51 protein-coding genes and 2 pseudogenes (2 of these 53 cut by a window edge) are annotated in these 57,671 nt (G+C 36.4%); 22 read left to right on the top strand and 31 right to left on the bottom strand.

What is annotated here, in order from left to right; genetic code table 11:
* The 7 genes from BET01_RS11080 to BET01_RS11110 form a co-directional block, all read right to left on the bottom strand.
* Positions 1-132, bottom strand: partial view of an ABC transporter ATP-binding protein gene (locus BET01_RS11080; protein ID WP_120196871.1) — the 5' portion only. It extends 789 nt beyond the left edge of the window; the window shows 132 of its 921 coding nt (coding positions 1-132); it begins with the start codon at positions 130-132; its stop codon lies off the left edge, out of view.
* Positions 133-805: 673 nt separating this feature from the next.
* The gene (locus tag BET01_RS11085; protein WP_120196872.1) at positions 806-1,486 is read right to left on the bottom strand and encodes a rhamnogalacturonan acetylesterase; all 681 of its coding nucleotides are present in this window, start codon (positions 1,484-1,486) and stop codon (positions 806-808) included.
* On the bottom strand, positions 1,440-3,212 hold the full coding sequence (locus tag BET01_RS11090; RefSeq protein ID WP_158585042.1) for a family 43 glycosylhydrolase: 1,773 nt from the start codon (positions 3,210-3,212) through the stop codon (positions 1,440-1,442). The genes BET01_RS11085 and BET01_RS11090 overlap by 47 nt, the downstream gene beginning before the upstream one ends.
* Positions 3,163-4,695: a glycoside hydrolase family 43 protein gene (locus BET01_RS11095; RefSeq protein WP_120196874.1), complete on the bottom strand. Its 1,533-nt coding sequence runs from the start codon at positions 4,693-4,695 to the stop codon at positions 3,163-3,165. The genes BET01_RS11090 and BET01_RS11095 overlap by 50 nt, the downstream gene beginning before the upstream one ends.
* A 73-nt stretch (positions 4,696-4,768) precedes the next feature.
* Positions 4,769-5,605 (bottom strand): carbohydrate ABC transporter permease, encoded by an 837-nt coding sequence (locus tag BET01_RS11100; RefSeq protein ID WP_120196875.1) that lies wholly within the window; start codon positions 5,603-5,605, stop codon positions 4,769-4,771.
* Between the two features lie 11 nt (positions 5,606-5,616).
* Positions 5,617-6,576, bottom strand: coding sequence for an ABC transporter permease (locus tag BET01_RS11105; RefSeq protein WP_120196876.1), 960 nt, complete (start codon positions 6,574-6,576; stop codon positions 5,617-5,619).
* Between the two features lie 18 nt (positions 6,577-6,594).
* Positions 6,595-8,175 (bottom strand): extracellular solute-binding protein, encoded by a 1,581-nt coding sequence (locus BET01_RS11110; RefSeq protein ID WP_120196877.1) that lies wholly within the window; start codon positions 8,173-8,175, stop codon positions 6,595-6,597.
* Between the two features lie 323 nt (positions 8,176-8,498).
* Between BET01_RS11110 and BET01_RS11115 the strand changes: the two genes are divergently transcribed.
* Together BET01_RS11115 and BET01_RS11120 are read left to right on the top strand one after the other, a co-directional pair.
* Positions 8,499-10,775 (top strand): AraC family transcriptional regulator, encoded by a 2,277-nt coding sequence (locus tag BET01_RS11115; RefSeq protein WP_120196878.1) that lies wholly within the window; start codon positions 8,499-8,501, stop codon positions 10,773-10,775.
* A complete protein-coding gene (locus BET01_RS11120) occupies positions 10,735-12,099 on the top strand; it encodes a serine hydrolase domain-containing protein (RefSeq protein ID WP_120196879.1) in 1,365 nt (454 codons plus the stop codon). The genes BET01_RS11115 and BET01_RS11120 overlap by 41 nt, the downstream gene beginning before the upstream one ends.
* A 133-nt stretch (positions 12,100-12,232) precedes the next feature.
* On the opposite strand, the gene BET01_RS11125 is transcribed toward BET01_RS11120, so the two are convergent.
* Positions 12,233-12,637 carry a hypothetical protein gene (locus BET01_RS11125; RefSeq protein WP_120196880.1) on the bottom strand — a complete coding sequence of 135 codons (405 nt, stop codon included), beginning with the start codon at positions 12,635-12,637 and terminating at the stop codon, positions 12,233-12,235.
* 334 nt (positions 12,638-12,971) lie between these two features.
* On the opposite strand from BET01_RS11125, the gene BET01_RS11130 reads away from it, so the two are divergent.
* The 10 genes from BET01_RS11130 (at position 12,972) to BET01_RS11175 (ending at position 23,295) form a co-directional block, all read left to right on the top strand.
* The gene (locus tag BET01_RS11130) at positions 12,972-13,673 is read left to right on the top strand and encodes an alpha/beta hydrolase (RefSeq protein WP_243117191.1); all 702 of its coding nucleotides are present in this window, start codon (positions 12,972-12,974) and stop codon (positions 13,671-13,673) included.
* A 143-nt stretch (positions 13,674-13,816) separates the two neighbouring features.
* A complete protein-coding gene (locus BET01_RS11135; RefSeq protein ID WP_120196882.1) occupies positions 13,817-14,512 on the top strand; it encodes a response regulator transcription factor in 696 nt (231 codons plus the stop codon).
* A 21-nt stretch (positions 14,513-14,533) separates the two neighbouring features.
* Entirely contained in the window at positions 14,534-15,439 is a 906-nt protein-coding gene (locus BET01_RS11140; protein WP_166428726.1) for a sensor histidine kinase, read from the top strand.
* Between the two features lie 98 nt (positions 15,440-15,537).
* Entirely contained in the window at positions 15,538-16,461 is a 924-nt protein-coding gene (locus BET01_RS11145) for an ABC transporter ATP-binding protein (protein WP_120196884.1), read from the top strand.
* Positions 16,454-17,227 carry an ABC transporter permease gene (locus tag BET01_RS11150; protein ID WP_120196885.1) on the top strand — a complete coding sequence of 258 codons (774 nt, stop codon included), beginning with the start codon at positions 16,454-16,456 and terminating at the stop codon, positions 17,225-17,227. The genes BET01_RS11145 and BET01_RS11150 overlap by 8 nt, the downstream gene beginning before the upstream one ends.
* Positions 17,228-17,245: 18 nt before the next feature.
* The gene (locus BET01_RS11155; protein WP_120196887.1) at positions 17,246-18,055 is read left to right on the top strand and encodes an ABC transporter permease; all 810 of its coding nucleotides are present in this window, start codon (positions 17,246-17,248) and stop codon (positions 18,053-18,055) included.
* A gap of 209 nt (positions 18,056-18,264) precedes the next feature.
* Complete coding sequence (locus BET01_RS11160; protein ID WP_120196888.1) at positions 18,265-18,966, top strand: response regulator transcription factor; 702 nt, start codon at positions 18,265-18,267, stop codon at positions 18,964-18,966.
* Positions 18,963-20,192 (top strand): sensor histidine kinase, encoded by a 1,230-nt coding sequence (locus BET01_RS11165; RefSeq protein ID WP_120196889.1) that lies wholly within the window; start codon positions 18,963-18,965, stop codon positions 20,190-20,192. The genes BET01_RS11160 and BET01_RS11165 overlap by 4 nt, the downstream gene beginning before the upstream one ends.
* A gap of 63 nt (positions 20,193-20,255) precedes the next feature.
* A complete protein-coding gene (locus tag BET01_RS11170; RefSeq protein WP_120196945.1) occupies positions 20,256-20,951 on the top strand; it encodes an ABC transporter ATP-binding protein in 696 nt (231 codons plus the stop codon).
* A complete protein-coding gene (locus tag BET01_RS11175) occupies positions 20,935-23,295 on the top strand; it encodes an ABC transporter permease (protein ID WP_120196890.1) in 2,361 nt (786 codons plus the stop codon). Before BET01_RS11170 ends, BET01_RS11175 begins: the two co-directional genes overlap by 17 nt.
* A gap of 80 nt (positions 23,296-23,375) precedes the next feature.
* On the opposite strand, the gene BET01_RS11180 is transcribed toward BET01_RS11175, so the two are convergent.
* The 6 genes from BET01_RS11180 to BET01_RS11200 all read right to left on the bottom strand — a co-directional run bounded on the left by BET01_RS11180 (position 23,376) and on the right by BET01_RS11200 (position 29,852).
* On the bottom strand, positions 23,376-24,512 hold the full coding sequence (locus BET01_RS11180) for a hypothetical protein (RefSeq protein ID WP_120196891.1): 1,137 nt from the start codon (positions 24,510-24,512) through the stop codon (positions 23,376-23,378).
* A gap of 84 nt (positions 24,513-24,596) precedes the next feature.
* Positions 24,597-25,358 (bottom strand): C39 family peptidase, encoded by a 762-nt coding sequence (locus BET01_RS11185; protein ID WP_120196893.1) that lies wholly within the window; start codon positions 25,356-25,358, stop codon positions 24,597-24,599.
* Positions 25,359-26,533: 1,175 nt separating this feature from the next.
* Positions 26,534-27,139 carry a nucleoside triphosphate pyrophosphohydrolase gene (locus BET01_RS22325; protein ID WP_330512745.1) on the bottom strand — a complete coding sequence of 202 codons (606 nt, stop codon included), beginning with the start codon at positions 27,137-27,139 and terminating at the stop codon, positions 26,534-26,536.
* Between the two features lie 316 nt (positions 27,140-27,455).
* Positions 27,456-28,277 carry a glycosyl hydrolase family 18 protein gene (locus BET01_RS11195; RefSeq protein ID WP_243117192.1) on the bottom strand — a complete coding sequence of 274 codons (822 nt, stop codon included), beginning with the start codon at positions 28,275-28,277 and terminating at the stop codon, positions 27,456-27,458.
* A gap of 5 nt (positions 28,278-28,282) precedes the next feature.
* On the bottom strand, positions 28,283-28,426 hold the full coding sequence (locus BET01_RS22040; protein WP_243117193.1) for a LysM peptidoglycan-binding domain-containing protein: 144 nt from the start codon (positions 28,424-28,426) through the stop codon (positions 28,283-28,285).
* Positions 28,427-28,559: 133 nt separating this feature from the next.
* Entirely contained in the window at positions 28,560-29,852 is a 1,293-nt protein-coding gene (locus BET01_RS11200) for a LysM peptidoglycan-binding domain-containing protein (protein ID WP_120196894.1), read from the bottom strand.
* Positions 29,853-30,272: 420 nt separating this feature from the next.
* Between BET01_RS11200 and BET01_RS11205 the strand changes: the two genes are divergently transcribed.
* Positions 30,273-31,256 (top strand): YARHG domain-containing protein, encoded by a 984-nt coding sequence (locus BET01_RS11205; protein WP_120196896.1) that lies wholly within the window; start codon positions 30,273-30,275, stop codon positions 31,254-31,256.
* Between the two features lie 274 nt (positions 31,257-31,530).
* Positions 31,531-31,815, top strand: a complete 285-nt coding sequence (locus tag BET01_RS11215; protein WP_120196898.1) for a DUF2442 domain-containing protein — start codon at positions 31,531-31,533, stop codon at positions 31,813-31,815.
* Positions 31,816-32,143: 328 nt separating this feature from the next.
* On the opposite strand, the gene BET01_RS11220 is transcribed toward BET01_RS11215, so the two are convergent.
* From BET01_RS11220 to BET01_RS11265, 11 genes are all read right to left on the bottom strand, one after another.
* On the bottom strand, positions 32,144-32,392 hold the full coding sequence (locus BET01_RS11220; protein ID WP_120196899.1) for a transposase domain-containing protein: 249 nt from the start codon (positions 32,390-32,392) through the stop codon (positions 32,144-32,146).
* Entirely contained in the window at positions 32,392-32,784 is a 393-nt protein-coding gene (locus tag BET01_RS11225) for an IS66 family transposase (protein ID WP_120196901.1), read from the bottom strand. Before BET01_RS11225 ends, BET01_RS11220 begins: the two co-directional genes overlap by 1 nt.
* Positions 32,785-32,945: 161 nt before the next feature.
* Positions 32,946-33,128 (bottom strand): hypothetical protein, encoded by a 183-nt coding sequence (locus BET01_RS21450; protein ID WP_147422809.1) that lies wholly within the window; start codon positions 33,126-33,128, stop codon positions 32,946-32,948.
* A 200-nt stretch (positions 33,129-33,328) separates the two neighbouring features.
* Entirely contained in the window at positions 33,329-34,519 is a 1,191-nt protein-coding gene (bcmE, locus tag BET01_RS11230) for a thiamine pyridinylase (protein WP_120196903.1), read from the bottom strand.
* Positions 34,520-34,715: 196 nt separating this feature from the next.
* On the bottom strand, positions 34,716-35,447 hold the full coding sequence (locus BET01_RS11235; RefSeq protein ID WP_120196904.1) for a hypothetical protein: 732 nt from the start codon (positions 35,445-35,447) through the stop codon (positions 34,716-34,718).
* Between the two features lie 254 nt (positions 35,448-35,701).
* Entirely contained in the window at positions 35,702-36,655 is a 954-nt protein-coding gene (locus BET01_RS11240; protein ID WP_120196906.1) for a nucleoside-diphosphate kinase, read from the bottom strand.
* Entirely contained in the window at positions 36,652-37,350 is a 699-nt protein-coding gene (gene uppS / locus BET01_RS11245) for a polyprenyl diphosphate synthase (RefSeq protein WP_158585043.1), read from the bottom strand. The genes BET01_RS11240 and uppS (BET01_RS11245) overlap by 4 nt, the downstream gene beginning before the upstream one ends.
* Positions 37,340-38,038, bottom strand: coding sequence for a polyprenyl diphosphate synthase (uppS, locus tag BET01_RS11250; protein ID WP_120196909.1), 699 nt, complete (start codon positions 38,036-38,038; stop codon positions 37,340-37,342). Before uppS (BET01_RS11250) ends, uppS (BET01_RS11245) begins: the two co-directional genes overlap by 11 nt.
* A gap of 204 nt (positions 38,039-38,242) precedes the next feature.
* Complete coding sequence (locus BET01_RS11255; RefSeq protein WP_120196911.1) at positions 38,243-39,442, bottom strand: hypothetical protein; 1,200 nt, start codon at positions 39,440-39,442, stop codon at positions 38,243-38,245.
* Positions 39,443-39,505: 63 nt separating this feature from the next.
* Positions 39,506-40,951, bottom strand: coding sequence for a DUF92 domain-containing protein (locus BET01_RS11260; RefSeq protein ID WP_120196912.1), 1,446 nt, complete (start codon positions 40,949-40,951; stop codon positions 39,506-39,508).
* Between the two features lie 210 nt (positions 40,952-41,161).
* Entirely contained in the window at positions 41,162-43,006 is a 1,845-nt protein-coding gene (locus BET01_RS11265) for a B12-binding domain-containing radical SAM protein (protein WP_120196914.1), read from the bottom strand.
* Positions 43,007-43,347: 341 nt separating this feature from the next.
* Between BET01_RS11265 and BET01_RS11270 the strand changes: the two genes are divergently transcribed.
* From BET01_RS11270 to BET01_RS11290, 7 genes and pseudogenes are all read left to right on the top strand, one after another.
* Positions 43,348-44,577 carry an MFS transporter gene (locus tag BET01_RS11270; RefSeq protein WP_120196915.1) on the top strand — a complete coding sequence of 410 codons (1,230 nt, stop codon included), beginning with the start codon at positions 43,348-43,350 and terminating at the stop codon, positions 44,575-44,577.
* 1,058 nt (positions 44,578-45,635) lie between these two features.
* Positions 45,636-45,923, top strand: coding sequence for a hypothetical protein (locus BET01_RS21860; protein ID WP_207667602.1), 288 nt, complete (start codon positions 45,636-45,638; stop codon positions 45,921-45,923).
* Positions 45,920-46,363 (top strand): NTP transferase domain-containing protein, encoded by a 444-nt coding sequence (locus BET01_RS21865; RefSeq protein WP_207667603.1) that lies wholly within the window; start codon positions 45,920-45,922, stop codon positions 46,361-46,363. The genes BET01_RS21860 and BET01_RS21865 overlap by 4 nt, the downstream gene beginning before the upstream one ends.
* 359 nt (positions 46,364-46,722) lie before the next feature.
* Positions 46,723-47,301 carry a phosphotransferase family protein gene (locus tag BET01_RS21870; RefSeq protein WP_207667604.1) on the top strand — a complete coding sequence of 193 codons (579 nt, stop codon included), beginning with the start codon at positions 46,723-46,725 and terminating at the stop codon, positions 47,299-47,301.
* 115 nt (positions 47,302-47,416) lie between these two features.
* Entirely contained in the window at positions 47,417-48,304 is an 888-nt protein-coding gene (locus BET01_RS11280; RefSeq protein ID WP_158585044.1) for a choline/ethanolamine kinase family protein, read from the top strand.
* Positions 48,305-48,735: 431 nt separating this feature from the next.
* The gene (locus tag BET01_RS11285; protein ID WP_120196917.1) at positions 48,736-49,662 is read left to right on the top strand and encodes an NAD(P)/FAD-dependent oxidoreductase; all 927 of its coding nucleotides are present in this window, start codon (positions 48,736-48,738) and stop codon (positions 49,660-49,662) included.
* Positions 49,663-50,168: 506 nt separating this feature from the next.
* Positions 50,169-50,306: pseudogene (locus tag BET01_RS11290) on the top strand (MerR family DNA-binding transcriptional regulator); the annotation flags it as partial.
* Positions 50,307-50,471: 165 nt separating this feature from the next.
* Here BET01_RS11290 and BET01_RS11295 read toward each other — a convergent pair.
* The 4 genes and pseudogenes from BET01_RS11295 to BET01_RS11310 all read right to left on the bottom strand — a co-directional run bounded on the left by BET01_RS11295 (position 50,472) and on the right by BET01_RS11310 (position 55,761).
* Positions 50,472-51,712 (bottom strand): annotated as a pseudogene (locus BET01_RS11295) (IS256 family transposase).
* Between the two features lie 373 nt (positions 51,713-52,085).
* Positions 52,086-53,018, bottom strand: coding sequence for a homoserine O-acetyltransferase MetA (gene metA, locus BET01_RS11300; RefSeq protein ID WP_120196920.1), 933 nt, complete (start codon positions 53,016-53,018; stop codon positions 52,086-52,088).
* A 3-nt stretch (positions 53,019-53,021) separates the two neighbouring features.
* Positions 53,022-54,983, bottom strand: a complete 1,962-nt coding sequence (ligA, locus tag BET01_RS11305) for an NAD-dependent DNA ligase LigA (RefSeq protein WP_120196922.1) — start codon at positions 54,981-54,983, stop codon at positions 53,022-53,024.
* Positions 54,964-55,761 (bottom strand): pseudouridine synthase, encoded by a 798-nt coding sequence (locus BET01_RS11310; protein WP_120196924.1) that lies wholly within the window; start codon positions 55,759-55,761, stop codon positions 54,964-54,966. Before BET01_RS11310 ends, ligA begins: the two co-directional genes overlap by 20 nt.
* Before the next feature lie 210 nt (positions 55,762-55,971).
* Here BET01_RS11310 and BET01_RS11315 point away from each other — a divergent pair, with 210 nt between their 5' ends.
* The gene (locus BET01_RS11315) at positions 55,972-56,370 is read left to right on the top strand and encodes a bacteriohemerythrin (RefSeq protein ID WP_120196926.1); all 399 of its coding nucleotides are present in this window, start codon (positions 55,972-55,974) and stop codon (positions 56,368-56,370) included.
* Positions 56,371-56,453: 83 nt separating this feature from the next.
* Here the strand turns inward: BET01_RS11315 and BET01_RS11320 are convergent, their stop codons facing one another.
* Positions 56,454-57,620: a YibE/F family protein gene (locus BET01_RS11320; RefSeq protein WP_120196928.1), complete on the bottom strand. Its 1,167-nt coding sequence runs from the start codon at positions 57,618-57,620 to the stop codon at positions 56,454-56,456.
* Between the two features lie 11 nt (positions 57,621-57,631).
* Positions 57,632-57,671, bottom strand: the end of a protein-coding gene (locus tag BET01_RS11325; protein ID WP_120196929.1) for a purple acid phosphatase family protein. Its footprint extends 1,469 nt past the window's final position; 40 of the gene's 1,509 nt are visible here — the last part of the coding sequence; the start codon falls outside the window, past its right edge — the gene reads right to left on this strand; its stop codon occupies positions 57,632-57,634.

Genomic DNA, 57,671 nt, shown 5'->3' on the forward strand with positions numbered 1-57,671 from the left:
ACTTTTGCCCGCACCGTTAGGGCCTAGAAATGCAAATACGCTGCCTTCTTCTACATCAAACGATATATTGTTGACTGCGACAAAGTCGCCATATTTTTTTGTAAAGTTTTTAACTTGAATGATTGGATTCATAGTTTTATCTCCCTTATCGCCGATTACTATTACGTAAATTTACCGATTATATGATGGAACTAATTATAAATAGACAAATACAGGTTTATCATCAACGAAAAGCCTCTGCTTTATACTCTTATTTGGTGCTGGCATAGCCAATTCCCTAGTATCCGGTTTGTGTGCAAGCGACGTATAGATTTTCCTAATATAAGTTATCATGCTTTTAAATCAATATTTCCAGATCATAAATTTTAAAGTGCTGGAAGAATACTGCTATATTAACATAATAAAATATCATTTACAACAGAGAATGTGTACCAATCCTTCATTTTTACATGCTCCATAAAAGAGTCTGATATTATTCTTTTTTTAAGGTTCTTTCTATCTTTAAGCACTTCCTGGGAATTCAAAGAAGGTTATTTTTCTAACACTGAAATACAAACAATTAAAAATCTAAAATTTCATATAAAGAAAATAACAAAAGCGGTTCTCTGCCAATGATTCCAATATAACTGGCAAACAACCGCTTTAAAATAATTATATATATAACAATTATAACAACCCAAGTTTTCTTTATAAAGTCCTTAATAACAAGTCCACTTTTAATCAAAACTATAATACTCAAACAGATACAGCATTTTTTGTTCTCTATACTTTTATCTTAGATTATGAATGAATTGCCACATTTTTCTTAGGATACATCAAGACCTACATTTTCTATTAACGGAATTCCGTCTTCTAAAAGATCACTATATGGGGAGCCAAGCTTTTTAAGTTCTTGACAAAGAAATCCTGCCATAAGTACTGCCCCCTCGGGTTTTAAATGTGTATTATCTCCAGGCCACATAAAATAAGCCTTGGACGCCAGATCACCTACGAAAGCAAGATATTTTTCTGTTATATGGGTCAAGTTTATGACTGGAACCTCGGCCCTTTTTCCAGTTTTTATCATCGCCTCAGGAAAAGCCCCATGACTCCCTGGAAGAAAAACACCCTTATCATTAAAAAGTCTTCTGGCAATAGGCGTAATCAAAACAGGATAAGCGCCTTTACTTCTTGCTACTTCTATAAAACGAAGCAGATTTTCTGGAAATGTGGTCTCTGGGTCGGTATGACGCTCCGGGTCATCCTTTTCGTCGTTATGTCCAAACTGGATGAATAGAAAATCACCTTGCTTCATTTCCTTTTCTATAGAAGAAAGTCTTCCTTCATCCAAAAAGGATTTTGTGCTACGACCATTCTGGGCAAAACTTTTCATCTCCACAGTATCCTTAAGATACCAGAGCATGGCTTGAGAAATACCAGTCTGGGGGTAAGTTGCTATTTTATTGAATTTCACGGTGCTGTCTCCAGCGTAAAAGATTGCCGCCATTTACGTACACTCCATACATCGCTCCTGTAAAGCGTTTGCCTTTTGATAGACCTTCGGAACAAATTGATGTCACATCCGGCCAATGCCACAGGTAGCTGTTATTTAATAAAAATGTTCTTTGAAGCCCATGGGTTTCCACCCGGAAAGTTACGGTTTTTTGGAAAGAAAAGGGCTGTCGTTCTGTTCTAATATAAGCACGATCCACATATTCCGATACAAAAACAGTATCCTTTGTCACTCCAAATTTTATGTAGGTGTTCTCATCATAGTAAAGAGTCACGCCTGCATTGGAAGAAAATTCTTTTTCTTCTTCCATAAACTCCATGGTAAATTCCATGGTAAATTGAAAGTCCGGTTGACTTTTAACCAGAAGACTCCTACAACTCTTTTCCCATAAGTCTTTTCCGTCTCCACGAATCCAAACGCTACCGTCTTTTTCTTCCCTAACACTGCTTTCATCTCTGGCTCTCGGAGTTAACCAACTTTCTGCTGTCTGCTCCGCTTTTTTATATTCCTGCTGCTGATATGGTAAAGGAGCTATATAGGAAGGGCCTTTGCCTTGGTTCATCAAAGGCCAGCCGTCCAGAGTCCACTTGATCTCGTCCAAACAGGTTTCCCGTCCTAACATTCCCCACTGTCCCTTTAAGAATCGAGAACAAAGATATACCATAAACCAACGTCCGTCCTGAGTCTGAACTGGCTTTCCATGACCGCAGCACTGAATCGCAGACATTCCATCCTTTTGATGCATGATAGGGTTAAAAGGACAGGGTTCATAGGGGCCGTATAAGCTTCTGGACCTGGAAACCGTGATCATATGTCCTTTTCCGGTTCCTCCCTCTGCCAGAAAGCAGTAATAATATCCATCTTTTTTAATCAGGTGAGGCCCTTCTGGTGCATGTCCGGAATGACCGTACCAGATAAGAGAGGGCTCCGATAATAATTTTCTCCCATCCTCTGAGATTTCCATGATTCTGGCTCCACGGTTTAAGAGCATATATCGTTTGCCGTCATCATCGGTAAACAAAGAAGGATCGATGCCAAGCACCTCATGAATCACTGGCGTATCATAAGGTCCCTGAGGGCAAGTAGAGCTGGTAATCATCTGCGTCTGGATACATGGTGCATCGTCATTTAACCTTAAGGTGGCACAGATATAAAACCGTCCATTATGATAGCTGATATCTGGTGCCCAAAAACCACGTCCACACTCCAGACCTCCCAGATGTTCCTCCGCCCATGTAGAATCGGTCACCCCATAACCAATCACCTCCCAGTGAACCAAATCTTTTGAATGAGAGATGGGAATGGCAGGGAAATACAGGAAGCTGGAATGGACCATATAATAGTCCTCTCCGACCCGTACCACACTGGGATCTGGATGCATTCCTTTTAATATGGGATTTCGGTAGCTTTCCTCCACTGAAAAGCCACAGGCAGTTTTAAAATATTCCTCGATTTTAGTTCCCTTTGAAAGATCATAGGGCGACACCATGTTTTGATTGGCCCAGGTCGGATCCAGTCCACATCTCTCCACCAGATATGTAACAAGGCTTAGATTCTTCCCCTTTACTGCATAATGGAGAATGCTATTTCCCTCCACATCACAATCTTCTATATTAAAGGTGTGATCAATTAGGTGGATTACTAGAGATTCATTTCCTTCCTTTGCAGCCTCAAAGGCCTGCTTTGCCGTTGCCTCTGTCTTCGATGTGTATAAATTCATATTCCCCATACCCTTCTGATGAACCATTTTCCTTGTTCGCACTCCAAAGACACAGTTTTGCCCCAGTCCAGGTGGCCCTACGAAGTGGGAATTCTTTCCCCATAAACGTATAGCGGATTCCATCTGAAGACCAAGCAAACCGGTAGGTCTTATTATGGTACAATTCAAGCCTTAAGTAAACAGTATCCATATCATAGGAACAGGTCTTGCTTAACTCCTCAATAGCCTTTCCCTCAAGATTTTTCTCTGTCACCGCCCCGGTATAAAGGCAAAGTACATGACCTTTTTTCGTCAACTGAATGCCAAGATAAGCATAAGCATGACCAATCACTCCGATTGATGCCATATCTCCTGCCTCTTTTCCCAATAACCGAACCTTCGTCGTCATAGAACATGCCGGGTGCTGCGGAATCTGGGTGAAGGCATTTGGTGCATACCACAAAAGATTCTCTCTTTTGTCATTTGCCAGACAAAAAAGACGCAAACCGCTATGCCCAGCCAAAGAATAATAAAAATCCTTGGGATTTGCCTGCCACTGCCATTGAAGTCCAAGGCTATCTCCAGTAAAATCATCAGACTTCTTAATCTGATATCTAGGCTCTCCCTTTGCAGGAAGTCTCCACTCCTTCACTGGCTCTCCAATACCATCTCCATTTTGCTCCACTCCGATAAAAGGCCAGCCATTATTAAAACACATGGGCTGTAAATGAAGGATTCTTCCAAGCTCATGCACATCTTGAAAATGCAGGAACCAATGCCTTCCATCAGGAGCAATCACCCAACCTCCCTGATGAGGTCCGTTGACGTCTGTGTTCCCTTGATGCATGATGATCCGGTACTCATAAGGCCCATAGATGGATTTCGCCCGAAGCACCGACTGCCACCCGGTTGCCACACCACCAGAAGGCATTAAGATGTAATAATATCCCTGATACTGATAAAGCTTTGGTCCTTCCGTGGTAGGTCCTAGCTGTTCCCCGTCAAAGATAGCAATAGGCTCTGAAAGAACCTTGGTACACTCTGGATCAATCTCCACAAGATCTAAGCGATGCTTGATTCCGCACCGGCTGTTGGCATAAGCAAAGACCATATACGCTTTTCCATCCTCATCCCAGAAAGGACATGGATCGATCCACCCCTTAGCCTCATGTAAACAGCAAAGAGTAAATTCTCCATAAGGATCTTTACTGGAAGCCACATAAATCCCTTCATCCGGAAGAGGAATAAACACATAAAAGATACCTTCATGATAACGAATGGATGGTGCCCAGGTGCCTGAGCCATGGGAAGGGCGGTCGTACTTCTCAAACGGAAGAGATCTTACACAGTAATTGATCATCTCCCAGTGAACCAAATCCCTGGAATGAAGCAGGGGGACCCCTGGTAAGTAAGTGAAGGAAGAAGCTACCATATAGTAATCTTCTCCTACCCGGATGACATCCGGATCTGAATAATCTGCATACAAAATGGGGTTTTGATACATCTTATGGCTCCTTTTATTTTATCATAGATTGAGAAAAAGGAGCAGACCATCTGCTCCCTCTCCCGCCAATTTTTTATTCTTTCACAGCTCCTATATTCACACCCTGGATAAAATACTTCTGACAGAATGGATAAATGATCATAAATGGAAGGATTGCCACGATAACCGCTGCATTCTTTACGGTGTTTTCGGTCGCACCTCCAATGGCATGGGGCAAGTCACTTCCCATTATAACTGATCTGAGCTTCATCTGAAAGTTATATAAATTATCATTTGTAATATAAAGCTTATAATGGGTGTAATCATTCCAATAAGATACTGCATACATAAGTCCAATGGCAGTCAGTGCTGCTTTGGATAACGGCAAAACGATTTTCAAAAATATCCCCATAGGAGAACAGCCGTCAATCTCTGCCGATTCAAAAAGACTGTCTGGGATTCCCTCAAAAAAGTTTCTCATCAGCACCATATTATAAACATTGATTGCAGGCATCAGTATTACTACCAATAAGGTATTGGTCAGATGCAACGTCTTCATGACCAAATAAGTCGGGATCATTCCACCGCTAAAAATCATAGTAAACAACATCAAATTGGCAAATAAAGTTCTTCCAGGCATCTTCCACTGAATTAAGACATAAGCGCCTAAGGTAGCAATGGTAAGTCCGGTTATAGTTCCCACTACCGTTGTCAAACAAGATACTAAAAATGGCTTGTAAAGAGTCGGATTCGTAAATACGGAAACATAACCTGCCATACCAAACCGTTCTGGAAACAGCTTCATACCGTAAGCAGTTTTTAAATCCAGGGAGTCGATGAGTACCTTGTAGATGGGGACAATCATGATAATACTAATTAAAATGAATATAACCACCAGCGCATAGTCAAATGCGGTTGCTTTCTTTTTCATGTTCTCTCCCCCTAAACGATCCCTCTTCCCCTGACTTTTTGGCTTGCCTTATTGCAGATTAATACAAGTGCACAACCCACTAGTGAAGCCGTAAGCCCCACTGCTGTGGTATAGCCATAATCAGGAAGAGCGCCCGAGTTAAATGTTTGTGTATAGATGTAAGTATGAAGAACGTCTGATTTTTGAGTGACTGCGTCATTTTGCATAACGAAAACAGACTCAAATAAGTTCATAACTTTTGCAAGATTCAAAATAAGTACTGTAATGATGGTATTAGAAAGCGCTGGCATGGTGATGAACCGAAGCTTATTCAGTCGGCCCGCTCCATCCATGGATGCAGCTTCATAAAGCTCTGGATTGATTCCAGAAAGGGTTGCTATGAAAATGATAGTCCCCCACCCCGTATCCTTCCAGACATTGATGATATAAAACATGGGACGCCACCAGTTCTTATCCCCAAGGAAATAAATCCCTTCCTTTACTATCCCAAATTTCACCATAAGTGCATTGATTAAGCCAGCGTCACTAGGGGATAAAATCAGGGTAAATACAGAGGCAGTTACTACCCATGACATAAAATGGGGCAGATAAACGATAGTCTGAGTTACCTTTTTAAAGGTTGCTGAGCGCAGCTCATTGAGCATAAGAGAAAGCACAACAGCCATAAACGTATTTAATAGAAGCTTAATGACGCTTAATGTGATGGTATTGCCAAAGGCGTTCCAAAATCCTGACATCTTCATCATTTTTTCAAAATGTTGGAGACCTACAAAAACCGGTTCCTTAATGCCCTTATACGTGTAAAATGCATATCGCACCCCAAACATAGGAAGATAATGAAACACGATTGCAAAAATAAGAACCGGCAAAAACATCAGATAAAATCCCTTATAGTACCGAAGCGAAACCAGCAGCGGCCGTTTTTGGTTACCTGCAGCAACCGCTGCAGGCCCTTTCTTCTTTGTATTCATATATGAACCTTTCTAACTCTATTTTGCAGATTCCTGTTCATTGAGTGAGTCTACGATTTTTTTGGACCACTCTGCTCCGCCTTCTTTTTCAAAACGTGCATACGCTTCCTCAATGGATATTCCCTGTACCACAACATCGGCTACAATGGAATTTTTAAGAGTGGTTAAATCGCCGTTATACGTTGCCATTACATCGGTCGACGGAATAATGGAAGCCTGACGGCAGTTTTTATTAAATAACTCCTGAGAGACTTTTGCTTCTTCTTTTACCGTATCCTTACCAGGATCTTCATCCCACTTAACGATGGAAAGCATAGGATCAAGGTGCTGTTTGGTATACTGTGTACCAGGCTGCTCCAGACTTTCTTTCGTATGGAACTGACCTTCTGCATATGTATTATCCAAAATGGTTTCAGCCTTTTTAGACCAGTGAACATCTTCCACGCCATAGCTCCACAATAACTGAGTGTCTCCGCCATCTAACATGGTTTCAATGAAGTATTTAAACACACCTTCTGGATTTTCACAGGAAGAAGTGATTGCCCATACTGGTGCTGTGCCTTCTTCATAAGCCCCAATTTCTTTGATTGGCTTTAATGGAACCAACTCTCCGTCTTTTCCATTGGCTTCTAGATTATTCTTTAAGTTACTTGCCCAAGTACCTGCCCAATAAGTAAATACACCAAATTTATCCTCATAAAACTTATTTCGGCAATCCTTGGTTCCATTTGTTAATGTCTCTTTATCAATATAACCTGCTGCATAAGCATCTCTTAAACGAGTTAAGGCACCCTTGAAATTATCTTTGGTAAATCCATCATACCAGAGACCATCCTCACCCTTTTCAAAGTTTGGCTTTGCATCCTGGTAAAATTCAGGAAGGTAATTGGAAGAAGGATCTCCCTGGCCCACGAATCCTGCCGCCGAAACACCATAAGTGTCCCCATTGATTCCATTGCCATCAGGATCGCCTTCGGTAAATGCTTTTAACATGTTTAAGTATTCGTCATACGTTTCTGGTGCTTTTAACTCACACCGATCAAGCCAGGCTTTTTTTACATAAGTAAGACAACCTCCTCTTCTGGCTACAGGAAATCCAAATAGTTTTCCATTTATCTTTGTATTATCAATGACTTCTTCTCCAGTCACACGTCCGGAAGCTTTCAGCTCAGAATTATTCCAGGCGTCTGTCATATCCCAGAGCGCACCTTCTTCCGCATATCCGGTATAATAACTTCCATTAAGAATAATCAAATCCGGCCAGTTTTCAGGACCAGAGGCAAACGTTTGCCCCAGAACATCAAAGTAAGCATCATGATCTGGCTGAATGATCTCAAGATCAATCCCAGTCAGCGCCTCCCATTTTTTTTCAAACGCTTCTCTGTTATTTGGCTTAGTGGTAACTGTACCATTTACCATAATTGTGATTTTCTCTGGCTTCTTAATATCATTTTTTCCAGCTGTTTCCCCTGTTGCGGTACTGGACTCCGCATTTGCTGCACTACCGCTCGTTTTAGAACCGGACGAACATCCACTTAATACCATGGAAGCTGCCATTGTCATTGCCATGCCGGCTGCAAGCATTTTTTTTACTCTCATTTGAAACCTCCCACATATATTTTTCTATGTGCGTCTTTGACGCTACGCCATCATATCATTGGACCGTAATTATATCAACGGACACATTTTCACTTCATTGTTCAATTTTATCTTATTGTCTTTTAATATCCTTTTTTTATTATGCAATATACACATGATACTGCTCCCCACTTTGCCACTTCTCTTAAAAACACATAAAAATCCCAGTTTTCCTGCGTACATTATTTACGTTCAGTGTACAGTTTTTAAACATTACGCCGTTTTATTGATTTTATATTCGTTTCATACTATAATTCCTTCATATGAAATAAGGAACGGTGCTTATGAAAAATCACAGCAGGCAAAAACAGGATGTACCATTTAAAAATCAGCTCATGCTCTCCTACACCATTTTTCTTGGAATTATTTTAATCATTGGGATCGTGCTGTATTACATATCTTCCGCACAGGTAAAAAAGGGAATCAGCCAACAAAATCGCCTCACCTTATCAGCCTCGGTCAAACAGTTAGACAGCACCATGGAATTGATGAATGCGGCGGTCAAACAGGTCTCCTCCAACCGTTTTTTCAATAACCTGTCTCACCTTTCTGGAGAGGAAGAAAACGATTTTTATTACTTGGGATATCAAACCCAGCTAAGCTTAAAATCCATCACTCCAGTGGAGGTGCTGCTACCAATCAGTAACTCTTTTATTTTTATGGAGAAAAACGGGTACGTGGTATCCTCTACCATATTTTCTGATTTTCGGTTTTTTGCCCTAAACAATGCCAAATACCGGATAGATCCAGAGACCTTCTCCAAAGCACTGTTAAATGAAACGTCGTGGAATCGATTTATTCCAATGTCTGATTTCAAGGGAGATTCAAAAAATTATCTATACGTGTATCCCCTTTTAAATCCCCTTCGTTCCGAGAACAAGCCATTGTCCGTGTTATGCTATTTGTTTGACTATGATCTCATAACCGAGTTTTTTTCCGGCATCAACTTGTATGGCGACGGATATTTAACCGCATTTAACAAAAGTGGCTCCCAAATGTTTTTTTTATCTGATGACAGTCCGTCAGATTCCTTTGAACTACTAGAAAACCTCCAATATGAGGACCAGATCGCTCATATAAAAGCAAGTGAAACCCGGGAAGAGATGTTGGTGACTGCGGTTTCTTCCTCTTACAATGGATGGACCTATTACCTGGTTCAGCCAGAGGACAAAGCTTATTATTCCATTACATCCTCCCAGCGTTTCTTTACCATCATCACCATCTTATCCTTAGTGCTTGGCGGAGTGGTTTCCATCATATTTTCATCCAAAGGAAACCGGTGGCTCACCCAGATTAATAATGAGCTGGTATTTAAGGAATCGGTAGCGTCTTCCTTAAACCTTATTGTGGAGAAGCAAAAACCAATGGTGATTGAATCCTATCTAAGAAGAATCATGGAGGGAAGCATAACCACCAACGAGGAAAAAGAATACATCACCAATGAACTCTGCCTGGAGCAACCAGACGAAAAATACCATGTACTGTATACAGAGGTATCCCCTTCCCAGTCTGAACACATTCATTCCAGTGATATGGAACTGTTAATTCAAAATTACAACACTCTGGTACGGGAAGCGCTCCGCCGTCACTACCCTGACACCGGATTTATCTATAAACCCTCTGACCGGGTGTTTGCTGTACTGATCTCTTCAAATAAGACAGATCCCTTTGAAACGGTCATTGCTAAAAATAAAGCAACCTTCACCGAGCTTCACAACGAACTTTTAGAAAAATACGGCATTTGGATCCGGGGAGGTTTTGGAGACCGGAACACCATGATTTCTTACACCTGGAAATCCTATCAACAGGCAAAGGAAGCCAAATCCATCACCACCATAGAGCAATATATCCTAAGCAGTGATATCAACCAATCAAATGATGTGTATTACTACCCGGAGAGTCTTTCTGTTCAGCTTAGCGGATTTATATCAAGCGGGAACAAGGATCAGGTTCAGGAACTTTTTAAGCTGATCCGTAATGAAAATACAAAAAAGAAAAACTTATCTTATACGCAAAAGGGCTGGCTGGTGTCCGATGTGCGGGCAACCGTATTTAAAAAGAGACATAATCTTCTTACTGACGGATTCTCCCCGGAAAAACTCGGGTTATTGGATATCATTGATAAGCAGTTTGAAGGAGAGATGAGCTTAAGCATTCTTGAGACCATTGCTCTTGAACTATGCGATGTATGCGGTTCCGAAGGCAATGAACTGATTCTAAAAATACAAGGATACATCAATAACAATTACCAGGATCCAGACTTGTGCCTGACAAAGATTTCTGATGAATTTAAGATCTCAGAAAACTATTTCAGCTATTTGTTTAAAAAAGAAGTATCCGAGAATTTCTCCATCTATTTGGAACGATTAAGAATGGCAAAGGCAAAAGAAGTCATTACAGAATCCGATGCCGGTCTTTCCACCTTATATCAGTATATCGGCTACAACAATGCGGCCTCTTTTCGTCGGGCCTTTAAGAAAAATTTTGGTGTGTCACCAAAGGAAATGAGGGATAAAGTCAATGCAAAACAACATGGAAACCTATCTGAAAAAAGCATCTGAGGATGCATGGACCCATCTTTTAAAAAGTGGCCTACCAATACACAGCTTCCTAATGGACTGGAATGGACAACTTATAAAAGAAGCCTATGGGGCTCCTTATGAAAAAACGGACTTACACCGTATGTTCTCCATTACAAAAAGCCTTTGTTCCATTGCAATCGGATTTCTCCTTGCTGATGAGTTGATAACATTAGAGGACAAAATAACAAATTATTTCCCAGAATATTGTCCGCCAGGTACCACTCACCCCTGGCTTTTGGATATGACCATACGCAACATGCTCACTATGGAAACCTGCCACTCTTCCACTACCTATAAACGTGACAGAGAGAAGCACTGGGTGGAAAGCTTTTTTCTAACCCCTCCCTCTCATCGCAGCGGACAGATTTTCGTCTACGATACCTCAGCCAGCCATACCTTAGCTGCTTTGGTTAAAAAACTAACTGAAAAGAACCTCTTAGAGTACTTAAGGGAAAAGTGTCTGGATCAAATTGGATTTTCAAAAGAAGCCTATATCATAAAGGATCCCTTTGGCTGGGATATGGGCGGCTCCGGCCTTATGGCCCTTCCTTGGGACTTAATTAAGCTTGGGCGTTACTGCATGGATACGATTCATAAGGGACAAGGCATTTTTGCAGATTATCTACGGGATGCAGTTTCTTATCAAGTTCCTACCCTCCACTTTGGACAGACCTTGGAGGAACAACTTGGATATGGCTATCAGTTCTGGCGCATCCGCAAAGGCTTTGCAATGTACGGCCTGGGCGGCCAGTATGTTCTATTTTATCCAGAACAAAACCTAGTGTTTGCGGTGACGGCTGATACTCAAAACAGAAGAGGTGGTAACCAGGAGATACTAGATATCATTGGAGAGTGCGTGGATCTTTTAGAACCAATGACACACAACGTGGAACCATCACTGGATCAGGAAGAGGCAAAAAATATCTTTGTTTCCCCAAAGGAATGGAACAAATCTTACCAGCTTTTAGAGAATGAAAAAGGCTTTCACACGATTACTCTTTCTTATGGTGAGACAGAGGGTATCGTAATTCTTTCCGGGGAGGAAAGCAGTTTTACTTTTCCATTCTCTTTTCAAGAATTTATGGGTAGCACCTTACAGGGATATGAGGAAAAGATAGCCGTAAAAGCTATGTGGTTAGACAGCCACTTACTTTATCTTCCGGTACAGATTGTTGGGGAATCCGTGGGTTCCATTCATATCATGCTTCAGTTTTCTATGGAGAAAATAACAGTTTGTATGAAAAAGGCTGAGGAGAATAACTTCACTGAGTTCCAAGGATTCTTAGAAGGAATCTCTTTGTAAATACAGAAAAGAAGCCAATGGACTTTTCTATAATAATCCAATGGCTTCTTTTTTCTATTTCACATCATTTGCCCGGTTTTCATGCTCCGGCATAAATGAATTATATTCTATCTGTAAATCCATAAAAATAGTTTTATTCCGCCAGACCTGCATCTGATATGTTTCTTGTATGCAGTACGCCTCCTTCGATAATAAAAAGTCCATTTTTACTTCTCATGACGGAGTAATATTCCTGCTCCTCATGAGTTAAACCATAAACAATTTGTACGGTTCTCCAATTATTTCGATATACATTCCCTACCTTTGTTATCTCCGGTATATCCTCTGTCCTGCTTACTTCCATCATATTTTTGTTACTCACCATATTTATGTAGTTATACCTGGTAACTGTGACGGATAATATAATTCCCATGGTCAGGAAACCAAAAAGCCCCGTTAACATCACCCATTCTTTTCCTAAAAAGAATAAGACAAATAATAGAATCATAATAATGATATATATGATTCCATAAGCTGTAATACCCACAATATTAGTCATATCTCCCACCCCTATATTCCATCTGTCTTTTGTATGTTATAAAACGAAATGAATATAATTTTCTAAGCTCCCCACCTCTTTTCTCCTATTAAAATCATACCATATTATTTATATAATTAACATATAAATCCATGTTTTTTTGCTAAAATATTACATTTTATACCACTGTATTTTATGGGTTAAAAATGTCTTAATTATGTTTGAATGTTTTTGCAGGTCTTGTTATTTATATAACTCTTGTTATGGGATATTTTCTTATACTGTGATAAGATGAATAGAAATAAGAGATACTCGGAATATGAAGCTAAAATCGCATTAGAAAGGAATGTTTTCTATGAAAAAGAGGTTGAAAAAGGTTCTTTTACTTGTTTCAAGTCTTCTCCTATTATTTGTCTTGGTCTTTTTCCTCTACGTTTCTGATTATTATAAAGCGGATGAATCTGCTGTTGAAGCATTAAATGAGGACTTGAAGGAAAATAATGCAATCGTTAAGGATGATCTTATTATTATACCTTCCAAAATAAAGTCCGATACTGCAATGATTTTCTACCCAGGTGGGAAAGTAGAAGCAACCGCCTACTACCCTCTTCTCTCACGATTTGCAGACAATGGGATCACTTGTGTGCTGGTAAAGATGCCATTTCATCTTGCTATCTTTGATCCTTCTGCCGCAGATAGAGTTTTTGATACTTTACCTGAAATCAAGAACTGGTTTATAGGTGGCCATTCCCTGGGTGGTGCTATGGCAAGCAAATATATGTCTGAAAATCCCGGGAAATTAAAGGGATTGATTTTGCTTGGGGCTTATGTTTATGGAGATGTTCCATCGTCTAAAGCTTTAACCATTTATGGAACCAAAGACGGGGTACTGGATAAGGAGAAAATAAAGGATTCCGACCCTCAGCTACCATTGGTGGGAGGCAACCATGCCAACTTTGGTAATTACGGCGAGCAAAAGGGGGACCAAGAGGCAGATATGAGCAGAGAGGTTCAGCAGGAGAAAACAGCGGAGGCTGTGGAGGCGTTTGTGGAGTGATTAGGACTTAGTTCAATGATTCATTTACATTTAATTATCTTGTATTATTTGTTTCTGCGTTTACACTGTAATACGGGCATATACATATGAAAATCTTATATATATATGTTCATAAATTTCAATATTATTTAAGGGGGGTAACATTGAATTTCAATATTTTAGTAATAGATGATAATAAAGAATTATGCACCTTAATAAAACATAGTGTCGCAAAAGAAAAAATAAATGCCGACTGTTGTCATTCTGGTTTGGATGGACTAACCTTGCTTGAAAAGAATGACTACCAACTCATTCTTTTAGATGTCATGATGCCTGGGATGGATGGGTTTCAAACAATGGAAAAAATACGTGGTAGTAGTGGAATTCCCATTCTTATGCTAACTTCCAAAAATGATAATGCTTCAAAAATATTAGGCCTTCGTTCCGGTGCAGATGACTATCTGACAAAACCATTTGACATGGAAGAATTGATTGCTCGAGTAATTTCACTGATACGTAGGTATACGCGTTTTAATCTATCAGGAAACACTTCACAGACACTTACATACAAGGGATTGATAATAGATTTTGACAACCGAAGTGTAACGACCAAAAATGGTACATTCGAATTGCCACCAAAAGAATTTGACCTCTTACTATTCTGTGCAAAAAACCAGGGGAAGATATTGACAAAACAGCAGATTTATGAGGAAGTATGGGGTGAAGCTTATGTTTACGATAACAGCAATATAATGGCTATCATTAGCCGTCTTCGTAAAAAAATAGAATCAGATTCCGGAATACCTCTCTATATTCAGACGGTAAAGGGAATCGGTTACCGCTTTAATAAGGAGGTGTAAGCTTTGCCTTTAATCGTAATTATAAGCATATTGTTATTTCTGAGCCTTTTTTTAATAGTAATTTTTTTATTATTAATATTACGTACTAAAAAGCAACTAAAAAATATGGCGGAGGCTTTAACTGATATCCAGACTGGTAACGGCAATCGCAAAATCCTAGCTGTAGACAATGATATAACTTCTGAACTTTCCTTTAAAATGAACGAGATTGTTTATGGATATGAAGAACAGCTCTCCAAATTAAGATCTGCAGATGAGACCAATCGCCAGTTAATGACCAACCTTTCTCATGATGTAAGAACTCCGCTCACCACTCTAATTGGTTATCTGGACGCTATCCACAGAGGCGTAGCTGGACCAGATGAACACGATGAATATATTGAAATAGCAAGATTAAAAGCCCACGATCTAAAAGATTATATTGATATATTATTTGATTGGTTCAAATTGAACTCCTGCGAATTCTCTTTATCTTTAGAGCAGACCGAACTGGCCGAATTGACACGCAATATTTTAAAAGACTGGATTCCTATATTCGAAGAAAGGCAACTGCTATACGAAATAAAAATACCAGAAAAACCAATGTTCGTAACACTTGACTCTGGTGGCTATGAACGTATTATGAACAATTTGATTCAAAACGTTATTAGTCACAGTAATGCTTCTCAAATTACAATAGAAATAACACCAAAAGAAACTGATAGCCTAATTCGAATAGAGGACAATGGAATCGGTATCGATAAATCTGACCTCCTACACATTTTTGAGAGATTGTATAAGTGTGACAAAGGAAGATCTGGTAAAGGAAGCGGATTAGGATTGTCTATTGTCAAACAGATGGTCGAAAAAATGAATGGTACTATATATGCTGAAAGTGAGCCTAGCCAATATACTGCTTTTACTGTTTCCTTCCCTGCAAAGCATTAGTACATGCCTGAAAATACAAGGTTAATGCAAGGTTTGGGCAAGGTTAATGCAAGACAGGGGTGGTAGAATTATCTCAATGAGAAAAGGAGGTTTCTAATTTGAGTAACTTTATCATCGAAACAAAGAATCTTACTAAGCAATATGGGGAACAAAAAAGTGTCGCTAACTTAAATATTCATGTGACGCAAGGAAGGATTTATGGCCTTCTTGGCCGAAATGGAGCAGGAAAAACAACTACAATGAAAATGTTGTTAAACTTAACAAGGCCTACTTCAGGAGATATCCAAATATTTGGGGAAGATATAATCGGAAATGAAAAGAGATTATTACCTCGTATTGGAAGTCTAATCGAGGCACCCGGATTTTATCCCAATTTAACCGGAACGGAGAATTTAAGGATTTTTGCCCAGCTTAGAGGCGTTTCAAAGCGCAATGCTGTAGAGAGCGCTTTAAAAGTTGTGGGACTTCCTTACAATGACAAAAAACTGTTCTCGCAATACTCCCTTGGTATGAAACAACGTCTTGCCATTGCCCTTTCCATTATGCATGATCCTGAGCTTTTAATTTTAGATGAGCCGATTAATGGGCTTGATCCCATTGGAATTGCTGAAGTCCGTTCTTTTATCCGCGAGCTTTGCGAGGTGAAAAAGAAAACAATACTAATTTCTAGTCACATTCTTTCTGAAATTGCCCTGCTTGCAGATGATATTGGAATTATAGACCATGGCATTCTTCTGGAAGAGGAAAGTCTGTCAGAGCTGGAAGATAAGAATGGGAAATTCATTCATTTTATGGTATCCGATACAGCACAGGCTGCCAGAATCATGGAAAGAAATTTTAAAATAAAGAATTTTATTATAGAAGGAAATCACAGTTTACGTCTGTATGATGAAAAAATATCTGTAGCTGAGTTAAACCGTAATTTTATTGAAAATGGTTTAGAGGTATGGGAAGTTCATTTATGTGAAGACACCTTGGAGGATTACTTCAAACGAATAACCGGAGGTGAAGGTATTGCTTAATCTGGTTTTAGTGGAATTTATGAAGTTTAAAAGAAAGAGAATTTTTTCTTTTGGTATGCTTGCAGCTTTCATATTTCCTTTGTTTAATGCAGCGTTACTATCTGAGTCCAATTTTGCCAGTATTCAATCTGGTGTAAGGGAAGATAATGCCTTTTTATTATTAATGCCTATGCTGATTATTATTGCTTCAAATCTATTTTTTATTGAACAGGATAACAATACTCTGAAAAACCTTCTCTGCATTCCTGTATCAAGACGAGATCTGGTCCTTGTAAAATTACTGGTATTATTAATTTTTTCTATTGCCTTTCAGATTACAGGCTTTTTCGTCTGTACAATCATTGCGGTTTTTCAAGACATACCAATCATACGCCCTATGTTCCAATTTTTTCTAACAATATCAACTGGAATTTTCATGTGGGCTGCTGCTCTGCCATGCGTTGCGTTAGTCGTGTGGTTTAATAAAAGCTATATACTTTCGATAATAATAGTTTTCTTTTATACATTAGTAAATTATGCGATGCACTTTAGCGATACTGTAATGATGCAGCCTATTGGCATTAATTTAGGTACAATGATGCCTGTCCCCTTGATTTTTCGTTGGCTATACCAATTTTACACTCCCATAGGAGAGATACAGACTGCATTTTATAAACAATTTAGTCATTACTTTGTACCAACATATGTATGCTTTCTTGTGCTGCTGTTGGAGGCAACTATTTGTATCTATTTCATGATAGTTATTTACCGCAGCAGAGAAAATTAAAATGAGGAGGTTAACATTTTGCTTTGTATAATAAAAACAGAATTTATGAAATTAAAACGCTTTCACATTCTTCTAATCGGCATGATAGGCATGACTTTACCCGCTATTCTTTCTGTATTTACACAAACTGTAGCCACTCCTGAAGCTCAAATAAAAAATTATGACTTTTCCAGCTTATATGATAATACCCTATGGAATAATACAACTATTTTCATGCCTGTTATTTTCACATTAATTGGAGGCTACTTAATTAACCGGGAATATACCGATGATACTCTGAAAAATATTTATACGATACCAATAAGTTTTCAACGCTTGTTGCTGGGAAAATTAATTACAGTAGGCATATTAAGTGTATTATTTGGCTTTTATAGTTTTACAGTAACTCTTATTGTTGGTATCTTAACTGGTATTCATGGTTTTAGTATCGCTATATTGGTGAAAAGTCTTTTGCAGATCCTTGGTATTGCCGTCTGCACATATATATCAGTTCTTCCTATTATAGCCTTCTCCAGCAGAAAACCCGGCATTTTTATGGGTGGAGTCATAATCTCTTTTATATTAGGTTATAGCTCTATGTTTATAAAAAATGTTACGCTTCGCAGCCTGTACCCCATATTGTCAGGCTTAACAATCATCCAGTTTGATACAGAAACATATATGAATACTTCAGAGCCAGGTAATTTTTTCCTGTCAATTCTATCTTTAGCGGTTGTACTTTTGCTTACTAGTGAAATTATTATTTTATCAAATCCATCACATGCCAAAAGAAAAGTTAAAAAGGATAAAACTAACGGAATATTTCTAAGGCATGGACAACGATATTAAAATTGACACCTTCTAAACAAACAATTCTCATAAATTGATCCAATTCTTCTTTCCGCCGTCATTATAAACATACTGGCACAGGGATATACTTCACCATTTGGTGATATGTTAAGGCCCCTTACTTACAGTTTCGTAAGTTTACACACCTCTGTTTTATGGTATAATTTATTATTAATATCTGACGATGATAGTTATAAAGGGGGATGTAAATGCAGCATAAACTATTACTTCTTGAGGATGATATCAGCTTGGTGGATGGATTAAAATATTCACTGACCAGAAATGGGTTTACAATAGAAATTGCCCGAACTGTGGAAGAGGTAATGATACTTCTTCCTAAAATTGATACCTTTGATTTGTTAATTTTTGACGTAACACTTCCAGATGGTAATGGATTCGACCTATGTCAAAAAATAAGAAAAGCAGGGAAACAAATTCCTATTATTTTTCTTACTGCTTCCGATGAAGAGGTTAACATTATCAGGGGGCTGGACAGCGGCGGCGATGATTATATAACAAAGCCATTTCGATTAGGGGAGCTCTGTTCAAGGATACATGCTTTGTTACGCCGTGCCAACACATTAAGTCAAAGAAAAAACTCAGTATTAGAGTGTGGGGACATTTCCATTGATCTTCTTGGCTGCCGGGTATTGTTACATGGGATATTGCTGGATTTAACAAGTGCTGAGTATCGTTTGGTTTGCTTACTGGTTAGAAATTCCAATCAAGTGATGACCCGCAATTGCATTCTAAATGAATTATGGGATAGCACAGGTGACTTTGTAGATGATAACACTCTCTCTGTTTATGTTCGGCGTCTTCGTGAAAAAATTGAAGATGAACCATCTAACCCCAAACATTTAATAACGGTCAGAGGATTTGGTTATCAATGGAGAGAGGTGTCTGAATGAACTTTAATCTGGATAGACAGGTGAGGAATTTTTTAATCTTTTTACTTTTATTTGTTTTATTACTTCTTCTTTCTGGAATTTGTTTGAATGTGCTTCAGGTCAGGACCGTACAAAACTTATTCCTCTCTCACGACAGAGCAATCGTTTCATCTCTTTTAGAACAAGGCGTTTCTGAGAATACCGTATCCATAGCATTTAATAATATGTCAAGCAGCATGGAAGGAAGAAATTTACTTACTAAGATAGGCATTTCTGAAACTACCGCTTCCGGCTTTCTTCCCTATGTTTCTGGCTTTAGACAGACTACAACATATCTCACGCTTATAACGGAAATAGTTCTTTCTTTATTACTTTTAGGTGGAACATTTCATTTTTATATGAAAAGAGTAAAACTATATCAGGAAGCCACACAAACAGTTACCCGTTTTATGGAAGGAGACTTTTCTTCTCAAATATCCCACATAGATGAAGGACCTGTTTATCACCTGTTTGCCTGCGTGGATCATCTTGCAACAATCCTACAATCAAAAAATGAATCCGAGAAAAAAGCAAAAGAATTCCTAAAAAATACAATAGCAGACATATCTCACCAACTAAAAACACCTCTTGCCGCCCTTACCATGTATCATGAGATTATTTCAGACGAGCCTGATAATATTACAACGGTGAAAGAATATTCCGTTAAAACAGGACTGGCACTTAAACGTATGGAGGAACTCATTCAGTCCATGCTGAAAATTACCCGTCTGGATGCGGGCAGCATTGTATTTGAAAAGGTCAGCTGTACTGTATCAAATTTGATATCCAGCGCTGTCAACGACCTGACAACGAGAGCTCTCAGTGAGAGAAAAGAAATTATCATAGAAAATATGGCAGAAGTATGCGTATTTTGTGATAAATATTGGACAAGTGAAGCCATCAGTAATATTGTGAAAAATGCATTGGATCATACCGGATCTGGAGATAATATTCATATCTCTTGGACCAAAACTCCCTTAATGGTTCGTATTTTTATATCAGATAATGGCAAAGGTATTGCCCCCGAGGATTTACATCATATTTTTAAACGGTTCTATCGCAGTAAAAAACATTTGGATACTCAGGGAGTAGGGCTAGGCCTTTCACTGGCAAAATCCATAATTGATGGACAAAACGGAACTATTTCCGTAAAAAGCGGCTTGAATGAGGGAACTACTTTTATTCTTTCTTTTCTTACGGAAGCGTAAGCTGCCTTTCACCAGATTGTAAGGTGTTTCTGTTATTCTTTTAGAAAAGGAGGTGCTTAAATGATGGAAATCTTAAGCGTACAGCATTTATCTAAAATATATGGAGAAGGTAAAAATCAGGTCCATGCGCTAAAAAATGTTACTTTTTCACTGGATCAGGGAGAATTTGCAGCGGTGATAGGTGAATCGGGTTCAGGCAAAAGTACATTGCTAAATTGTATTGGCGCCTTAGATGAGCCTACTTCCGGAAATATTTATATGGATAAAAAAGACTTGTTCACCATGAAAGAGGAACAGCGTACCATTTTCAGACGTCGTAATATTGGCTTTGTTTTTCAGTCGTTTCAGCTAGTACAGGAATTGACTGTAGAACAAAATATTATGTTTCCCATACTTTTGGATTATCGTAAGCCAGACCAATCCTCTGTAGAAGAGATTTTAGAAGTTTTAGGATTAAAAGACCGCCGTCATCACTTGCCTAATCAATTATCAGGTGGACAGCAGCAACGTGTTGCTATCGGCAGGGCACTTATTACTAGGCCGAAACTGATTCTTGCAGATGAACCCACTGGTAATCTTGATAGTAAAAATAGTCAGGAAGTGATCGATTTATTATTTAAAGCATCACGTCACTACCAGCAAACCATATTAATGATTACTCATAACAGTAATTTGACCACTTCCGTGGACCGTGTATTACGTGTTTCGGATGGTATCTTAACGGATTTGGGAGGAAAAGAGAATGAAAAGCTATCTTGAGCTTGTCCCAATCTCTGCTAAAGTCCACAGAAGACAAAACAGAATGTCAGTTTTTTGTATCGTTCTTGCAGTTTTTTTGGTGACGGTTATTTTTGGTATGGCGGATATGTTTATACGGAGCCAAATTATGCAGGCGCGTATGGAAGATGGAAGTTGGCATATCGCATTAAGATACATAAACGACCATGAGGCAAAACTAATTTCTGCACGCCCTGAGGTAACCTCCTCTTCCTGGTATGGAATACTTAATTATAGGGGGGATAAGGGTTACACATTATCCAATAAGAACGTCGCCATTTTGGGAAGTGAAGAGAGTTGGATTACTGAAATGCAGATTGATGCAATAGATGAAGGTCAATATCCGCAAAAGGATGACGAAGCCCTTCTGACTAAAAATGCAAAGGCTGCGCTGGGGCTAAAGATAGGAGATCAAATTTCTATCAATACACCAGACGGAAAAAGTTTATCCTTTACCATTTCCGGCTTTCTAAATGATTTCTCAAAGACAATGAAAGAAGATTCCTATGCAGTCTGCTTGACCACCCACGAATATCGTTCCATTTATCCCGGCGTTACAAACGGAGAGCCTGCTGATTATAACAGTATTTTTTATGTACAATTCTCTTCCAGATGTAATATACAAAATGCCATCAACGATATAAAGTCTCAGTTTGGACTAACGGATGAACAAATCTCCGGAAACACTAAGCTTCTCGGATTACTTGGACAAAGCAGGAATTCTTTCATGATTCAGATTTATAGTTCCGCCTTTGTTCTGTTTATGCTTGTCTTATTGGCTGGTATTTTAATGATAACCAGTAGTTTAAACAGCAACATCTCACAGCGGATTGAATTTTTTGGCATAATGCGTTGTATTGGCGCGACTCCAAAACAAGTAATGACCTTTGTACGCAAGGAAGCACTTGGCTGGTGCAAATTTGCGATTCCATATGGTATTGCCGCTGGGATTGTCTTAATATGGACATTATGCGATGTACTGCGCTACCTCAGCCCAAAATATTTTATTGGTATGCCCTACTTTGGCGTAAGCCTGCCAAGTATAATGGCAGGTATCTGTGTGGGTATACTGACGGTTCTATTAGCTGCCCGTTCTCCCGCTAAACGGGCAGCTAAGGTCTCACCCTTAGCTGCAGTAACGGGTAATTCCAATGCTCTGCCAACGGTTAGAAAAGCTGCTAATACCACGTTGTTTAAAGTTGATTCCTCTCTTGGCTTCCAGCATGCTATTTCAAGCAAGAAAAATTTCATTTTAATGGTTGCTTCCTTTTCACTTAGCATTATACTTTTTCTGTCGTTTTCAGTTACCATTGACTTTATGCACCATTCTCTTACACCGCTTAAGCCTTGGACACCTGATTTATCCATTATAAGTCCTGAAAAAACCTGTTCCATCAGTGGATCCCTGTTAGAACAATTACAGAAAGATCCCGCAGTCAAACGGGCTTATGGCCGTATGTTTGCATATAATTTACCTGCCACCGTGAATGGGGAAGTAAAAAAAGTTGACCTGATATCCTATGAAGAGAATCAATTTAAGTGGGCTAAGGATTATCTGTTGGAAGGTTCTGTTGAGGAGGCTCAGAGTGGGAACAATACAGGACTTACTGTTTTTAAGCAGCAGAATGCTTCAAATACTGGAGATATTATCACATTGCATACTGAGAATCATTCCGCTGATATAACAATTGTAGGTACCCTGTCTTCCAGTCCATTTAACAATGGACCTGATGTTGGAACTATTATTTGCTCTGAAAATACGTTTCGTGAGCTTACTGGCCAAGTGGATTATACAATCATCGACTTAAAACTGACTAAAAATGCAACAGAAAATGATGTAGACAGAATTCACAAATATGTTGGAAAGGAGTTTATATTTTCCGATGGGCGCCTGGATAACAGCAGTGTAAAGGGTTCATATTACTCCTTTGGATTATTTATATATGGCTTTATGACTCTAATTTCTTTTATTACTATATTCAATATAATTAACAGCATTGCTATGAGCGTTTCAGCTCGAATGAAACAATATGGTACATTCCGTGCCATTGGTTTAAGTAACCGGCAGTTGATAAAAATGATTCTGGCAGAGACTTTGGCCTACGCAATTACTGGAAGCATCTGTGGGGGAACCATCGGTCTATTTCTAAATAAACTTCTTTATGAAAAACTTGTATCATTTCACTGGGGAGAACAATGGAATGTTCCTTTTCCAGAAATTGGTATCATTATAACAATTGTTATCTTATCCGTTATTCTGGCTGTGCGAGGCCCTGCAAGGCGAATTCGTGATATGTCCATTGTAGATACCATAAGTGCACAATAATATAATACCTAATAGGAGCCAGAGAAAAAAACTTCCCCGGCTCCTAATATATTGGATTGATGCCCTAAGACACTATCTTTCTAATTCATAGTTTTGGGAATCAAATATACATCTTCGTTCTTATCACCATCTAAATTAGGTTGCTTCACAACCAAAAGGTTCTCTTCATATGAGAGCACAACTCGGATATTGGAAGTATCATTTCCTAAATCAAGCTTTTGAATCTGGACTTTTCCTGTACCTGGATCCAATCGATAAATTTCATTTGTATTTCTTTTATATAAAAACTTATCCGGACTGGAATCCGTATGATCTCGAACATATTCAACATCATTTTTATATAAAGCAACTCGGTTATCGCCTTCCGCAAAGTTACATACAATCGTATTGTTTGAGTAATCCGTTATAGAAAAATAATTATCAAATACAGAAAATGACCCCACACCACTGGTTATCTCGTATTTCTTCAATAGATCAGTTATTTCTACCTCACTTATAAAAGAGAAGTTCTTGTCATACTTTGCAATAAAACATTTCATATCTGAATCAGAATTATCCTTTTCTATGGCATATAGATAGGTATTATCACTCGTAATATATATGATTTGACGTGATAAGTTCTCTGCTTCCAGGCCTTGTGAACCTGATCCTGAAGATAGGGTAACTTGTCTCGTTTTTTTCTCGCCATCAATGGTTTCCATAAAAGAACTAAAATTCCCTGTTTCTAAATTATTTCCTTGCAAAGATACTAACTTATCATCTAAGTTTGTTAAAGGAATAAGTTTTTGGGAATATAGGTTTTTTGATTCTACATACATTGTATCTTCTGTGAAATTAACAGCATATAAGTTATTCTCCAGATCTGATCCATTATCTAAGCTTACATAAAAATAAAGGGTATCGTTTATAAATGCATTGCTTATCCCTTTTAACACAAAATTTTCCAAAGATAAAATCTTCTTATTGCTGCCATCCTGAAAATTATAAATATAAAAATCCGCATTGGAATCACTTATGTCCATATATAATAATTTAGTTTCATAAACATCAATATAGGTTCTCAAAGCAGAATTATCAAAGGTCACATGATATGCCTGTACCTTATTTAATGAGCTGTTGTCGGACATTCCTTTTTCAGATTGAATATAACAACCGGATAAAAACATGATGCATAATAAGATGAAAGGCAATAAAAAGCCTCTGATTTTCTTGGTCATAGATTTAAAACTCCCTCTTTATCCTTTGAAAAGACTAAAGGAAAAGTATCCATTAGTCTTTTCAAGATTGCTAATATAAAAAAATTAATACATTAATCCAATATTTACTTTATTATATGCTTTATAAATAGTGGAAGTTGATTTGGTATACGTCCAAGATTGTCCATCTAATCCTGAGCCTGAATATCCGATCCATGGATCACCCAATGCAAAGGAGGATCTATCACTCTTAGCTCCGTAAACTGACATAAAGTGTCCGTTTGTTGAATAAAGCCAACCATCACTCGTTGAAAAAGTCATTCCGATAATTGGAGCTACATTTGAGTTTGTTAAACCGCTGTATAAGTAACGACTCATTTCAGAGGAAGATTCATTGTATCTTCCAGTATATCGATACTTTGATTGTTGTTTATTGATATAGGATACCATATCAGCAATATAAGAACCGTTGGTGGTGGTCTTACATCCTCTTGCTATGTCCGCTTGACTAGGATTATAGCCTAGATAATTTAACGCTGCCTGAACCGTTGCAGGTCCGCAATTATAGCTTGTTAACTGATTGTATACAGTATATCCAGAAAGATAATTCCAAGATACTGCTTTCAGCACTTTACTTTCAGAAATGGTATCTTCTTTCTTAAAGCCTGATTTATCCTGGGATCTTGCTGGAAGCGCACCTTTTGGTGCCTGGGTGGAGTTTAAGCTCAAGGGACGGCTTTCCCCTCCAACGTATACCGTTTTAGCTTCTATCATATCTTTTTTAGTGTTTCCCTCGTTTGCAAAGGAAACCATACTAGTTGACAATAACATTGTTAAGGTCAAGGACATTAAAAATATCTTTTTCATAATTACCCCCTCCAGGTTCTATCATTTGTGTTTTATTTGGTATAAATGATACCAGAAAAATATTCTTCTGTTTTTAAATAGTCTCGTAATTCATTGGTATTGAGTTATATATTTAACTTAATATTAATAAATGAAATAAGGCATTATGCCCTCACTTCAAAGGTTGAGCAATTTAAAATAATTGTTATAACAAAAAATACAATGATTCAAACCTCCTTTTATCTCAGTGGGTCGCTCATCACACCAACTGTTTTATATATGTCAAGTCTTTCATCACTTAAGCTTAATTAGTGTCTGATTATATGGATATAATCTCGTTGGGTTAAGAAAGGAAACCATATTTATTTCCCTATCATGTAACATTTAACGACTTCATATTTGATTAACTAGTGATGTTGACTGTGAACATTTTCATCATATGACTATGGCTATTCCAAAACTTTACAAAATTCCAATTCCTAATAGATGAAACAACAGATATCCCTTATATACTTTGATACCTTTCAATTAATTTCACGTCACAAAATTGATTTATTTACTGCGAACACAAAACATAAACATAATATATATCATAATTACGCAAAAAACATAGACATGTTGAAAATGTCAGTTTCTGTGTATAAATTGGTTTGCATATAAGCGTATCTTTTACATTTAATTATTTCAAATGAATATACAGATCTCAGGTATTAAATGTCATCCATTTTATTCTTTTCCAAAATACTTATATGATGATAGAGGTAGAAAAAAGCCCCAACACTTATGTTTCTACAAGGATCGGAGCTTAGTAATGGGTATTTAGTTATTACTAGATATTTCTTCAACAATATATCTATGCATGAGATTTCACACAACCGTTCTTTCACCCTCTGAATTTTTGTATTTTAAAAACAATCCCTCCTGCGCAATCAACATTTTTAATATGTGCAGAACTTCATTCGTTGGTTAATATACAGTAACAGAGAATCCACCACCGATACTCCTAAGAAATTGTGATTCTGAAAATAATATTTTCATGGACGAAAAGTCTTTTGTTACAATTTTATTTATAAAATACGCCAGTATATCCGGTGTGCTGTTTCGGATGTTCTCATAAAAAGGCATTTCAGATTACAGTTTTACAGGTATTGCAGATTCTGTAAAAATAATCTCACATGAGTATCTATAAATCAGCTTTATTCTTCTACCACCCTTACAACCTTTGACCCACAAGTAACACACTTCCCACTGATTACAATCCCAAGGCGATCACTATGCATGCTATAATCTACTACGGTTGTATTTCCGCATTTTGAGCAATAGACATTACTAAGGATTATATCCTTCGCATAATCCGGAACCTGTCCCCATTTTTTTAATGCTTTCATATCAGAAACAGAGGCAGAGTTTGTGTTATCTTCATTTTCCACATATTCCAAGAAAATTTTTTCATCAAATGAACCGTTTATCTCTGCTTTTTCTTTTCGTTTTGCCTCAAGCTCTTGGGTGGTATAACCTCTTGCTTTACAAATTGCATGCAGCACTTCTAAAATGTCCGCCATTTCCTCCAGACTCTTGTCTGCCTGATATTCCTTGACTTCTTCATTTAATTTTTTATCCAACTCAGTGATGCATTTTTTTTCCGATAAGGTGTGGTATGCTGCTTTACCACCCTCCTCCTTAATTATGTCTGGAATCTTATCTCTCACCAGCTTATTGTATTTTATCACTTTTTCATACCTTCCTTCCAGCTTATGCCCCCGGCAAGAATCCGTATTCGCTGCTATATGGATTTTAAGCATATTTTTTCCATTAGTTCTTTCAAAATGGTATAACTCATCTTCCAGTCTTTTAATTCAATTTCAATAATTTCATTATCCCGGCAGTTAAAGGTATCTTTTGATCCTATCGGCTGCTTCCTTAAATCGTTGCATTTGGGGTATATGACTGTGGAAGGATCTCCATCTGTTTGTCTCCCTAAATTCAGTTCTTCATTATTACCATGGTAATGTATCGTCAGCTCTCTGTCAAGATGCAGTTCAAGTTAGGAGCATTTATCCATTCTCACAGCACTCTGACTTATTTGTATTTCTATTTTTACTGATTCCAAATAATTTTTTATGTTTTTCTAGTCACATAATTAACCAACAATGGCTTCTCTATCTCATATTGATTGTTGATAATAAGCCACAACTGATAATTAAATATCATGATCGTCCATAAAGATAACCCCTTAAGATTATATTCATTAACCAGCACAGCTCGTGCTTCGTAGCTCCTTGCATCTTTAAACCATACTACATGCAAAATTTCATCGCTATCTGTATAGTAGAAATAAGGAGATTGGGCTGGCACGTTAAATTGGATTGGTGTATTACTGTTTGCAGCAAACTGTATTGCACTATTATTGGTTATTATAGTTGCCCCTGTTGCCCCGGGAACGTAAGGCAGTGTCAAGTCGTAACCAACCGTGGTAACCCCTAGATAAATCTTTTCATGGGGAATATTATTTACAGCATAATCTAGCAATTCTATGATTAGATTAACCGGAAAAATGGAGCTTGGAAAACTGTACGTCCTCGCCCACTCATAGGAAGCAAATATGATTCCATCTACGTATTCAGCTAATCTATAATAGCCTAATTTATCAAAATTGATGCCAGTGGTGTCAATACTTGTAACTGGTGTAATTGTAATCACGATTCTATAACCTTCTGAATGATATATCTCAGAAATTCTCTTTAAATAATCCGCTATACTATCTATGTTATCATAGCTGATATTTTCAATATACAAATTTATCCCATAATAGCCCTTATTTTTCAATATTTGAAGGGAACTTTCAATAAGTCGATTCTGTACTGAGGTGTTATTTAAAATAATATAATTTATTTCATGATCAGTCACTCCCTCTTCTGTAATGGTAGAGACAAACATCATGGGTGCTACACCATAGGATATGTTTGGCCAATTGCTAATTTATCTGGGTTTTGAATTCCGTTATCTAAGATTAATCTAGCAACAGGGATCTTGTATTTCTCTGCTATTGAATTAATTGTTTCGCCAGATTGAACAACGTGTATGGTCATTGGTCCCCCTAAATAATTTAATTCAATCTATATGTATGCTACGCTCATCTGTTCATACATTATATTGTAAATTTCTTATGTATGAAAGAAACGATTCCATTACAATCTGCCATGTTAGACATCGGCTTCCTTGTTAATCTACTACGAGTTTTTCTATATAATATTTATTATTAATAATTAGCCACAATTGAGCATCGAATATCATGATCGTCCAAAGAGATAAACCTTGAAGTTCATATTCTCCTACCATCGTCGTTCTTGTGTCATAGCTTCTTGCATCTTTAAACCATACTACATGTAATATTTCATCACCATCCGAGTAGTTTAGATAAGGAGATTGGGCTGCTTCATTAAATTGAATTGGAATATCATTATTTACAGCAATTCGTATTGCACTATTATTGCTTATTATTGTGGCTTCTGTAGCACCAGGAACATAAGGAAGTTTCCAGTCATAACCAACGGTGGTCAACCCTAAAAAAATCTTTTCAGACGGAATAATATTCACAGCATAATTTAACAATTCTATTAACACATTAACGGGAAAAATGGAACTAGGGTAACCTAAAGTCCTGGCCCAATCATATGAGGCAAATATGATTCCATCTACATCTGCAGTTAATTTTGAATAATCTAGCTTTTCAAAGCTGATGTTGATGTTATCTATATTTATAACGGGTGTAATGGTAATCACGATTCTATAACCTTCTGTATGAAATACCTCTGAGGCTTTCTTCAGATAATTTGAAATGTTATCTATGTTATCAAAGCTAATGTTTTCAATGTATAAATTTATACCATAGTAACCCTTCTTTTTTAGTATTTCAAGAGAGCTTTCAATAAGACGATCCTGTACTGAAGAATTATTTAATATATTATAATTCACTTCAGGATTCAACATGCCCTCTTCTGTAATGGTAGAAACAAACATCATGGGTGCTACACCATATGATATAGCTAGCTGGACAAGTTCAATGTCATCAGCAGCGGTAATGATTTCCCCTTTGTCTGTAGCCCTATAATTAAATATTGTTAAATATGATAAAAAAGGAAGAGTTTTTATTAAATCAGATCTATCTACATAAGGAAATATATAACCACTCGTTGCAATTGTTCTTGTTTTATTTGTTTGATATTGTATTACAATTATTTCACCAGCGTATATATATTGTCTATCAGAGAGATAGGGATTATTTCTTAAAATTTCTATAGGAGAAACATTGTGCTGTTTGGCAATACTTTCCAATGTATCACCAGCTTGGACAGTATAGAGTATTTCAGGCTGAATAATCACAATGGTTTGGCCAATTGCCAGGTTGTCTGGGTTTCTGATTCCGTTCTCTAGGATTAATCTGTCAACGGGGATCTTGTATTGCTCTGATATTGACTTAATTGTTTCACCAGATTGAACAACGTGTATGGTCATATGTCCCCTTTAAATGGTTTTATTCATTCTATATTTATGCTACCCTAATCTGTTCATACATTATATTGCAAATTTCTTGGTGATTTTTTGAGACAGGTCTATTACAATCTGCCGATTGAAACATCAATATACGTCAAGCCCATTTACATAATTTGATGATTCATGTTGACAATGGCGTAAACTGCAATGAATTGTGGTCTCTGATGAATCCTGTCTTGAATCACTTACGTCTTACACAGCACTGTAACCAATTTCTTTTCTATTTAAGATAAATCCATAAAACAAATGCAATGACTAGCCACAGCACCAGCAATTTGCTACAATATTATTAGATGTACCATTATATTTCATATACATAAAAGTATTCTATGAAGCGATTTTACAACTGCCAAATACGTATTTGGTTCGAAAGGTGATTTAATGAAAAGTAAAACTAAGATAATAATAGTTTGCAGTTGTCTCATCCTGTTTGGATGTACCAAATCCATTTCCCATAAATCGGTGGACATTGAGACAACTCAAACCATAAAAACAGAAGCTGAAAAAGAGATCGAAAAAGAAAATTATGAAAGTTATTCCGGCCTTTGGACGGTAAATGGTCTCAGTCATGATGCCGTAATTTCTAATGGAGGCGCAGAGTTTTCCTTCCAGGTTAAAGACACAAATAATTTGAACGGGTATTTTTTCACACAGCAAGCCACCAGCCAACGTATATCAGAAATCGATACTATTACTGGTAAAATAATTAATGGGGAATTAAATTTCAGATTTGACGATGACGTCTGGGGTGGTTCCGGTTTACTTCATATCACGTTTCGCAGCGATGCCATTCGAATTGAAGTACAGGACTATAAAATGAATGATACTAATATGTCTGGCTACGGAATTTCCGGCTCATACCAATTGAAACGATCTGAAAAAAATGAAGCAAAGGATTCCGAAAACAAAGTATTAGAGGGCCCAACGTCTGAAGAGGAATTGCTTGATGCGGTACATGAAAAATATTATTCACAAGGGACTGATATTGAGATGGTCAATGCAATAGAAGAAGGAAAACAATATCGTGAGAAATGTTCTTTCTATCCTGAAGTTGCAGAATATTTAGAGACGGTGAGAGAAGTAACGGATATTTCTTCTCTTGTAGAACCTTTGTATTATACGGATATGAAGATTTATCAAGTACAAGATTTCGATCAGGTTCCTCCTTTAATCATCCACCTGGCCAAAAATGAGATTTATGCAAGACATGGATATATATTTAAGAATGAAGATTTAGACAATTACTTTAAGGGGCAAATATGGTATGAACCATCGATATCTCCTGAAGAATTTAAAGACAGTCTTTTTAATAAAATTGAGCAGTCGAATTTAAAGCTGTTATCCGGTTTGGATGCTTACAAATAAACGAGTACCAGTCTCAGACGATGAAACGGGTATGGAACACTTGGTAATGATTTACCATGTTTATTGAAATTTTCCTTCCTAGCGTCTCATTGGTGAAAATAAAGTATGAAGTTTAGTAACTACGTGGATCAACAATGGAAAAAGCAAGATTTATTTGATTTACACTAACTTGCATGGTGTACAATTCATCAAGACGAATTAATTCAAACTGGGAACTCACAAAAGGTCAAAAGCCATTGAACAGAATCAATCCTTTAGTATAGGAGTTGTAAATATGCAAGATTATTTTCCTGTGGTCGTACAAGTGATACCCCTAGACAATTACCATGTACAAGTATTTTTTGATAACGGAAAAATCGTTGAGTATGACGCATCAAGTCTTTTGCAAGGTGAAGTTTTTAAGCCATTACAAGATATCCAGGTATTCAAAGACACATGTACTGTCTTAAATGACACTCTTGCTTGGGATATATCAGGAGATAGAAGCTTGAGCGAATGTATAGACCTTGATCCGTTCATGCTTTATGAACTAGAATCCATTAACCACTTGATTGCATAAGACATATAATAATTAAATATTTTAACAAAAGGCGGTTATGCGAACCGTCTTTTTGTTGGATGAGGTATAATTAATTTCGCAAATTTAATTATACCTCATCGAAAAATCGACTTCCTTTATCATTATTAATATGTTTATAAATACTAGCATTATTTTGTTATATCTAAAAGTTCTTTCATGATTTATTTCAAGCCGCATTATCACTCTATATGGTCCTTATTAATATTAGATTTATCATTATATAATTAAGACATTCAAATAATACCTTTTTTGTTAAGTTCTATTTTACTTATAAGAAATTGCCCAATCGTAAACGCTCCATTGTGAGTTACACCCCAAAAACAACCGCTCCTAGGAGTGGCATGTTTTTATAGTGATTTCCAAAATTACCTAGAAGCTTATCTGACCAGAGCAACAGATCTTTGCAGAAACTGCTGTCCTTTTTCTCCAGATGTTTAGGAATCTCTGTCAGAAGATATTCAAAATAACCATACGGCATTAAATGATTTGCTTTCGCTGTCTCAGTTATGCTGTAATTAATTTCTCTGACACCAGCTCTTGCAATGGTATTTATCATTACCCAGTTTTTCTTTCCCACACAGAAGGAGCGAATGGACTGTTCTGCCTAATTGTTATCCATTGAAACTTCTCCATCTTCAAGGAATACTTGAAGGTAACTTTTCTGATTGATGCAATAGGTGAATCCATTATGGGTTTTTCATCGTATTGTGTTACATGAAAAGAAAGCTGCTTTTGATGAAGATACTCATACATGGTCTGAAAATAAAATTCGGAGCAACAGATGACCCCGTTCGACATGGTCTGTCTGGATAAGTTTACTCCATTTCTCTGGAATTCTGCTTTAATCCAGGCAACAGGAATGGATTTCACATACATTGCATTGATGGTTCCCGCACCCAGAGATGGCGTAAAAATACTGTCATCCTGGCGGTATCCTCCGCTTCCCACATAAACATGGACCGTATGTTTTTCAAAGGTCCATGAGGCAGGTTCATAACGCGGTCGCCTGTATTCTTCTGCAGGAAGCTTGCGCCAGTTTCCTTAACTATAAACTCCGTTTAAACGCTCAATAGAAACATCATGATCATGGATTTCATCCGGAAAACCCTTTAGATCTTCTTACGCTTGACTGGTTGTTTCTTTTTATGGGATGGTATAATGACTTCATCTGCCTCCATTTTCGCTAAGGATTCATCATACAGATATTCACACTCGTAAAAAAGGATAACTGACAATCCTTTTTTTTGCCTGTCTCCCAAACTGATGCTGGTTGGCAATGCGGATATGCTCAATGAGATTCTCCATGTTTTCATTCAGTTTCTGAACTGTTTCAAAGGTCTGCATATTTTTTATAACACACCTTAAAATTAATAATACAATTTTTAAAAATACAATCTAATTTACTTATGTAGCTATTGTACCTTAATCTATATAGTAAGTATTTAGTTTTTATTATGATTGCTTTTAATACTTTTGTAAAAAAGATAGAATTCTATTTTAGAATAATATCCTTCGCTGATTCAAGCCATGTTCTACTACTTGGTCCCATTATAAAAAGTTTATTCTCTGGCTTGGAAACAATATTTAATAATTGATCATATACAGGATAATCTTTTTTTAACTCATTATAAACACTGAACCGAGCTGGCAATATGTATTGAGGATGTTGAGTCGAATCATTAGGCCTTATAGAGTTAATAAGTACTTCATCAGAAGCAATTATATTTGCTAATGTTATTGCCAAATCTTTTTTGTCACACTCATTCAAATTAGCATTAATACCGACAAGGTCTCCATTAAACAATGGGTAATCTCGTTTATTAGATAATGATATGGTTTTAAAATTAATCTCATTTATACAATCTGTCATACTATTCATAGCTTCTGTATAACCAATAAAGGCTCTTCCTATGCCCATCTCAAACCACTTTGCTCTAATATAAGAATCATTATCCTCTGGCCAAAAATTAGACTGATTAAATCCTGCCATTGTCTGTAGTAGTTTCAAGCTTTTTACAGTATTTTCATTTAACCGGTTTAAGTCAGGCAGTATAAAATAATTACTGTATTCTTGATTAGTGTCGGATAAAGCATCTAGATATAAACAGGCTTTTGTGGTACTGTCGGACATATCTATCAATAATCCCTCACCTTTATTAGGAATAATACTGTCTGAATTTCTTTCTCCCATAACATTATATAACTGATATACATTAGAAATTTCAGAAAGTGAAAAATCATCTTTTCTTGTATATAGTAAGTTAGTACAAATAATTTGTGGTATGGCATAAATTTTATCATTAAATTTACTATCTTCTAAAGTAAAATTAATAATATCCTCTTTATCGTTAATTTGTTCGGCTGATATAGGCATTAAATAGTCTTCTTCAATAAAGTGAGACAAAAATATAGAATCGAATACGAATACATCTAAATTCTCAGGTGGCTCTGAACTATAGCAATCCCATTCAATAAAGTTCAATACTACCTCAGGTTGAACTTGCCTCCACTCATCTATAACAGCCTGTTTAAATCTCTTAATATCTGGAACATAACCATACAATGCAACATTTATAGTGTTTTCTCTGTCCGATGATTCAGCAGCTATTGCTGGCATATTAAATAATAAAACTACTAATACAAACATAGATATAACTCTCTTATACCATGCTGTTTTTTTCATACTAATCCCACTTCCCATACTTTTTATTTTATTAATGATTTTCTAAACTTACTCTAAATTAAAAATATTAATAATAATCGAATTTGAATGACAAGGAACCTGTACCTAAATCATTTTACTTATATAAAATTCTTCTTGCCAAATACTGAAAGTCAACAAAAAATCTATGTTAAAAGATTAAGATTTAATATCATAATTATTCAAGGCGCAATAACATACGTTTGATGATTTTCAATTGATTATCTACCAGAAAGGGAAGGTGTTGCTCCGTTACGTTAACAAAAACGAAACCATCTATATACTGCGTTACCAGATCATTTGCTTCTGTCTCCATGTATACTTTTGGTACCCACTTCGGTTGTAATATTAATTTACTATTACAGGCATTTATGGCTGTCATTCCTGCCATAACAGCAAATGAATTACTTGTTAACGTCCCAGTATAGTCTGAAACATCAGCAAAATGTTTTGCATCATCGTAGCTTGATTTGCATGACCACCGATACAAATAAATAATATAGTTTCTGAGTTCTTCATAGTTAATTTGTTCTTTAATAGTTTTTCCAAATATGCAAATCCCCTTGTATATTCGAGAAAGTACCGTTAACTTCACGCGATCCTCTATCAACACCAACGATTTGTTGTGTATGTCCGCGATTATTTGCATCACTTTATCATATTCCCAATATTCAATGTCAAACTTCACACCATTTATATATGGACAACTTATTTTTGTAATCCCATAATCCCACTGACATTTAACATTTGTATTGCTATGAGTCAACACATAGAGGTCTATATCAGAATGCTTATTCCCAAGTCCATCCATTTGTGACCAATAAGCGATTACACTTATCACATTATCATCACAATTGATTGATTCAAGTATGGCAGATATCGGGATATCCACATTGTTAAAATTTATCATATTATCACTCCATTTCATTGATTTTTTTAGTTCACATGATGTTCCAAATAAATGTTACAGTATCATCAATTGTTCACTGAGTCATTCAGTTAAGATTTTAACTTTTTCTTTTAACAATTTCATTTTCTTAAAAGTAAGAAAAGCAACGTGAATTGAAGGTCAACGGTCATCATTACTTCGTTGTCAAATATGTAAGAAATTGCGTTTCTCTATATTCAATTGGAAACAATGACAGCTAGTTTTATATTTTTTATCTAATTGTAATATTCACTCCAAATGCTCTGCAATAAAGTGTTCTTAATGACCACTTTTTCCCACCTTGAGAGTAACATATCCTTTGTATCAAAGAGTTCTTCCAAATCACTAATAGGTATATCTGTTTTTCCACTCAAGGCATAAGCAATCATAAATAGATGAAGCAAATTGGGGTAACTATCTGATACTTTATTTATAAATTCATAATATGTATTTGATGAGATCAATAAATCAATTTTTTCTGTTGTTTTATCTAGTGCATACTTAAAGTTCATAGCAATAGTTGCATATGTTCGTAACCGAACAATACTGACAATATCATTTGCAGAACTATGTTGATTTGTTAGTGTAAACTGGTAATTCAACACCTCAACCTCAATATTTTTACTTCCAGGATGCTCAATGACATTGTACAAATCAGAATCATTAAAAAATATTGATGCCTCACGAATCATATTGTAGGGATCGTCTGAACTGTGAATAACATTCATTATCATACTAGTTGAATTAAATAATGCTCTTACTGTCTTTTCTCCTTTCCCATGATAACTCCCCTTAAGTTCAAGCAGCGATTCTATTAATGGTTTACTATTACAATTTGAAGAATGAAGAAGCAACGCAGCACATGGTCCTATAGACCAAGATTCTTGAAGCAGCCACCAGTAAACCAACTCTCCCTTTATAAACATCCTTTTAAAAGCATGTTTGTATAGCAATTCTAGTTGTCGTGTAGATACCTTACATGTGTTTAGTAGCTTAATGTCAAACTCAATATTATCATGCAGAAAATCCATAATTTGCTGCACCAATCCTCTTTGGATAGCATCTGGCGTTATTATCATAAAGGTATATTCTTGTAGCAATTCCTGCTTTGAAAAGTAATGAGTCGGCATTGAATATTGTGCATCATCAAATTTTTCTGCTAGTTCCTTTAAGTTGAATGCATTACTCATTGTCCTCTATTCCTTTCTCGGTGATTATATTCATCAATCATTTCTATTAAATCATTTTCAGAAAAATCAGGCCAGAACTTGTTGCAAAAAAACAATTCAGAATATGCCGCTTTCCAGAGTAAAAATCCACTAGTTCGCTTCTCTCCTCCTGTTCGTATTACTAATTCAGGTTCTGGCAGATATCCAGAAAACAAATGCTTTTCGAACAACTCAACTGATACTTCGTCAATGCTATTATCTGATAGAATACTGTTAAATGCCGATGTAATTTCATCTTGACCACCGTAATTGAATGCGAAAGATAATATAAGTCCAGTACAATCTGCTGTTTCCTTCTCAACTTTGTCTATAGTATGCAATAAAGAATCTGACAGATTTTCTCTGTCACCTACGATTTTTACTTGTATATTCTCCTTCTTGAATTCCGCTATTGCCATAAGATTTAAATTAATTAGGGTCATCAAGTTCTGCATTTCTTTTTTATCCCTATTACGATTATCTGTAGACAATGTAAAAACAGTCAAATACTTAATGCCAATTGTGGAACATTTGCGGATGATTTTTTTTAACACTTTAACTCCTTCACTATGTCCTTGATTAACTGGTAGGCAATTTTGCCGTGCCCACCGTCTATTTCCATCCATTATTATTCCAATATGCTCAGGTACCCCTGTAACAACTTGATTATTTTCCATATCGTCTTTCCCTCTTTTCATAATCATTAATAGCTTTTAAAAAATCTTCTTTTTTAAAATCAGGCCAATATTTTTCAAAAAAAACGCATTCAGCATATGAAGATTTCCAAAGCAAAAATCTCGTTAATCTCTGAATGTTTGCTGTACGAATAATCAAGTCAAGAGGGGGAAGATGAGAGGTGTATAAATATCTTTCTATTGTATCCTTCGTTACAACCTTTATAAGACCTCTTTGCTTAATTGCTTGATTTAGTGCATTAACAATTTCTTCATGCCCATCATAATTTAGGGCAATGGTTACGCTTAGACCGTCACATTTAGAAGTACTAGTGCTAAGATCTTGAAGAATTCTCTGTTCATCTTTGGTAAATAAACTGATTACACCTGCAAAATAAACACGAATGTTATTTTCAATAAACCATTGTTTATCACGAAGTCTTTCAAACAGTAAGTCTAACAACGCACGTATCTCATCGTTACTTCTCTTCAAGTTTTCAAGTGAAAAGGCGAATGTGGTAAGATATGGTATTCTCATCTCTAAACAATACAAACAAACCTCATCAAAAACTTGCTGTCCTTGCAAATAACCTTCAGATATATTTTTGTTATTTTCTTTGGCCCATTTTCTATTTCCATCCATTATTATTCCAATATGCTTTGGGATATTTCGTCTATCAAAATTTTCCACTTCAAATACCTCCTGCTTTAATTATTTTATCTTGTTCTCAACTATGTATATATATTGTGGTTCAAACCCAATTGTAATTGATTAAAATAATTTTAAACCTCCTACTTGTACATTTTAAACAAATTTATCAGATTTATATAGCTGATGATATTTCACACCAACACATTATTGATTATTTATATACTAATTAGTACTGTTATCATATTAAATGTGATTAATTGTATTAAAATCTAATTCTTCAAATAAAAATTTATTAGCATCTCTACTCACCTCCTTTATGGCTTCATATAGCTTGGACTTAAGAATAATGTATTCATTGATTATTTCTCGAGCACGTTTTTCGTTAATGACATACGAAAACTGTTTTGACATCCCTTTACTTACTTTATATACTAACATACCATTAGTTTGCATTGTAAAATAGGTAAGTAAATTACAGTGGTTTGTCGGATCAAAAGAATTCGCATACATTTCAACACCACTACTCGAGACAATCAAACTATATGTGCCATCTGTTATGGAATACGCTTTTTTTAATCCTATTTCTGCCTCGCTTTGCATTGAATATAGGTTTCTGGCAAAGGCGAATGATTCCTGCTCGTACAAAAATTGTGTAAAGTTATTATTATCAGCGTTATTGCATAATCCATTAATTATTAAAGCGTATAGATTTTTCATGCTGAAAACTTTTTCCACATGTTGATTATCTAGCCGTGGGTGATAATAAATAAGTGGAACATGTGTTAAATCATTATAAGGTTCGAAACAGTGTGTATGTCCTCGTCCAGATTTGTGAGTCAAAAAATCATTTCCATGGTCGCCATAGATAACAAGTTGAACTTTGTCCTGCAATTTGCTTGCAAACAGACACTCGATCACAAAATACACGGTCTCAATGGTACGTAACTTTCCTTTATACCACTGTTCTAAATAAGATTCGTTGTTAATTTCAGCATTTTCCAACATAGCCAAACTACTACTGCCGTCATAGATAAATAGTGTAAAATCATTGTACTTGTTTAGGTAATTACGTATTTCATTTCTAAAACAAGAATAACTACCAAATAATTCAAAGTTTGGAAATAGTTGTTTTAATGAAAATAGATCGCTACTACTCCAAAAGGGTGGATAAAATAAAGCTTTACTATTTGGAATCACTTTGTTAAGTGATAAAATATGAGGTTTACTATCTTTTAATCGTGATGAAGATATTGATGTCTCATATTTACTCATGTCACCTGATAAGACATCAGCAATTGCCATTATCGTTGAGGTAGAAGTTGAGTAAAAATTGTTAAACCAAATGCGTTTTATCGGTAAATTGTATAACTTATAATACAATTCCTGAAATTGTTGAAGATGTATCATACTAATACTTTCTAGATGAATAATTATTGTATTCATTATATATCTCCCTGTTGTTAATAATATATAGCTGAAGTTTTCTATGATTAATGCTACAGAGTATTATGATAATAATAATTGATAAATGGAAACTGATAGAAAAGTGGCTAACAAGATACTGATAAAATTTACATAATCATTGTTTATCCACCTTATTCCACTATAGACTTCTAGTTTCTTTCCATTGCAGAACTCTTTTTCAGTAATCTCCCCTTCGGGAGTTATATACTTGATCTGCAGTGCAGCCCCAATAAAACTATCAATCATTGACCCAATAACTCCCGAAATGACAACACTTATAAACATACCTGCTCTTGAATATAATACAACACTTCCAATAATAGATGCTCCAACAAGACTTCCTAAAAAACCAAGAAATGTAATACCACCAGATAGACCGGATTCAGTTTTCTTGAAAGTCAATATTGAGATAGGCGCACTCTTACTAAGCATCCCTATCTCAGACGAAAATGTGTCTGATGAAGCCACTGCCAAGCTAACAAATATTCCAAACCAAATTGAATCAAGCCTTGTAAAATAAAAAATAACTGATAATACAACTGTTACAGAACCATTAGCCAGAACCTGAATATATGAACGTACACCATTTCGCTTGTGTAGTTGTCTTGCACGATTCTTGCAAACATTACTCGGAATAGATGCAATTGATGAAGACACAAGGAATACTACTATGCCAATTAGAGGAAGCACTCCTACAGAAAAATACACAAGGAACATCATTATTACAGTTATAAAGCAGGCAGATAAGGTTAATGAATCAGCAAGCCAAACAAGAAAAACGAATAATACAATTAAGCTTGTAACAAATATGATAGAAGTTGAATTTGGCAAAAAATGATTGCATATCAATATTGTTGAAACTGTAAACGGTATTAGCAGATTATCTAAACCTTTTGTTGCTATATACTCAGATAAAGTTGTAAGAACACACATGCTAAGCATTAATCTTAAGTCAATTACTCCATATGTTATATATTGGAAAGTACCATAAATAATGGCTGTTACAAAAAACATTGTGATTGAACCCTCAAATGTCTTATCTGAGGTCTGTAGTTTATACTTTCCATATTTTATTCCTATTAGGGCTGCCAATCCATCACCATAACCTAATATAAGTATACTAATGATTGCTATTTCTCTTATATTAAACGAATATGCAAAAACAACTACTAATGTTGCCGATACTGAATACCATATTGTACCGAATGAATCTGAATTATCTCTTTCCATCGATTTAAATAGATTAAATTTTTTTGATAAAGCATTTATAACTATAAAAATTAGCGAAGGGATTGCCGCAAACCAAACTGAATGGTTAAAAAAACAAACAATAAAAATATAGTGAGCAGTCAAAATATGAATTACTTTTCTGGAATTTTCCTTATTAATATTTTTCTTCTTTTCGGTATAAACTTCAGAAATTACCAAAACTACAGTAACATATAACACTGACAATAAAACTCCTATAATTTCTCTTACAATAACCATAATTACCTATATCCTTTCGTATTAGTCATAAAGCCTGATAAGTGATAAAAAGCTATACCCATATTAGTGTTTTTAAAAAAATAACGTCATTTATGAAAATCATAAATTTGTAAATCTAAATATAAACTAACGTAGCTATCTTTTCTTATAAACTTTTTAGGTTGCCATTACAATCAGTTGTTTATTAAGGATAAAAAGTCATTATTTATATTAATTCACCATAATTTGTCCAAACTTAAGATTTACATTGCAAGCAAATTTGTCTTCTAAAGTGTCCAACAAAATGACCTCAAAATAATTATGTGGATCCGCATAAACATGATATATGTTACGTGCCTTACGTATATCTACATAAGTTTTACTAAAAGCATCAATAATATTATCAAAATATGTGGATGCTTCTCTCAGGATAGTTGCTCTGGAGTTTACTGTCTCTGCCAGTAGTGTTTCAAAATCCTCTTGTCGCTTAGATGAATTTTCAATGTATTCAAAGCAGCTTTCGAAAATACTATAATATATTTCTCTTTCTTCTTTATTTAAATACTTATATATTGAATAAAGTATATTGTAAATGATTTCGTCTTTTTCTTCGTTTTGGGAGGTATATCCAAAAAATCCAATCTCTTTTTTGTATTTATCTAAAACTCCAAAAAAATCGCAAAGTAGTCCGGTATTGTTCTTATACAGTTCCTTACGAATACGGCGGATTGTACCCTCAACAAATTCTACCCCCTTATCCATATAGAAATTGTTGATCCAACTTTCTCCAAATTTTGGTGGCTCCAAGTTGAATCTATGTATTAAATCATGATACATTTGTGTTCCATAATACACATTCATTCTGTTTTGAAGATTTTGAACTGTACTTAACCCAGATTCTTTTAACCAATAATAATTCTCTTTGAGCTCTTGATACGTCATTGCTGCGTCGAACATTATATAACCCAACTCCACTTGATATTTGGGTATTCCAGATTGTTTAAGTTCATATAAAGCTTTATTGTTTTGCTGTACAGTACACTTCTTGTTATATCTTTCTAGTACACTATTACAACCAGCTTCTGCGCCAATGAATATCCGAAACAAACCATGATTAACCAATTTTTTAATTAACTCTGATTGGACTGTATCAGCACGAATCTCCACATGAAATTTAATTTTCAAATTTGCTTCATCTAATAGATAGCAAAACTTGTCAACCCAAATTTCACCTTTCTTAGAAGGTAGAATAAACAAATCGTCAATGAAGTAAAATTCTGTAACCCCGTAGTTTTCTACTATTTCTTTTATCTCATTAACAACATTTTCAGGACTTCGCTTGTAAACCATATGATTGCCTAACAACTGATAAACACAGCAAAAACTACAATTTCCAAAACATCCTCTTGATGTAAACATATAAGCTGATGAGAGTTGGGTGGATCCGTTTTCTTTCAATTCGTGCATTTCAGTTCTAAACGATAGTGGAACTTTATCCAAATTTATAATTCGTTGTCTTAAAGGGTTCCTGATCACACCCATTACATTTCGATATGTTAGTGATTTAATGTCATTCAATGTCATTCCGTATAGTAATTTGTAGGCTAACTCTGTGATTAAAAATTCTCCTTCTCCACGGCTAACTGAGTCAAAATATTTGCAATCCTCCAAGATACGTTTATCAGAAACAGTGGCTAGAATTCCTCCTATTGTGATATGTACATTAGGTAGTTTTGCCTTAATCAAGGATGCCACTGTTTTGGCCACACCGTAAGAACGCTCTGACTTACAGGAAATTCCAACAAAAAAAATGTCATCATGCTTCAGAACATATTTAGATGTTTCATAAGCATCCCATTGATTCATTTCTGAATTCACCGCAACACACGAGTACCCAGCCTTTCGTAGACTTCCAATTAGACAACCGAGCGTAAGACTCTCAGTAGAATAGTTTCTATTTTTGGTTCTTGTTTCCTCCACAAAAGGATGGATTAATATTACTTTCCCTTTCCTGTTTTCAGTATTAACCCACAATTTGTAGTCATTATCTGAATGGGTCATATGTGTTTTACACATGTATCAATTCCCCCTTAATTGTTTATATATATTTTATATCTATATGTTCATACTATTTTTTAATAATAATTTTATCAAACAATAATACATAAAGATGTATAAGCTTTTCTACTCTAAAACATAAGTCTTTTCCGTATTGACATCAAGACTCAATGTCTATACTATTGTTATCATCATAATTGTATGGAATTCTATCAAAGTCATGTGAAAGCCCCCCTTTTACTGATGCGAAAAACTTCCTTGTAAAAAGTCGTAGAATAATGATTTTTAACATTGCAAGACAATTATAGGAATCCCTACTATATAATGTATCATTTTAAAATAATACGGAGAGTAAATTTATGAAAAATACAATTCAGTCATGGAAACGTCATTACCTAACTATAATAATTGGCCAATCAATTTCACTGATAGGAAGTTCAGCCGTACAGTTTTCAATTTTTTGGTGGCTGGCAAGCGCGACTGGATCTCCCATCGTTATGTCCTTGGCTGCTTTGTTTTCATATCTTCCTCAAATATTACTTGGACCTATTGCTGGAGTATGGGTTGATCGGCTCAACCGAAAAACTGTCATTATTTGTGCTGATCTTTTCGTAGGTGCTACTACTTTTTTAGTGGCCATAATGTTTTGGCTAAACTATATCCCTTTCACAATAGTTTACATCGTAATGGCGATTCGTTCCGCTGGGAATGCTTTTCATCGTCCTGCTATACAGGCAGCCATTCCCATGTTAGTACCTAAGAAATATCTAGTTAAAGCTAATGGATGGGGACAGTTTTTACAATCAGGTTCCAATATGCTTGGACCAGTAATTGGTGCAGCAATGTTATTAGTGTTCCCTCTTTGGCTTATTTTACTTACAGACACAGTTGGTGCTATAATTGCCAGTATTGCTGTGGGTGTAGTCAAAATACCTGATCCATGCAAAGAAAGGCAACAAACTCATCATTTTTGGTCGGAAATGAAGGAAGGTTTCACTACTCTTGCAAATGATAAAACTCTCCTGTTAGTTACTTTAATTACCTTCTTGGCGATGGTTTTCTATGCTCCTTTAAGCAGCTACTACCCGCTCATGAGTAGTGAGCACTTTGATGTATCTGCTTGGCATGCAGGTTTCGTTGAATTAGTATATACTCTAGGAATGATGTTAACTGCATTGTTTTTTAGCCACATGACTATCCATAAGAATAAAATAGCCGCTGTGCATATTGGTGCATTATTGCTAGGATTAGCTTCTTTAGTGTGTGGCTTACTTCCTGGAGATAGACATTGGTTTGGAATATTTACTCTCGCTTGCTTTATTTCCGGCATAGGATATAATGTATTCAACATTCCATATATTGCCTACATACAAGAAACCATTCCTGCTGGAGAAATGGGAAGAGTCTATTCTTTAATAAGCAGTTTATCAACCATATCAATGCCTCTCGGTTTGCTTATAGCAGGATCATTCTCAGAACAATATGGAGTCGGAAGGTGGTTTTTAATTGCTGGTATTGCTATTTGCTTGCTAACAACCATTAGTGTTTTTATAGTGAATTCTCTTATTGATAAGCAATTTGCTGAATAATCTCAATTTATAATCCTCCTTTTTTCGACATATAATTCCATAATTAGACAATATTCTGATTATATTGCTTATTTTTATTTATTTTTTAATTATACATCCATGAAATTCAAACGTCAATATGAAACAAAAACAGTCGCCCATGAAACTTGTGGTTAAACTTGCATAAAAATGACTTATGAATATATATGCTAATTTCGTAATAGGGCCACTTTTGAATCAGTTTATTTATCCTTTACATGGCAATACCATAGCCATGTAAAGGATAATTGTGATTCCAAGTAGTGAATACGATGATATACTTATGATTTTTATTAACCAGTTTGTTACTAATATTCTAATCATCTGGTATTCTTATTACTATAATGAGAAATACTAATTCTAAAAATATTTTCTTAAACTCACTCAGTAGCATTCTTCTGTCCATAAAACTTATAATGATTTTTAAACTGGTTTTAGCTGTTTGTACCAATTGTTGAAGTATAAAATAAAATTCTCAACATAATATTAAATGAAAGAAATTAGACCTCTTTATAAAAGGTATATTACACACATCTTTTCTACCCAAGTGCCAAATACTCTTACATTGGCAATCATTACAATGTTTCTATATAAGCGATAAATCATCTATTGCCTTTACCATTGTATCAAACTGAATATTATATTTGATTATTTACTTACCTTGTCGATTTGTTGCTGTCAGTGATAATCTATTAACTAAATAGCGTCAAAATTAAACAGTAATATTCTTTCCGCGTATTAACTTTACAAGTAAGTATCGTTATTAAATACCTCTTTCATATTAACAATATTTGAACTTATTGAACCTCCTAAATCAGGTCTTATTTTGAAACATGTCTATAGTTCCATCAGTAAAAGTGTCTCATTGTAACTTTGGGACCGGTACTGAATTCGATGCATTACTTTTCACTAGCAATGACAATAAATATAATAGTTATTATGACCACAGCTCATCATTTACATTTGTTGACATTCAATTTAAACTCTGATATTGTTAAATTATTCCATATATAAAAAACGAACAAGGAATGATGTACATTATGCTGTCTAAGACACAATTTAATATCTTATATTCTATCTTCTGTTGTAATGACATAGAAAGTATCCAACAAAGAGAGCTTGCCCAGCAACTAGCTATTTCGTTAAAAGATATTAAGACGTATTGCAAAAAGCTCAAGCAAGAAAAACTATTAGATGAGAAAATGCAATCAACACTCACCGGTATACAAGCTTTGGCTCTATATCAAGTGAAAAACGCAATCATTATGGCTGCAGGTATGAGCAGTCGATTTGCCCCGCTTTGTTATGATAAGTCCAAGAGCCTATGATGGTCAAAGGCGAGGTTCTTATAGAACGGCAAATAAGGCAGCTACAAGAAGCTGGCATAGACGACATTACGGTGGTAGTTGGTGATATGAAAGAGAAGATGTATTATCTAGCTGAGAAAATGGGTGTAAAAATCGTGATAAACGAAGATTATTATTGCTATAACAATACCTCTTCCCTAATTCGAGTAGCGGATAAGCTTGGTAACACATACATCTGTTCATCGGACAACTATTTCTCTGAAAACGTTTTTACGCCCTATGTGTACCATTCTTATTACGCCGCAGTTTTCGAGCGTGGAGAAACTGATGAATACTGCCTAAAATGCAATTCCAAAGGCCGAATTATACAGGTCAATATTGGAGGTCGAGCATCTTGGTATATGCTTGGACATGTTTATTTTTCACAAGAGTTCAGCCATAAGTTTATTGATATTCTGTAAATGGAATACGCTTCACCCGTAACCAAAGATCAACTGTGGGAAGACATGTATATTCGGCACCTAAATGTACTCCACCTTTATATTAAGACCTATGATAGAGACAAGATTCATGAATTTGATACTTTAGAGGATCTTAGAAGATTTGATACTAGCTACATGACAAATGTGGACTCAATTATTTTTAAAAATATTACAAATCTTCTTTAGTGCAATAACAGTGAAATACAGGTTATTCACCCCATAAAAACTGGATTGACGAAAACATCTTTTGTTTTTTCATGCCGTGACAAAAAATATGTCTATCGGCATACCAACACAGAAATTAAAAAAATACCACTCGACAGAGTGAAGCCTTTTCGATGGGGTATGCAAAAAAGCTTGAACTTGATAACACATTCATCTACATGGATCCTTTGGAAGGTTGGAAGATATCACACTACATACAGGATGTACAATCACTGAATTATTACAATCATTCGCAAGTTGACACAGCGTTGTTTATGATTCACAAGCTTCACAATGCTAATATTGATTCTAAATACAGCTTCAACATCTGGGATATAATAGAGAAAATGGAGGGGGAGATTCAAAAACAAGGACGAGATAAATTCCAGGATTACGACTCACTTTACCATGATGCAGAAAAGTTATTTGAATTGACAGAACATGATAAGGTAGCAAAGTGTTTGTGTCACTGTAACTTTTGCAATATAAATATCTTGATTGATCAAAATAACAAATTCTATTTAATTAATTGGAAATATGCTGGAAATTCTGATCCTGCCTGCAATATTGGTATGTTCATTGCATGTTCTAACTATTCGTTAGATGAAGCAAAGAACATTATTCATCGCTATCTGCTACGTGAACCATCAATTAGTGAACTTAGCCACTACTTAGCATATGTTTCCGTTATTTCCTATTACTTGTTCCTTTGAGCTATACTTCAAGAAAGCATTGGCAACCAGGTAGGGGGATTGCTATACATCTGGCACAAATACATTAAATTATATGGCACAGAAGCTCTTACATCGTACGAGACGGAGATTGATAATGATGAAAATTGAACTATCTGACAAAAAAAATATTGAAAAACTGGCGCAAACAATATTTCCGGTAAACTCTGTAATTTCATTGACTCGCCTTGGTGGACTGACCAATCGGTCTTATTGTGTTCTTATGGATTCTAGTAAACAATATGTATTCAGGCTCCCAGGAGAAGGAACCGAAGAACTAATCAACCGCCAATACGAAAAAATCAGTACAGTTCTTGCGTGTAAACTTGGAATTGATACAGATCTGCTGTATTTCTGCGACAAAACTGGCATAAAAATTTCCAGATACATAGAAAATGCCCGTACTATGTCGCCTAACACTATGCGGAAAAGAGAAAATATCCTGGCTGTTGCAGATTTATTAAAAACACTTCATAAATGTGATTTTAATACTGGTGTTCCTTTTGAATTTTTCCAAATGGTAAATGGCTATGAAGATTTTATTAAGTCAAATAACGGCAGTTTCTATGAAGACTATCATGATGTTAATAGGCAAGTAATGCAAATAAAAAATGAAACAGACAAAGGCATTTCAACCCTTGTACCTTGCCATAATGATCCATTGTGCGAAAACTGGATATGTGATGACAGTCGGATGTATCTAATAGATTGGGAATACGCTGGTATGAACGATCCTTTTTGGGATTTAGCTGATGTGTCCATCGAAGCTCAAATGAATGACGAGATGGACGCAAAGCTTTTATCATGTTATCTCGGTCATAAGCCTATGGAAGATGAAAAATTTAGATTTATGGCAAATAAAATTTATCTTGACTTTTTATGGAGTCTTTGGGGAAAAACGAGAACTCCCTTTGATGGTCATCTTATGGAACAATACGCACTTAATCGGTATATCCGCTTAAAACAAAACCTTTTATCTATTTAAACAAAATAAATTTGTATGAAATAAAAATATGTTTTTAGGTTATCTGCGAGCGTATTATGAGGTCTTAGTACATCATATTTGGATTGGGTTCTATATGAATCCATTTATCTCAACATAATAAGCCATCATATTAGTATTCTAAACACATTTTGACCAATACGTTTTCTGAAGTATGAGTTTTAATTTATATGAAATTCAATCACCAGCTATAAGACTAGTTAATCCCAAAAAATAATAGAGACTTTTGCTTGAATAAAAAACAGTTAAGAATATACGATACATAAGCCTCAGCAGGAGGGGACATATTTATACCTAATAGCTTTTGTCCAATAGCAACCAAAAGTTTGACATTTTTTCTTCGTAATGAACATTTAGTTAGTAGTAAAAGCATAAAAACAGTTATTAAATGATTAAAAAAGGAGGTAACCAAAATGGTGTATGATTGTATTATAATTGGTTGTGGTGTTTCAGGTTCAATCTCCGCTTATTTACTGGCACGTCAAGGTTTTTCTGTTCTTGCTATAGAAAAGTTACCAAAATATGGTGAGAAAATCTGTGGTGGATGGATATCGCATCGTAGTATTAGCCAATTAAGGCAAATTGACATAGATGCAAATGAGCTATTATTTCGTGGAGCAGCAAGTATTAAGCATGGGAAAATTTTTCAGTATGGTGATTGCGAAGCATTTGACTATGCACCAGATCAGTTCAGTATTGGAACCACTCGCAACAACTTTGATGTTTTTTTATCAGAGCAAGCTATGAATGCCGGTGCAAAATATATTTTTGGTGAATACGTAAAAGAAGTATCACAGGAAAATGAACTGTATTTAGTTAATGGCCATTATGCCAGAAAAGTTATACTGGCTATTGGAGCAAGGCAATTCAATAAAGATGCTGTTCTTAATCAAATCCCTGCATTTGGAATTTCGGAATTGGTCGTGGGTAAGTCAAAAATTAAAACAGACACATTTTATTTCTATTATGATATAGGTATGTTATTACCTATGGAAGGACGAAACGCTCTAAATTATTTTTGGATTATACCTGTTAGTGTCAACACTTGGAATATTGGAATGGGATTTTTAACAGCTTGCAAGAACATGTATAGACAATTCAAATATTGTAAAGAACGCTACGCAGTTAATCTTTTTGAGAACATGAAAACCATCCTAGAACCGAGAGGAAATATGTTGGGAACTGTTGATTTTTCTGGTGGAATATGCCCTTATCATATAACAGGTGATTTTTCCGGCACATGCAATCCTGAGACAGGAGAAGGAATTCTTAACGCTATATTGTCTGGAATTCAAGTAGCTAATGAGGTTACATTAGAACTTAAAAACAAATGCAGTTAATTTTGACATAGATGCAAATTTGGTTAAAAATTTCACTAATAGGTAATTTTAATCATGTGCTAAGTAATTTTTTATTATCTACATTACTAACAATTAAAAAACAAACTATTATTAATATTTAGGAGTTGAATAAGTTTTTTCTTTACTTTGTACTTAAATCAATTTTAGACAGGTAAAAAATGCAAAATAAGGTGCCTTTGAACTGCCACACGATTTGTGTGGCAGATTTTCTATCTACCACCTTTTTCTTTATATTTCTTGATTCGTTTATTCTCAGTAATAGAGAGATTCTCTTAGTGTTTCAGAAGATAGCGCTTCATTTCTATGTTCATGTTGGGTTTTACTATAATAAAAAAAATACTAATACTCCTTTTTTATAATTTAACCTTACTCTTCTACTTCCCACTTTCTGCATTATTACTCAGACAATATTGCATGTTCTAATTTAAATAATTAAATTGAAGTATTGGTTATATTTAGTATAATTATTTTCAGGAGGTGCTTTCATGTTTAAAATCGGAGATTTTTCAAAAATAACACAGGTATCTATACGAATGTTACGATATTATGATGAAGTAGGACTCTTTAAACCTGCAGAAATTGATACATGGACAGAACATCGTAGATACTCTGTGGAACAAATAGTGAGTATGTGAACAAATTCTGTAAAAGTGAATCTTCTATGATAATGATTGGGCTGATAGCTCCTAAAAGTGTGTTCAGCCCTTGATTTATATATAACAGCACATGCTGGGCATGTCAAGTGCAGACGGATTTTTCCGTCTGTTTTTTTACTTTATATTAAACCACTATTCAGGCAGTCGCCCATCATACATAATGCTTAATTCACCGTAGACCTGACCCCAGTTACGGATGGCATACTCCATTTTTTTGTGGCTTCAAAGGTTGAAAGGTATAATGCTTTTAATAAGGCCTTATCACTTGGAAATACGCTTCTTTGACGGTTTAGCTTACGGTATGTAGCATTTAAGCTCTCTATGGCATTTGTGGTATAGATAACCTTGCGGACATCAGAGGAGAACTTAAAGATGGGGGAAATGGCATCCCAGTTCTGACTCCAGCTCCTCATGAAGTTCGGATATTTTTCAGACCATCTCTCTGTTACCCGCGCCAGAGCTTCCAATGCTTTTTCTTCGGTTGGTGCCTGGTAGATTGTTTTTAGGTCCGTTGCAAAAGGCTTTCGCTCTTTATCGGATACATATTTCAGAGTGTTTCGTACCTGATGAACAATACATCTCTGATATTCTGTTTTGGGAAATGCGGTTAAAATTGCTTCTTTGATTCCAGTCAGACCATCTGCACAGATAAGTAAAACGTCGTTTACTCCACGATTTTTAAGCCCGTTTAACACAGATAACCAGTACTTAGAACTTTCATCTCCCACTATTTCAATGGTTAGAACTTCCTTGCGTCCATCAAGATTAATTCCAAGAACGACATAGGCTGCAAGTTTACGAATGACACCGTTATATCTTACAGAATAATGAATGGAATCAATATATAGCACTGGATAGACCTCGGAAAGAGGGCGGTTCTGCCAGTCTTCGATTTGCGGAATTATTTTATCTGTCACATCTGATATAAAACCCTCAGAAGCTTCAAAGCCATAGATATCATTAATAGTGTCCGAGATCTGTCTGGTCGTCATTCCCTTCGCGTACATGGATATGATCTTCTGATCAATTTCAGAGATATCTTTCTGCCTTCTCTTCACCACTTGTGGCTCAAAGGTAGACTTTCGATCCTCAGGTACATCAATCTTCATGCTTCCATAGCTACTGTTAATCTGTTTTAATTTATAACCATTGCGGTAATCATCGTTATCCGATCGTTCGGATTTACTGTAACCAAGGTGGTCGTCCATCTCTGTGTCCATCATTTCTTTAATTGTACCACCCAGAAGATCTTTAAGAGCTTCCTGGATATCCAGCGCAGACTCAATGTCATACTCTTCAAGAAGCTGCCGGATAATGTTACGCTTACCATCTGTCATTTGTACTCTGTGCACTGGTTTCTTTTCTCTCGCCATAATAAAAGGCCTCCTATGATATATTATTTTATCATAGAAGACCCTGTTTTACAGAGAAACTTTCACATGCCCGATAGTGATGTTACAATTTCCCAATATTGTACATATATAAGTTTGAAGCTATGAAGGGAATGTATTACATTTGTCTTTTCAGGCACTAAAATAAGCCCATATGCTCATATTTTTTTATACAAGCATATGGACAATTCTAATGTCCAAATTTCTATTATTATACAAGTCTTTTGGAGTGTATTTTATACCTCAATTTGTCTTAAATCGTATCCCAATCTTTCACTAGAACATTAAATTTCGCAATACTTTACGATAGCTTGGCCCATTCTGTGTTTAACTTGAGAAAACGCAAAAACTCCCACTAAATCTGATAATCCGCATCTTCATCCTCAAGATCAAACGGTGTAACCTGATATACATAATAATTCAACCAATTGGCATACAACGTATTCGCCGCATTTCTCCAGTTAAGCATAGGAACCGTATTAGGATCATCATTTTCATAATAATTACAAGGTATCTCCGGATCCAGGCCTTTATCCAAATCCCTATGATACTCCCCATCTAACGTCATCCGATCATACTCCGGATGTCCCTGAACAAAGATCTGTTTCCCATCTTTATTCATAACGAGAAACAGTCCTGCCTCCTTAGATTCCGCAAGAATCTTAAGTCCTGGATTCTTTTCAATATCCGCTTTCCGAAACTCTGTATATCTGGAATGGGGTGCCATAATATAATCATCCATGCTTCGAACCAAAGGAACCTTCCGGTCCAGGACCTTGTGATTATAAATACCAGATAACTTACTATCTATTTTATATTTATTAATCCCATAATGATAATAAAGTCCAGCCTGGGCGCCCCAGCAGATGTGGAGAGTGCTAGTTACATGGGTCTTGCTCCATTCCATGATGTGCACTAGCTCATCCCAGTAATTCACCTCTTCAAATTCCATATGCTCCACGGGAGCACCCGTAATGATCATACCATCGAACTTTTTATTCTTCACTTCTTCAAAGTAGTTATAAAACTTATTCAAATGACTGGCAGAGGTATTCTTTGAGGTATGGCTCTCTAGCATCAAAAAGGAACAATCCACCTGGAGGGGTGTATTGGACAGAGCGCGCAGAAGCTGAGTTTCCGTATCTTCCTTAATAGGCATAAGGTTTACAATCAGAATCTCAAGGGGACGTATGTCCTGGCTTGAGGCACGATCCTCGTCCATGGTAAATATGTTCTCTTTTTCCAATACGGCTTTTGCTGGCAAATCCCTTTGTACTTTAATCGGCATATTTTATTCCTCCAGTAATCTTATGAAATCTTCCTCCGAAATAATGGGCACTCCCAGTTCCTTCGCCTTTTTATTTTTAGAGGAATTGGACGTAGTATCATTGTTTATTAAATAAGTGGTGTTTGAAGTGACAGAACCGGTAGCCTTACCGCCTTGAGCCTCAATGGCCTCCCCAAGTGCTTTCCGGTTTTCAAAATGCTCCACAGAGCCTGTGATAACAAATACCATGCCCTCCAGCTTTTTACTGACCTCTGTCTTTGCCTCCTGCTTCATGGTAAGTTCCATAAGCAGACGGTCCACCATCTCGTTGTTCTTCTCCTGACTGAAATAATTCATCCATGCATCTGCCAATACCTTACCAATTCCAGATACTGAAATCAACTTCTCTTCCCCTGCATTTCGCATCGCACTAAAATCAAACTGAAATTCCTTGCAGAGCATCTTAGCATTGGATAGACCGATACCAGAGATTCCAAGTCCATAGATTAACCTTGGTAGTGTGGTATTGGAAGCAATTTTAACAGCCTTGATTAAATTATCATATGATTTTCTTCCAAAGCCCTCCATCTGGGTAATGGATTCCTCATACTGCTCCAAATGAAATATATCAGCGAACTCCCGGATGTATCCGGCTCCGATGAATTTCTCAAGAGTGGCTTCCGAAAGACCTTCAATATTCAATGCGTCACGGCTTACAAACAGAGAAAAGCTCTTAATTCGCTTGGCCTGGCAGTCTGGATTGGTGCAATATAAGCTTTTTACATCGTTGACTCTTCGTATCTCAGTCTCACCACTGCACACGGGACATTCCTCAGGAATTATTATGGTACCGCTTCTTGTGAGATTATCTGCAATCTGAGGAATGATCATATTCGCCTTATATACGGTAATTTGATCCCCCTCACCTAATTGCAAAGCCTCCATAATGCTTAGATTGTGGACGCTGGCGCGGCTTACGGTGGTTCCCTCTAATTCCACTGGCTCAAAGATGGCCACGGGGTTAATGAGACCAGTTCTTGACGGGCTCCATAATATCTTAGTCAGCTTTGTTTCCGCGATCTCATCGGCCCATTTAAAGGCGATGGCAGAACGGGGAAACTTGGCGGTGCGTCCGAGAGACTCGCCGTAGGCGATATCATCATATAACAATACTAAACCATCAGACGGTATATCGTAGCTGGATACCTTGTTTGCAAATTCTTCAACAGCATCTGGCAAAGTATCTTTTGTTACCATTTTATAATCTACTACACCAAATCCTTGTTTCTTTAACCATTCAAACTGAGCCTGTCTGGAGTTATTAAAATCAACGCCTTCTGCAGATACCAATGTGAATGCTTTAAAATTCACATTTCTCTTTGCAGTGATCTCATTATTTAACTGTCTAACAGAACCGCTGCATAGGTTTCTGGGGTTTTTGTATTTGGCGGCTACATCTTCTATTTGTTCATTGATCCGGTTAAAATCCGAATATTTGATGATTGCTTCGCCTCTTAATACAAGCTCTCCCTGGTGAGATATATTTAAGGGGAGGTTGGAAAATACTTTGGCGTTATTGGTAATGACTTCTCCAATCTCACCGTTTCCTCTTGTGATTGCTTTTTGAAGGGTTCCGTGATTGTAGTTAAGAACAACGGTTAATCCGTCAAGCTTCCATGAGAGAACTCCCTCCTGGCTTCCTAGCCAATCGGCCAGCGTTTCCCCACTTTTTGTCTTGTCAAGGGAAAGCATGGGGCTGTCATGTGCTTCCTTTGGTAGCTCGCTTAGTACCTTAAATCCTACGTTCTGGGTCGGACTCTTGGATAGAATCACTCCCGTCTCCTTTTCAAGGTCCAAAAGCTCATCGTAAAGCTTGTCGTAATCGAAATTGCTCATGATCTCACGGCTCTCCTGATAATAAGCTTTACCCGCTTCATTCAAGATCTGGATGAGTTCTTTCATTTTGTTACTTTTTACGTCGTCCATCAGATAACTCCTTTTTTTGATCTTTATTAGAAAGACTGGTTGAGTCCTTTACGGCCTCCTTCATCTGATGGTATTCTTTCTTTGAAAGTTCTCTGTAAGCACCTGACTTTAAATCTCCTAACTCGATGTTCATGATACGCATTCGCTTCAAAAGCCGTACCTCAAAATTAAGTTCCTCGCACATTCGGCGAATCTGACGGTTTAGGCCCTGAGTTAAAATAATTCTAAATGCTTTTTCACCGGTCTTAGCAACAAAGCAGGGCTTTGTGGTTACATCCAATTCCGTTAAGTGAACTCCCTTTTTCATTTTCCGGATAAACTCGTCGGTTACAGGACGATTTACCTTTACAAGGTATTCCTTTTCATGAGCATTTCCGCTGCGCATTATTTTATTCACTAGGTCTCCCTGGTTTGTCATAAGAATCAGACCTTCGGATTCCTTATCTAGGCGTCCAACGGGATAAACACGTACCGGATAATCTAACATATCTACGATATTTGGTGCACGATCCTTATTAGAGGTGGTGCACACGATGCCTTTGGGCTTATAGACTGCCAGCAAAACCTGCTTTTCCTTGTGGCCTTCCTTTTTTCCAGTTGTAATGATCTCACGGCCTTTGACCGATACGGACTGACCTGGTAAAACTTTTTGACCTGCAGTTACGGCTTGTCCATTGATCCGCACCTTTCCAAACTCTATGAGACGGTCCGCCTCTCTTCGAGAACAGACCCCTGCTTCACTTAAAAATTTATTCAGACGGATTCCCTCTGCTTCCATAATAATTCTCCCTTACTATATACTAAATAAAAATTATAGCATTGCTGAGAGGGTACGTCAATTTTATCCGCTTCTTTTGGGCTTAGGTTTTACCTATAGCAAGGAAAACATCGATAACAGTTTCTATTTTTAGTTTTATCCATTGATTTTTCCATATAATGGGTATATAATTAATAAAGATAAAATTAATACAATCAGGAGGAAATAGTCATGCCATGGACACCAAATTTATCCGTTGGAATCTCTATGATCGACGATCAGCATAAGATGTGGTTTCAAAAAGCGGAGGCCCTTTTTGAAGCAGGTAAGAATAATCGGGCGAAAGAATACGTAGGAGAGCTTCTGGATTTTCTTGATGATTATACCAAAAAGCATTTTGCTGATGAAGAAAAATATATGCTGAGCATCCAGTATCCAGGATACCAGGAACAAAAAGCGGCTCACACTGCCTTTATAACACAGCTTAATAAGATAAAGAGCGACTATAACTCTTCAGGTGGAAATCTGCTTGTGATTCTTAATGCCAATCAGATGATCTTAGACTGGCTTACCAAGCATATCTCCAATATGGACAAGAAGATTGGGGAATTTGCCAAAAAGGCTCATTAATACAACGAAAAAGAACTGCCACTTCTAATAGTATCATCTGTGGACAGTTCTTTTTTTTGCTGAATTTTCAGCTTTTTAGAATTCTATTTACTCTCAGTCAGATATTCTGTAAGGGTGGCAGAAACGTCCGGTATTTCTGCCCTTCTTCCTGCTGCTACAAAAGATGCAATGAGAGAGACAATGGGAACCGTTAAAATAATTCCCATACTTCCGGATATTCCCTGCATGATTTCAATCACTATGCTGCTGGAATTGACAATCTGAAGATATGGCAGTTCGTAAGCATAGGTTAAAAGCAATGTACTTGCACTGCTTCCTACGAAAGCCAGAATCAGGGTATTGACCATAGTCCCCATGGCATCCCGTCCTACATTCATTCCCGAACGGAACAATCCTTTTCGGTCAAGTTCAGGCATCTGTTCATGTATTTCAAATACGGTGGAGGATATTGCCATCGCCACATCCATTACCGCTCCCAGAGCAGAGATTAAAAGACCAGAAAACAATAATTCCCCAACCTGGATTCCCCTGATGTTTTGAAGCACCAGCAAAGACTCGATTTCCGGTGTATTATAACCATTTAAGTAAGCTGCCTTCCCAAACAGAAACGCCGATATTCCTGCAATTACCACTCCACCAACAGTTCCAATAACGGCACAGAATGTTTTTCCGGACCATCCTCCCAAAAGATACATGGTTACAAAGGTCGTAACAGCCGCAACCACTATGGCTGCCAGAAAGGGCGAATATCCCTTATAAATCATGGGAAGATAAAGCCAGATGATACACACAAAGGTAAATATCAGACCAATGCAAGTCAACACCCCTTTTTTTCCTCCAATGAGGCACACGACCCCAAAGAATATAACTAGGAACCCAAGAACCACCCACTCCCGGTCTACACTATATACTGTATGCAAAGAAATATCCCCGGAAATGCTCTGTATGATGATTACCTTCATTCCAGGCCGGCAGGCCGCCCCGAACAAATAGCCATTGTTGCTGGTGGCTTCTGCTGTCTGTCCTTTTTTCGGACCTGTCAGAAGTTCAATGAAAACGGTTTGCTGCCCGACACGATTTCCATCCTCTTGTACATTGTCCTTAAGGACCTTTATTATTTTTGCCCGTTCAAACGTTCTCCCCTGTGTAGACACAAGACTTGCTATATCCACCTGGTTGAATTGAATCAAAAACAAGGTAAAGGCAGCTATGATAACAGCAAATACCGCCCATTGGATTTTCTTTTCCATAGTTTCATTTCCTATCTTCTTGAAGTACTGGTCTTTTTTAAGGTAAAGGTC

The organism is Lacrimispora algidixylanolytica (assembly GCF_003609635.1).
GTDB lineage: Bacteria > Bacillota > Clostridia > Lachnospirales > Lachnospiraceae > Lacrimispora > Lacrimispora algidixylanolytica.

Bases quoted from the DNA above. Each gene is read 5' to 3' on its own strand.
- BET01_RS11085 (WP_120196872.1), bottom strand. From the start codon at position 1,486: ATGGCGGCAATCTTTTACGCTGGAGACAGCACCGTGAAATTCAATAAA.
- BET01_RS11090 (WP_158585042.1), bottom strand. From the start codon at position 3,212: ATGAATTTATACACATCGAAGACAGAGGCAACGGCAAAGCAGGCCTTT.
- BET01_RS11095 (WP_120196874.1), bottom strand. From the start codon at position 4,695: ATGTATCAAAACCCCATTTTGTATGCAGATTATTCAGATCCGGATGTC.
- BET01_RS11100 (WP_120196875.1), bottom strand. From the start codon at position 5,605: ATGAAAAAGAAAGCAACCGCATTTGACTATGCGCTGGTGGTTATATTC.
- BET01_RS11105 (WP_120196876.1), bottom strand. From the start codon at position 6,576: ATGAATACAAAGAAGAAAGGGCCTGCAGCGGTTGCTGCAGGTAACCAA.
- BET01_RS11110 (WP_120196877.1), bottom strand. From the start codon at position 8,175: ATGAGAGTAAAAAAAATGCTTGCAGCCGGCATGGCAATGACAATGGCA.
- BET01_RS11115 (WP_120196878.1), top strand. From the start codon at position 8,499: ATGAAAAATCACAGCAGGCAAAAACAGGATGTACCATTTAAAAATCAG.
- BET01_RS11120 (WP_120196879.1), top strand. From the start codon at position 10,735: ATGCAAAACAACATGGAAACCTATCTGAAAAAAGCATCTGAGGATGCA.
- BET01_RS11125 (WP_120196880.1), bottom strand. From the start codon at position 12,637: ATGACTAATATTGTGGGTATTACAGCTTATGGAATCATATATATCATT.
- BET01_RS11130 (WP_243117191.1), top strand. From the start codon at position 12,972: ATGAAAAAGAGGTTGAAAAAGGTTCTTTTACTTGTTTCAAGTCTTCTC.
- BET01_RS11160 (WP_120196888.1), top strand. From the start codon at position 18,265: ATGCAGCATAAACTATTACTTCTTGAGGATGATATCAGCTTGGTGGAT.
- BET01_RS11165 (WP_120196889.1), top strand. From the start codon at position 18,963: ATGAACTTTAATCTGGATAGACAGGTGAGGAATTTTTTAATCTTTTTA.
- BET01_RS11170 (WP_120196945.1), top strand. From the start codon at position 20,256: ATGGAAATCTTAAGCGTACAGCATTTATCTAAAATATATGGAGAAGGT.
- BET01_RS11175 (WP_120196890.1), top strand. From the start codon at position 20,935: ATGAAAAGCTATCTTGAGCTTGTCCCAATCTCTGCTAAAGTCCACAGA.
- BET01_RS11180 (WP_120196891.1), bottom strand. From the start codon at position 24,512: ATGACCAAGAAAATCAGAGGCTTTTTATTGCCTTTCATCTTATTATGC.
- BET01_RS11185 (WP_120196893.1), bottom strand. From the start codon at position 25,358: ATGAAAAAGATATTTTTAATGTCCTTGACCTTAACAATGTTATTGTCA.
- BET01_RS22325 (WP_330512745.1), bottom strand. From the start codon at position 27,139: ATGCTTAAAATCCATATAGCAGCGAATACGGATTCTTGCCGGGGGCAT.
- BET01_RS11195 (WP_243117192.1), bottom strand. From the start codon at position 28,277: ATGATGTTTGTCTCTACCATTACAGAAGAGGGAGTGACTGATCATGAA.
- BET01_RS22040 (WP_243117193.1), bottom strand. From the start codon at position 28,426: ATGACCATACACGTTGTTCAATCTGGCGAAACAATTAATTCAATAGCA.
- BET01_RS11200 (WP_120196894.1), bottom strand. From the start codon at position 29,852: ATGACCATACACGTTGTTCAATCTGGTGAAACAATTAAGTCAATATCA.
- BET01_RS11205 (WP_120196896.1), top strand. From the start codon at position 30,273: ATGAAAAGTAAAACTAAGATAATAATAGTTTGCAGTTGTCTCATCCTG.
- BET01_RS11215 (WP_120196898.1), top strand. From the start codon at position 31,531: ATGCAAGATTATTTTCCTGTGGTCGTACAAGTGATACCCCTAGACAAT.
- BET01_RS11220 (WP_120196899.1), bottom strand. From the start codon at position 32,392: ATGATAAATACCATTGCAAGAGCTGGTGTCAGAGAAATTAATTACAGC.
- bcmE (WP_120196903.1), bottom strand. From the start codon at position 34,519: ATGAAAAAAACAGCATGGTATAAGAGAGTTATATCTATGTTTGTATTA.
- BET01_RS11235 (WP_120196904.1), bottom strand. From the start codon at position 35,447: ATGATAAATTTTAACAATGTGGATATCCCGATATCTGCCATACTTGAA.
- BET01_RS11240 (WP_120196906.1), bottom strand. From the start codon at position 36,655: ATGAGTAATGCATTCAACTTAAAGGAACTAGCAGAAAAATTTGATGAT.
- uppS (WP_158585043.1), bottom strand. From the start codon at position 37,350: ATGGAAAATAATCAAGTTGTTACAGGGGTACCTGAGCATATTGGAATA.
- BET01_RS11255 (WP_120196911.1), bottom strand. From the start codon at position 39,442: ATGAATACAATAATTATTCATCTAGAAAGTATTAGTATGATACATCTT.
- BET01_RS11260 (WP_120196912.1), bottom strand. From the start codon at position 40,951: ATGGTTATTGTAAGAGAAATTATAGGAGTTTTATTGTCAGTGTTATAT.
- BET01_RS11265 (WP_120196914.1), bottom strand. From the start codon at position 43,006: ATGTGTAAAACACATATGACCCATTCAGATAATGACTACAAATTGTGG.
- BET01_RS11270 (WP_120196915.1), top strand. From the start codon at position 43,348: ATGAAAAATACAATTCAGTCATGGAAACGTCATTACCTAACTATAATA.
- BET01_RS21860 (WP_207667602.1), top strand. From the start codon at position 45,636: ATGCTGTCTAAGACACAATTTAATATCTTATATTCTATCTTCTGTTGT.
- BET01_RS21865 (WP_207667603.1), top strand. From the start codon at position 45,920: ATGATGGTCAAAGGCGAGGTTCTTATAGAACGGCAAATAAGGCAGCTA.
- BET01_RS21870 (WP_207667604.1), top strand. From the start codon at position 46,723: ATGGGGTATGCAAAAAAGCTTGAACTTGATAACACATTCATCTACATG.
- BET01_RS11280 (WP_158585044.1), top strand. From the start codon at position 47,417: ATGATGAAAATTGAACTATCTGACAAAAAAAATATTGAAAAACTGGCG.
- BET01_RS11285 (WP_120196917.1), top strand. From the start codon at position 48,736: ATGGTGTATGATTGTATTATAATTGGTTGTGGTGTTTCAGGTTCAATC.
- metA (WP_120196920.1), bottom strand. From the start codon at position 53,018: ATGCCGATTAAAGTACAAAGGGATTTGCCAGCAAAAGCCGTATTGGAA.
- ligA (WP_120196922.1), bottom strand. From the start codon at position 54,983: ATGGACGACGTAAAAAGTAACAAAATGAAAGAACTCATCCAGATCTTG.
- BET01_RS11310 (WP_120196924.1), bottom strand. From the start codon at position 55,761: ATGGAAGCAGAGGGAATCCGTCTGAATAAATTTTTAAGTGAAGCAGGG.
- BET01_RS11315 (WP_120196926.1), top strand. From the start codon at position 55,972: ATGCCATGGACACCAAATTTATCCGTTGGAATCTCTATGATCGACGAT.
- BET01_RS11320 (WP_120196928.1), bottom strand. From the start codon at position 57,620: ATGGAAAAGAAAATCCAATGGGCGGTATTTGCTGTTATCATAGCTGCC.